Source organism: Capnocytophaga sp. oral taxon 338 str. F0234 (genome assembly GCF_000192225.1).
GTDB lineage: Bacteria > Bacteroidota > Bacteroidia > Flavobacteriales > Flavobacteriaceae > Capnocytophaga.
The window spans coordinates 776714-834384 of the sequence record NZ_GL872413.1 but is presented as its reverse complement, the minus strand read 5'-3'; the positions used below and the strand labels follow the sequence as shown (position 1 = coordinate 834384).

General features: G+C 36.8%; 49 protein-coding genes (1 of these 49 cut by a window edge). 20 read left to right on the top strand and 29 right to left on the bottom strand.

Annotation, left to right across the window (positions count from 1 at the left end; all coding sequences use genetic code 11):
- The 6 genes from HMPREF9071_RS03870 to HMPREF9071_RS03845 all read right to left on the bottom strand — a co-directional run.
- A protein-coding gene (locus tag HMPREF9071_RS03870) for a SusC/RagA family TonB-linked outer membrane protein (protein WP_040357993.1) crosses the window boundary here: on the bottom strand, positions 1 to 651 show its 5' end (the start). 2445 nt of this gene lie to the left of the window's left edge; the window shows 651 of its 3096 coding nt (coding positions 1-651); it begins with the start codon at positions 649 to 651; the stop codon falls past the left edge of the window.
- 292 nt (positions 652 to 943) lie between these two features.
- A complete protein-coding gene (locus tag HMPREF9071_RS03865) occupies positions 944 to 1975 on the bottom strand; it encodes an MbnP family protein (protein ID WP_009745266.1) in 1032 nt (343 codons plus the stop codon).
- 102 nt (positions 1976 to 2077) lie between these two features.
- The gene (locus tag HMPREF9071_RS03860; RefSeq protein ID WP_009745265.1) at positions 2078 to 3691 is read right to left on the bottom strand and encodes a SusD/RagB family nutrient-binding outer membrane lipoprotein; all 1614 of its coding nucleotides are present in this window, start codon (positions 3689 to 3691) and stop codon (positions 2078 to 2080) included.
- 20 nt (positions 3692 to 3711) lie between these two features.
- On the bottom strand, positions 3712 to 6795 hold the full coding sequence (locus HMPREF9071_RS03855) for a SusC/RagA family TonB-linked outer membrane protein (RefSeq protein WP_009745264.1): 3084 nt from the start codon (positions 6793 to 6795) through the stop codon (positions 3712 to 3714).
- Positions 6796 to 7064: 269 nt separating this feature from the next.
- Positions 7065 to 8714: a SusD/RagB family nutrient-binding outer membrane lipoprotein gene (locus HMPREF9071_RS03850; protein WP_009745263.1), complete on the bottom strand. Its 1650-nt coding sequence runs from the start codon at positions 8712 to 8714 to the stop codon at positions 7065 to 7067.
- Positions 8715 to 8738: 24 nt separating this feature from the next.
- Positions 8739 to 11831 (bottom strand): SusC/RagA family TonB-linked outer membrane protein, encoded by a 3093-nt coding sequence (locus HMPREF9071_RS03845; RefSeq protein ID WP_009745262.1) that lies wholly within the window; start codon positions 11829 to 11831, stop codon positions 8739 to 8741.
- Positions 11832 to 12198: 367 nt separating this feature from the next.
- Here HMPREF9071_RS03845 and nrdG point away from each other — a divergent pair, with 367 nt between their 5' ends.
- The gene (nrdG, locus tag HMPREF9071_RS03840; protein WP_009745261.1) at positions 12199 to 12654 is read left to right on the top strand and encodes an anaerobic ribonucleoside-triphosphate reductase activating protein; all 456 of its coding nucleotides are present in this window, start codon (positions 12199 to 12201) and stop codon (positions 12652 to 12654) included.
- Positions 12655 to 12687: 33 nt separating this feature from the next.
- Positions 12688 to 14493 (top strand): anaerobic ribonucleoside-triphosphate reductase, encoded by a 1806-nt coding sequence (gene nrdD, locus HMPREF9071_RS03835; protein WP_009745260.1) that lies wholly within the window; start codon positions 12688 to 12690, stop codon positions 14491 to 14493.
- Between the two features lie 61 nt (positions 14494 to 14554).
- On the opposite strand, the gene HMPREF9071_RS03830 is transcribed toward nrdD, so the two are convergent.
- From HMPREF9071_RS03830 to glgP, 3 genes are all read right to left on the bottom strand, one after another.
- Entirely contained in the window at positions 14555 to 15229 is a 675-nt protein-coding gene (locus HMPREF9071_RS03830) for a DedA family protein (RefSeq protein ID WP_009745259.1), read from the bottom strand.
- Positions 15230 to 15231: 2 nt separating this feature from the next.
- A complete protein-coding gene (locus HMPREF9071_RS03825) occupies positions 15232 to 16623 on the bottom strand; it encodes a lipopolysaccharide assembly protein LapB (RefSeq protein WP_009745258.1) in 1392 nt (463 codons plus the stop codon).
- Positions 16624 to 16871: 248 nt separating this feature from the next.
- Positions 16872 to 21068 (bottom strand): alpha-glucan family phosphorylase, encoded by a 4197-nt coding sequence (glgP, locus tag HMPREF9071_RS03820; RefSeq protein WP_009745256.1) that lies wholly within the window; start codon positions 21066 to 21068, stop codon positions 16872 to 16874.
- A 467-nt stretch (positions 21069 to 21535) separates the two neighbouring features.
- On the opposite strand from glgP, the gene HMPREF9071_RS12215 reads away from it, so the two are divergent.
- The 7 genes from HMPREF9071_RS12215 (at position 21536) to HMPREF9071_RS03785 (ending at position 27354) form a co-directional block, all read left to right on the top strand.
- Entirely contained in the window at positions 21536 to 21703 is a 168-nt protein-coding gene (locus tag HMPREF9071_RS12215; RefSeq protein WP_162859668.1) for a hypothetical protein, read from the top strand.
- 186 nt (positions 21704 to 21889) lie between these two features.
- The gene (locus tag HMPREF9071_RS03810) at positions 21890 to 22192 is read left to right on the top strand and encodes a cyclic-phosphate processing receiver domain-containing protein (protein ID WP_009745254.1); all 303 of its coding nucleotides are present in this window, start codon (positions 21890 to 21892) and stop codon (positions 22190 to 22192) included.
- Positions 22193 to 22287: 95 nt separating this feature from the next.
- Positions 22288 to 23211: a YafY family protein gene (locus tag HMPREF9071_RS03805; protein WP_009745253.1), complete on the top strand. Its 924-nt coding sequence runs from the start codon at positions 22288 to 22290 to the stop codon at positions 23209 to 23211.
- Positions 23212 to 23296: 85 nt separating this feature from the next.
- Positions 23297 to 24304, top strand: a complete 1008-nt coding sequence (locus tag HMPREF9071_RS03800) for a GSCFA domain-containing protein (protein WP_009745252.1) — start codon at positions 23297 to 23299, stop codon at positions 24302 to 24304.
- 104 nt (positions 24305 to 24408) lie between these two features.
- On the top strand, positions 24409 to 25026 hold the full coding sequence (locus HMPREF9071_RS03795; RefSeq protein ID WP_009745251.1) for a DUF4230 domain-containing protein: 618 nt from the start codon (positions 24409 to 24411) through the stop codon (positions 25024 to 25026).
- Between the two features lie 71 nt (positions 25027 to 25097).
- Positions 25098 to 26420, top strand: a complete 1323-nt coding sequence (locus tag HMPREF9071_RS03790) for a Na+/H+ antiporter NhaC family protein (RefSeq protein WP_009745250.1) — start codon at positions 25098 to 25100, stop codon at positions 26418 to 26420.
- A gap of 16 nt (positions 26421 to 26436) precedes the next feature.
- A complete protein-coding gene (locus HMPREF9071_RS03785; protein WP_009745249.1) occupies positions 26437 to 27354 on the top strand; it encodes an alpha/beta hydrolase in 918 nt (305 codons plus the stop codon).
- A 104-nt stretch (positions 27355 to 27458) separates the two neighbouring features.
- Here HMPREF9071_RS03785 and HMPREF9071_RS03780 read toward each other — a convergent pair whose 3' ends face one another.
- From HMPREF9071_RS03780 to HMPREF9071_RS03730, 11 genes are all read right to left on the bottom strand, one after another.
- Complete coding sequence (locus HMPREF9071_RS03780; protein WP_009745248.1) at positions 27459 to 28517, bottom strand: DUF6688 family protein; 1059 nt, start codon at positions 28515 to 28517, stop codon at positions 27459 to 27461.
- Positions 28518 to 28632: 115 nt separating this feature from the next.
- Entirely contained in the window at positions 28633 to 30768 is a 2136-nt protein-coding gene (locus HMPREF9071_RS03775) for a S46 family peptidase (protein ID WP_009745247.1), read from the bottom strand.
- Positions 30769 to 30778: 10 nt separating this feature from the next.
- On the bottom strand, positions 30779 to 31537 hold the full coding sequence (locus HMPREF9071_RS03770; RefSeq protein WP_009745246.1) for a GDSL-type esterase/lipase family protein: 759 nt from the start codon (positions 31535 to 31537) through the stop codon (positions 30779 to 30781).
- 29 nt (positions 31538 to 31566) lie between these two features.
- Positions 31567 to 32808 (bottom strand): peptidase U32 family protein, encoded by a 1242-nt coding sequence (locus HMPREF9071_RS03765; RefSeq protein ID WP_009745245.1) that lies wholly within the window; start codon positions 32806 to 32808, stop codon positions 31567 to 31569.
- Positions 32809 to 33008: 200 nt separating this feature from the next.
- On the bottom strand, positions 33009 to 34484 hold the full coding sequence (locus HMPREF9071_RS03760) for a membrane protein (RefSeq protein WP_009745244.1): 1476 nt from the start codon (positions 34482 to 34484) through the stop codon (positions 33009 to 33011).
- 365 nt (positions 34485 to 34849) lie between these two features.
- The gene (locus HMPREF9071_RS03755) at positions 34850 to 35434 is read right to left on the bottom strand and encodes a GrpB family protein (protein ID WP_009745242.1); all 585 of its coding nucleotides are present in this window, start codon (positions 35432 to 35434) and stop codon (positions 34850 to 34852) included.
- Between the two features lie 10 nt (positions 35435 to 35444).
- On the bottom strand, positions 35445 to 38234 hold the full coding sequence (gene polA, locus HMPREF9071_RS03750; protein ID WP_009745241.1) for a DNA polymerase I: 2790 nt from the start codon (positions 38232 to 38234) through the stop codon (positions 35445 to 35447).
- Between the two features lie 18 nt (positions 38235 to 38252).
- On the bottom strand, positions 38253 to 38948 hold the full coding sequence (locus tag HMPREF9071_RS03745; RefSeq protein ID WP_009745240.1) for a YceI family protein: 696 nt from the start codon (positions 38946 to 38948) through the stop codon (positions 38253 to 38255).
- A gap of 84 nt (positions 38949 to 39032) precedes the next feature.
- Positions 39033 to 39599 carry a YceI family protein gene (locus HMPREF9071_RS03740; RefSeq protein ID WP_009745239.1) on the bottom strand — a complete coding sequence of 189 codons (567 nt, stop codon included), beginning with the start codon at positions 39597 to 39599 and terminating at the stop codon, positions 39033 to 39035.
- 74 nt (positions 39600 to 39673) lie between these two features.
- Positions 39674 to 40717 carry an FAD:protein FMN transferase gene (locus tag HMPREF9071_RS03735; protein ID WP_009745238.1) on the bottom strand — a complete coding sequence of 348 codons (1044 nt, stop codon included), beginning with the start codon at positions 40715 to 40717 and terminating at the stop codon, positions 39674 to 39676.
- Positions 40718 to 41077: a hypothetical protein gene (locus HMPREF9071_RS03730; protein ID WP_009745237.1), complete on the bottom strand. Its 360-nt coding sequence runs from the start codon at positions 41075 to 41077 to the stop codon at positions 40718 to 40720. It abuts the gene before it with no gap.
- Positions 41078 to 41224: 147 nt separating this feature from the next.
- On the opposite strand from HMPREF9071_RS03730, the gene HMPREF9071_RS03725 reads away from it, so the two are divergent.
- Positions 41225 to 41917 carry a DNA alkylation repair protein gene (locus HMPREF9071_RS03725; RefSeq protein ID WP_009745236.1) on the top strand — a complete coding sequence of 231 codons (693 nt, stop codon included), beginning with the start codon at positions 41225 to 41227 and terminating at the stop codon, positions 41915 to 41917.
- Positions 41918 to 41926: 9 nt separating this feature from the next.
- Here the strand turns inward: HMPREF9071_RS03725 and HMPREF9071_RS03720 are convergent, their stop codons facing one another.
- Positions 41927 to 42964: a YhcG family protein gene (locus HMPREF9071_RS03720; protein ID WP_009745235.1), complete on the bottom strand. Its 1038-nt coding sequence runs from the start codon at positions 42962 to 42964 to the stop codon at positions 41927 to 41929.
- Between the two features lie 22 nt (positions 42965 to 42986).
- Between HMPREF9071_RS03720 and HMPREF9071_RS03715 the strand changes: the two genes are divergently transcribed.
- The 4 genes from HMPREF9071_RS03715 to HMPREF9071_RS03700 all read left to right on the top strand — a co-directional run bounded on the left by HMPREF9071_RS03715 (position 42987) and on the right by HMPREF9071_RS03700 (position 45524).
- The gene (locus HMPREF9071_RS03715) at positions 42987 to 43838 is read left to right on the top strand and encodes a hypothetical protein (protein WP_009745234.1); all 852 of its coding nucleotides are present in this window, start codon (positions 42987 to 42989) and stop codon (positions 43836 to 43838) included.
- A gap of 192 nt (positions 43839 to 44030) precedes the next feature.
- The gene (locus tag HMPREF9071_RS03710) at positions 44031 to 44585 is read left to right on the top strand and encodes an NAD(P)H-dependent oxidoreductase (protein WP_009745233.1); all 555 of its coding nucleotides are present in this window, start codon (positions 44031 to 44033) and stop codon (positions 44583 to 44585) included.
- Between the two features lie 62 nt (positions 44586 to 44647).
- Positions 44648 to 45100 carry an EVE domain-containing protein gene (locus HMPREF9071_RS03705; RefSeq protein ID WP_009745232.1) on the top strand — a complete coding sequence of 151 codons (453 nt, stop codon included), beginning with the start codon at positions 44648 to 44650 and terminating at the stop codon, positions 45098 to 45100.
- A complete protein-coding gene (locus HMPREF9071_RS03700; RefSeq protein WP_009419380.1) occupies positions 45075 to 45524 on the top strand; it encodes a MarR family winged helix-turn-helix transcriptional regulator in 450 nt (149 codons plus the stop codon). Before HMPREF9071_RS03705 ends, HMPREF9071_RS03700 begins: the two co-directional genes overlap by 26 nt.
- Positions 45525 to 45660: 136 nt before the next feature.
- Here the strand turns inward: HMPREF9071_RS03700 and HMPREF9071_RS03695 are convergent, their stop codons facing one another.
- Complete coding sequence (locus tag HMPREF9071_RS03695) at positions 45661 to 46038, bottom strand: helix-turn-helix domain-containing protein (protein WP_009745231.1); 378 nt, start codon at positions 46036 to 46038, stop codon at positions 45661 to 45663.
- A gap of 94 nt (positions 46039 to 46132) precedes the next feature.
- Between HMPREF9071_RS03695 and HMPREF9071_RS03690 the strand changes: the two genes are divergently transcribed.
- The gene (locus tag HMPREF9071_RS03690; RefSeq protein ID WP_009745230.1) at positions 46133 to 46678 is read left to right on the top strand and encodes an NAD(P)H-dependent oxidoreductase; all 546 of its coding nucleotides are present in this window, start codon (positions 46133 to 46135) and stop codon (positions 46676 to 46678) included.
- Between the two features lie 68 nt (positions 46679 to 46746).
- On the opposite strand, the gene HMPREF9071_RS03685 is transcribed toward HMPREF9071_RS03690, so the two are convergent.
- Positions 46747 to 47070, bottom strand: a complete 324-nt coding sequence (locus HMPREF9071_RS03685) for a helix-turn-helix domain-containing protein (protein WP_009745229.1) — start codon at positions 47068 to 47070, stop codon at positions 46747 to 46749.
- Positions 47071 to 47204: 134 nt separating this feature from the next.
- On the opposite strand from HMPREF9071_RS03685, the gene HMPREF9071_RS03680 reads away from it, so the two are divergent.
- Positions 47205 to 47621, top strand: coding sequence for a nuclear transport factor 2 family protein (locus HMPREF9071_RS03680; RefSeq protein ID WP_009745228.1), 417 nt, complete (start codon positions 47205 to 47207; stop codon positions 47619 to 47621).
- Positions 47622 to 47662: 41 nt separating this feature from the next.
- On the opposite strand, the gene HMPREF9071_RS03675 is transcribed toward HMPREF9071_RS03680, so the two are convergent.
- Genes HMPREF9071_RS03675 through HMPREF9071_RS03660 form a run of 4 tightly spaced genes read right to left on the bottom strand, consistent with a single transcriptional unit; the run spans position 47663 to position 53432 of the window.
- Complete coding sequence (locus HMPREF9071_RS03675; RefSeq protein ID WP_009745227.1) at positions 47663 to 48343, bottom strand: hypothetical protein; 681 nt, start codon at positions 48341 to 48343, stop codon at positions 47663 to 47665.
- Complete coding sequence (locus HMPREF9071_RS03670) at positions 48343 to 51243, bottom strand: class I SAM-dependent DNA methyltransferase (RefSeq protein WP_009745226.1); 2901 nt, start codon at positions 51241 to 51243, stop codon at positions 48343 to 48345. Before HMPREF9071_RS03670 ends, HMPREF9071_RS03675 begins: the two co-directional genes overlap by 1 nt.
- A 50-nt stretch (positions 51244 to 51293) precedes the next feature.
- Positions 51294 to 52178 (bottom strand): hypothetical protein, encoded by an 885-nt coding sequence (locus HMPREF9071_RS03665; RefSeq protein WP_009745225.1) that lies wholly within the window; start codon positions 52176 to 52178, stop codon positions 51294 to 51296.
- A gap of 18 nt (positions 52179 to 52196) precedes the next feature.
- Positions 52197 to 53432 (bottom strand): ketopantoate reductase family protein, encoded by a 1236-nt coding sequence (locus HMPREF9071_RS03660; RefSeq protein ID WP_009745224.1) that lies wholly within the window; start codon positions 53430 to 53432, stop codon positions 52197 to 52199.
- Between the two features lie 85 nt (positions 53433 to 53517).
- Here HMPREF9071_RS03660 and HMPREF9071_RS03655 point away from each other — a divergent pair, with 85 nt between their 5' ends.
- The 4 genes from HMPREF9071_RS03655 to HMPREF9071_RS03645 all read left to right on the top strand — a co-directional run bounded on the left by HMPREF9071_RS03655 (position 53518) and on the right by HMPREF9071_RS03645 (position 55912).
- Positions 53518 to 54117, top strand: coding sequence for an NAD(P)H-dependent oxidoreductase (locus HMPREF9071_RS03655; RefSeq protein ID WP_040357987.1), 600 nt, complete (start codon positions 53518 to 53520; stop codon positions 54115 to 54117).
- A 308-nt stretch (positions 54118 to 54425) separates the two neighbouring features.
- Complete coding sequence (locus tag HMPREF9071_RS03650) at positions 54426 to 54920, top strand: hypothetical protein (RefSeq protein WP_009745222.1); 495 nt, start codon at positions 54426 to 54428, stop codon at positions 54918 to 54920.
- 5 nt (positions 54921 to 54925) lie between these two features.
- Positions 54926 to 55117: a modification methylase HindIII gene (locus HMPREF9071_RS12360; protein ID WP_009745221.1), complete on the top strand. Its 192-nt coding sequence runs from the start codon at positions 54926 to 54928 to the stop codon at positions 55115 to 55117.
- 39 nt (positions 55118 to 55156) lie between these two features.
- Entirely contained in the window at positions 55157 to 55912 is a 756-nt protein-coding gene (locus HMPREF9071_RS03645) for a site-specific DNA-methyltransferase (protein WP_009745220.1), read from the top strand.
- A gap of 191 nt (positions 55913 to 56103) precedes the next feature.
- Here HMPREF9071_RS03645 and HMPREF9071_RS03640 read toward each other — a convergent pair whose 3' ends face one another.
- Both HMPREF9071_RS03640 and HMPREF9071_RS03635 read right to left on the bottom strand, forming a co-directional pair.
- Positions 56104 to 56769: a DUF421 domain-containing protein gene (locus HMPREF9071_RS03640; RefSeq protein ID WP_009745219.1), complete on the bottom strand. Its 666-nt coding sequence runs from the start codon at positions 56767 to 56769 to the stop codon at positions 56104 to 56106.
- A 40-nt stretch (positions 56770 to 56809) separates the two neighbouring features.
- Positions 56810 to 57592, bottom strand: a complete 783-nt coding sequence (locus HMPREF9071_RS03635; protein ID WP_009745218.1) for a DUF481 domain-containing protein — start codon at positions 57590 to 57592, stop codon at positions 56810 to 56812.
- Positions 57593 to 57671: the final 79 nt, after the last annotated feature.

The window sequence follows — 57671 nt, the reverse complement described above, 5'->3', positions numbered from 1 at the left end:
TACTCCGTTTCCACCACGACTACCATAAAGGGCAGTAGCTGCTCCTCCTGAAAGGACTGTTACGGATTCAATATCCTCAGGGTTAATATCTCCAGCAGCATCCCCAAACTTACTATCAGAATCTCCCACGGTTGCCATAGGCACTCCATCGATAACGATAAGTGGTTGGTTACTACCGGTAATACTTCCTACTCCACGAATAGTTACATTGGTATTCCCTCCCATAGAAGAAGTTGTAGAGGTTTGTACCCCAGCAACATTACCGGAGAGTCCCTGGTCAGCTTCTGTTTTCTGAGTGGCATACCCTACAGCGTTTTTATCACGCTTAATTCCTAAGGCTCCTGCTTCTCCACCATCTTGAGCTACAGAAGGAAGGAGTACAGCATCAATAGTAGAGGAAAGTCCTACCTTAACTTCTACACTTTTATACCCTGCTAAGGTGAATTGTAACACTTCCCCCTCTTTGGCAGAAATGGAATACACCCCATCAGTGTTAGTTTTAGCCATGCGGGTAGTTCCAAACACAGTTACATTGGCACCCGCTACAGGTTTCCCTGCACCATCTTTTACGCTCCCAGAGATCTTCTGTTGAGCGAAGGTCATTGTCGTTACGACAAAGCAAAACAATAAGAATAATTTTTTTAAATTCATATCTCTTGTATGTTCATTAGTGGCGCAAATTTACGATTTTTCTACCAAATCTGAAACCTTAATCACATATTTTTTTGATATAAAATATTGCGTTAAATAATATAAAAATATTTTATAATTTATAACTATATTTTTTAGAAGGATTCTCTTGAATAACTATAAGTTACTTTCATCCTTTATAATTTACCTTTTCATTACAAAAGATTATTAATGAATCCATATTTCTCCATTAAAAAAACGGGTTATTCAATTTCTTGAATAACCCGACCTTTATTAGCTTAAATTGATATGATTATTGAACACTTAGTACAGAAAACATTCCTTTACTATCCACTTTATGTGCATCTGAATTCACAACCACAGTATTATCAGCTACATTTTCCAAATCAACATCTGGAGATACACTTGTATCTTTAATTTTTCTTATACGAATACCTTTATTACTAAGGCTATTGCGACCTCCTATGTTATTCATGATACGTAGTGCCATATCCATATTCTCTTGACCTTCAGGAATCTTTGCATTTAAGGTTATTTTATTAGCTCCATTGAGAAGCTTATCCAAATCCGCCTTAATAGTAATTTTAGCATTTCCTCCTTTGGCAAGAGAGAAGTTATCGGGCAAGTCCAAGACAATATAACGGAAAGCATTACGGCTACTTTGTTTCCATTTTCTCTTTACTTCTTTGCCATTAACTATACTCACATCTACCCTATCTATTCCTTCTTTGGCATTCCAAGTAGAATGTAATTTCTTTCCTTCTTGTCCATTTCCTATGAGGACAGCAAGATCATTGCTACCTCCATAAGTACCCTTAATCTTTGCGAAGAGGAAATTATTTGACCATGCCCATTGCATATCTTGTTCTTGGGAAAGGCGATAGAAAGCAGGAAACTTAGTTCTAGCTTCTTCAAGGTCATTCAAGTTCTCCTTTATTCCTAATCCAAATCGGATTGTTTTGTATTTAGCTGCCGCCATTGTATCTAGGACGAAGGTCTGAGAAGCCTCAGCTGCTTGACTGATAATATATCCTGCTTTATCTAAATTCTCTTGATTATATACCACTTCTGTACCATCCTTGGTTATCATAGAGATATTAGTAATTACATACTTTACTTCTGAAAAAGAAACCTGTTGTCCGTTAGAGGTGTAAGAATGATTAAGTTGAAGAGGTTCATTCCCAAAATAATTCTTAAATTCCAATGTTACTTTTCCTACATCTTGTACAGGAGGCAGTGTATAGTCCTCTTTAGGGTCCTTATTACAAGAAGAAAGTACTGTAGCGGCTGTCGCCACTGCAAAAAATATTTTTAAATTTTTCATTATCTTTCAAATTAATTTGTTTTTAATTTTCTTCTATATATATTTGAATACCTTTAATAAAAGAAGCTGTTTTCTTTTATCCAGCTTCTTTTATTTCATTATTTAGCGGCGAATACCTCTATCAAAAGCGAGCCTTTTGGTCATGATATCTGTAGTCATTCCCATAGATTTCAAGGCATTATCATAATTCTCTTTATTGATTACCTTATATGCCACAGGGTAGTATATACGTTCAGGAATATCATTTACATCTGCTACTAAGGACTTAAACACATACTTTGTTTGTCCTGCTTCTGTAGGAATATTCAAGTCTGTTTCTTCTCCTACCTTTATCAAAGTATGAGGATAACCTGTACGGCGATATTCTGCCCACGCTTCATTAGGATTCATGTAAAGAGCAATATACTTTTGAGTAAGTACATTTTCTTCATTGGCTGCTGCGAGTGTACTTAAGAAACTTGTTCTTTTTGCAGTATCCACGCCCCATTTTTCCATAGAAGCTTCTACTCCTTTTTTATACCAATTATTATCCCATCCATTGGCTTCAGAGAGTAAGAAACATACTTCAGAATACTCTATAAATACCTCTGCATAATTTGGTTGAAGTATTTTACTACTGAAAAAAGAAACCGCAGCTCCTGATTTGAATTGGAAGTCAGCCATACTTTCATCCATACCATAAGGCATTCCTATATAATCATCTAAGTTATTACTTTCAGTATACCTTCCATCTCTGGCTTGATATTTAGTAATTCCTTTAGGAGCAAAATATTTTTGCAAACGAGGATCTACTCCAAAATTACCTCTTTGTCCTTTTAGAAGTTGTACAAAGCTATTGGATGGAGAATAATCCACACGATTATCTACAAAATATTCTTTATAGATAGGAGCAGGGTTGGTATCGTCACTATCAAACTGTAACTCCACAGTATCACTATTGCTTTGCATTACTGTAGCTCCTCCTTTAAGTTCATTGAGAGCTTCATTAGCTAATGATTGAAGTTCACCATCTTGAGCATTATGTAAACGTACGGCAAGGCGCAAACGTAAGGAGTTAGCAAAACGTTTCATTTTCTCTGGAGTTCCAAAGATGTAATCACCTTCTTTGAATACATAAGCATCATCTACTATTTGAGCAGCGGCATCCTTCAACTCTTTAAACAAATCTGTATAGATTTCCTTTTGAGTAGCATATACAGGAGAGATATGCTCATTGAGTTGTAATGCTTGGAATCTTGGATTATCACGGCTTCCCCAAGAATAATAAGGAACATCCCCAAAGGTTTCCACTAAGATGCAAAAAGCATAAGCCATCATGATACGAGCAGCTGCTATTTGATTCTCATTTTTCCCATAAGCAGCCATGAGTTCCTTCGTTTTAGGATTGGTATTAAGTTCTATGATATCCTTATATCCACCTGCCACTTGGTAAGGGAAACGCCATAAGTAGTCCCCTGCATAATCACGATATAGGAAACGGCTTTCCTTAGTATAAGTATCCTGAGCGGTATATTGCATCCAAGAACGAAACATCATTCCTGATGTTGTATAATTTCGCGTATACTTAAGCAGAAGTTTATTAGAACCATTGAACAAAGCTGTTGGAAGTGGCTGTTCTGGTTTATTAGGATTGGTATTGATTTCTTCAAAATCCTTCTCGCAACTACCTAAAAGTAGTCCGACTCCACATAAAATAATTGTTAATATTCGTTTCATATCTTGTTCTATATTATTTTTTATAATTTTAATCCCACACTCATACCGAAGGAACGTGTGGTAGGAAGAGAGATTTCTCCAATACCTTGGTTAGAAGCAGCTGTTTCAGGATCCATACCATCCCAATCCAAAGCGGTAGTCCAAAGGTTATTACCAAAGAGAGAAACATTCAACCCTTTGAGATGTTTGGTGCTTGGTAGAGGTACATCATAGGAAAGAGATACACTTCTAAGTTTTAGGTAAGTAGCATCAAAAATATTCTGCTTATCTACAGCTCCTTGGAAGAATCCTTCTCCAAAGGTTTGTGGGTCAATTATCTGATCATTAGGTGTTCCATCTCTCTTAACTCCCTTGAGGATAAGCCCTCTCGCCTCTGTTATTCCATTTCTTCTTATGAGTTCACGTATTCCGTTGGCAGCTGTTTCTCGTAACATCCCTGTACTCATCCCTGTCATGTGAGCTGCTGAGAAATAATCTCCTCCTTTTTGGAAGTCAAACACAAAGGATAAATTCAAACGACCATAAGTGAAACTATTGGAAAGTCCCATAGTATAGTCTGGAATAATATTTCCTAAAGATTTAAGTTCGGAAGTTGCATATTTCCCATTAGAACTTACAACTCTTTTACCATCTTTGTATACAAAATCTCTACCATAGAGTTCTCCGAAAGGACGACCTTCTATCGCATAGAGAGATACTTGTCCATATTTATCTGAATTTACCTTATAATTCTTAATCCCTGGAGCTAATTTTTCTAGCTTATTTTTATTTTTAGAGAAGTTCCAACTTAGGTTCCAGTTGAATTTTTCAGTTTGTATAGGGGTAACAGAAAGCGTTACTTCTACCCCTTTATTGGACATTTCACCACTATTTACATACTTCCAGTTATATCCGTTAGCTGCATCCACAGGAAGTGGTATGATAAGGTCTTTAGAAAGAATGTTATATACAGAAGCATTAACAGATACTCGGTCATTAAGGAAGCGAAGTTCCAATCCTACTTCTTTGGTTTCCTTAATTTCAGGCACCAAATCAGGATTATTAGCTGTGTTAGAACGAGTATAGTCTGGGCTACCTCTAAAAGGAGGATTTACTGCAGGATAGTTTATTAAGCGATAAGGTCCTGTATCATTTCCTGCTTGTGCCCAAGCTACCCTTACCTTACCATAAGAGAGCCAGGAAGGTTTGCTCTTTATTGCAGAAGTAAATACAAAAGAACCTGTTACAGAAGGATAGAATACAGGCTTGGAAACTGTGGAGAACCAGTCCTGACGTCCGGTAACTTCCACAAAAGCCATACTCTTAAATCCAAAAGAAGCCATTCCATAGACACTATTGGTACGTTGCCAAGAAGCATAGTCAGAGGCACGAGGAGTTTGCTTACTATTAGCCAAATTATAATAATTAGGTACTACCAAGCCTCCTACGGTTTGTCCTTTTGACCAGCCATATCTGCTTTCACGTCGGGACATTCCTATAAATCCTGTCAAGGAGAAATTATCGCCTAATTTAGGTGTATAGTGCAAGCGAGTTTCATAGTTGAAATCGGAATTAGTATATACTGTTTTTTCATAGGAAGGTGTGTCATAAGCACCAACTGCAGTTCTTTTTTCCTTAGTATAAGAATAAATATCTCCATATATTTTACCTACTAAGTACAAATTTTCTCTGAAATTATAAGTAAGTCCTATATTTCCGAAGAAACGATGTCTTTTATCATTACCATAGTTCTTATATACTTGCCAATAGGGGTTATCTGCGAACTTAGGATCTGCATTATTCCAAGCAGTTCTGTTCCAAGTACGTTGTCCACCGGCAGGATCTATATAATATTTTTCCAAATTCTTTACATCCAATTGTCGTTGGCTCCATCCATAGAACACATTCGCCAAGTCATTTTCTACGGTATTAGCAAAGTCAGGATTGGTACGTGAGGTAATCACATAGTTAAATCCTCCTTCACTCTTAAGTTTATTGGATAGTTTTGAAGTAAAGCTAAAAGAAAGGTTTGTTTTGTGAAGATCAGTATTAGGTACAATCCCTTTTACTTCATTATTTCCTAAAGAGAAACGAATGTTAGTTCCAGACAATGAACGAGAAACAGAGAAAGAATTAGAAAGCCCTATCCCTGTACGATAGAATTTTTCTATTCCGTTTTTAGGTGATTGCCAAGGCACTTCTTTAAGGTAATGTTCTGGCAAATACTTTTTATCAAAAGCATACCAAGGGAGATATGGTTGCCCTTTATATTTAGGACCCCAGCTTTGGTCAACAGCATATCTGGCAAGATTATATTGCTGTCCATTAATAGTTGCTCTTTCAAACTGTTGAGAATCCCCACCTCCATATTCATCCTGTAGTCTTGGTGCAATATAGGCAGTTTCAAAAGTAACTCCTGATTTTACTTCAATAGAAGTTTTTCCGGCCTTACCGGATTTGGTAGTGATAAGGATTACCCCATTTCCTCCTCGGCTACCATAAAGGGCTGTAGCAGCACCACCGGAGAGTACACTTTGGGATTCAATATCCTCAGGGTTGATATCACTGAGAGCATCCCCTGCATTCTTAACATTTGTACCATCTCCTACAGTTGCCATAGGTACCCCATCAATTACAATCAAAGGTTGATTACTACCGGTAACGGTACCTACCCCACGAAGAACAATATTAGTATTTCCACCCATAGAAGAGGAAGTACTGGTTTGCGCTCCTGCTACAGCACCAGAGAGGTTTTGTCCACCTTCTGTATTTTGAGTATTATACCCTACGGCGTCTTTATTTCGTTCAATCCCTAAGGCTCCTACCTGTTGCTTTTCATCTGAAGGAGGAAAAACGGCATTGATTGTGGTGGAGAGTCCCACTTTGATTTCTACATTCTTATACCCCTGAGCGGAAAAAAGCAATGTTTCCTCAACCTGTGCTTCAATAGCATACATCCCCTCGGAGTTAGTGGTTGCATTTCGGCTGGTACCTACCACTTTTACAGTAGCTCCTGCCACAGGCTTCCCTGCACTATTTTTCACGCTCCCTGAGATAGTCTGTTGCGCAAAAGCCATTGTTGTAGTGGCAAGGAAGAACAATAAAAATAATTTTTTTAGGTTCATATCTCTATATGATGTTTGATTAGCGACTCAAAGATACGTTTTTTTTCTTATAAATGAGAAACCTTTTATAAAAAAACAAAAAATATATATTATAACGCATATTTACAGATTTATATTCTCAAATATATGAATTATTCTATACTAATTATAAGATTATTTCATCTTTTATATATGTTATACTTAATCGTTCAACTCTTATAATTTTCATAAAAACAAGAAAAAGCAGCCGGTTTTGGCTGCTTTCATGAAATAAAGTTTTATTTTCTTAGTTAATTCCTTGTAGCAAAGATCAACTTATGTCCTCTTAAATCCTCTAAAATACCCATATCTTTAAGAGCTTGTTTATAATTAAGATTAAGTCCTGTATAAGTATCAGGGTAACTCAAGCGGTCAGGTATCCCTGATACATCCACCGCTGAAGGATCCTTTTGGAATACATAGAAAGGAGGGTTAGCAGCAGGGAGATTGGCTCTTACCCTTTCTCCTACCTCAATAAATGTTTTAGGATAGCCTGTACGGCGGTATTCTGCCCACGCTTCATCAGGGTTCATATAAAGAGAAATATACTTTTGCGTAAGTACATTTTCCTCTGTAGCTGCTGGAAGAGTGCTCATATAATCGGATTTTCTTGTTCCAGTTATTCCCCATTTGTCCAAAGAAGCCTCCACAGCTTTCCTATACAAAGCATTGTCCCAACCTCTGATTTCAGAAAGGATAAAGCATACTTCACTATAATCCATAATTACCTCTGCTGCGGTAGAGGCTAATACTTCTTGCGAAAAGAGAGAAACTGCTTCTCCACCTTTATATTGGTCTGCTGTAGCTCCTTCCTGCATTCCATAAGGCATTCCCACATATTTGGTGGTATCAATAGGGGTGGACTGATCCAATGTATAACCATAGTATATATCCCATTTTCCTAAGCCCACAGGAGCAAAGTATTTTTCTATACGAGGATCTATTCCAAAATTCAAACCTCTATTATTGGCTTTCTTATTGTTTCCAGCAAGAAGCTTTATAAAGTTACTGGACGGAAGGTAATCCACACGATTCCCTACATAATAATCATAATAGATAGGTGCTGGATAGGTGTAATTATCTTCAAAAGATAATTCTACACTTTTGAAAGTAGTATCCAACAATTCATCTTCATGTCCTGCCCTGTAATAATCTATAATGGTTTTCACCTTACCAGCTAATTCTGAGCCCAACACTGCCTCATTGGCTCCTTTTAAGTGGTTAGCAATACGCAAGCGTAGGGAATTGGCGAACTTTTTCAAGTTCTCAGGCTTTCCGAAGAGAAAATCTCCACTGGAAAACACGTAGGAATCAGGCTCTATCTGTACTATAGCAGCTTCCAGTTCCTTGAGAATATCCAAATAGATTTCTTTTTCAGAAGCATATACAGGAGTTACGTACTTGTCGGTTTGTAAAGCTTGGAAATGTGGATTTTCACTATCTCCATAGGAATAATAAGGGACATCTCCGAAGGATTGTACCATGATGCTAAAAATATAAGCCAGCATGATACGAGCAGCAGCTATCTGGTTATTATTCTTTCCATAATCCAGAACGATATCCTTTGTTTTAGGATCTGTATTAAGCCTTATAATTTCCTTATATCCCATAGCTCTTTTATACGCATTGAAATAAAGTGTACTAGAACCATTAGGGTCACGCAAATAGCGGCTCTCCTTTGTATAAATAGGTTGGGATGTATACTGCATCCATACACGCATTTGCTTCATATTATCATACCCTCTTGTATTATTCAAAAAAGCTTCATTATTACCATTGAATAAAGCATAGGTAAGATATTCCTCTGGTACATTTGGATTCTTATTAATGTCTTCAAAATCCTTTGTACAACTTGCCAAGAGGAAACCTACTCCTAAGGTTGTTATTAGAATTCTTTTCATCTTGATCTGATTTTAGTTTATAGTTTATAATTTTAATCCTACACTAAGTCCAAAACTTCTGATAGTAGGTAAGGAGGAATTTCCCATTCCTTGATTGTAGATAGCACTTTCAGGATCCATACCATCCCACGCCAAAGCAGTAGTCCAGAGGTTATAACCTGAAAGGGTAAAGTTCAAACCTTTGATACGTTTGTTATCAGGTAGAGGCACCTCATAAGTAAGAGATACACTTCTGAGTTTTAGGAAAGTAGCATCAAATACGGCAGGCGCATCTATCCCTTTGTAGAAGGTACTACCATACGCTTTAGGACTAATTCGTTTATCATTAGGTTTTCCTGCATTAGGAGTTCCTGGGGCGAACACTCCTGGAAGGAGCAATCCTTTTTGTCCATTAGGACCACGGGGATCTCTCTCACGTATACCACCGTCAACTGTTTCACGGATGGTACCTGCATACATACCCAAAGCATAAGGACCTGCATAATAGCTACCTCCTTTTGAGTAATCAAAAGTAAAGGATAAGGTTAGGTTCCCATAGGTAAGAGTATTGGTAAGTCCTGTAGTATAATCTGGGTTGATATTCCCTAATACTTCTTTTTTAGCTGAACGAAGATAGAAACCATTTTCATCCACCAAACGATTTCCATTGTCATCATATACATAATTACCTCCGTAGATTTCCCCAAAAGGACGACCTTCTACCGCATATAGTTCCACATTTCCATAATATTCCCAAGTAACCTTATAACGGGTTAATCCAGGGGCTAACTTCAAGAGTTTGTTTCTGTTCCTAGAAAGGTTCCAATCAATAGACCAACTAAACTTATCGGTCTGCACAGGCGTTGCAGAAAGGGTAATTTCAAATCCTTTATTGGACATTTCTCCACTATTTACCTTTTTGTAAGTATATCCGTTAGCCGCATCCACTGGCATGGAAAGGATAAGGTCTTTGGAAAGGATATCATAATAAGAGAATCCTATAGAGAGGCGACTGTTAAAGAATTGTAAATCCACTCCAGCTTCTTTGGTTTCCTTAATTTCAGGACGCAAGTCAGGATTATTTTGTTCGTTAGGCACCAAGTAACTTTGTGCTCCTTTGAATGATTGTTGAACATCTGGATAGGTCTTAAGTACATAGGCGGAAGCATCGTTTCCTACCTGTGCCCAACCTGCACGCAACTTACCATAGCTCAACCAAGAAGGCAAATTCTTAAAAGAATTGGTAAATACATAAGTGGCTGTTACAGAAGGATAGAAAATAGAAGTAGATACAGTAGAGAACCAGTCATTACGTCCGGTAACTTCCACAAAAGCAGTTCCCTTATAACCGAAAGAAGCCATTCCATAGACACTATTGGTACGTGTCCATGAGGAGTAAGTTTCTCCTTTAGGTCTTTTTTTACTATTGGCAGCCGAATAGTAGTTAGGGACAATCAACCCTCCCTGAGTAGCGGCACCTGCATAATCATATTTGTTCTGAGCACGTGCCGCTCCTATGAATCCTGTAAGGGTGAAGTTGTCACCGAGTTTAGGATTATAATGCAAACGTGTTTCATAGTTAAAGGATGAATTTTCATAGATGTACCTTTGATATTGAGAAGTATCATGAGAACCTACAGCCGTTCTTGATTCTGTAGTAAGTGCATAGATATCTCCATACATTTTACCTACCAAGAATAATTCATCTGTAAAATTATAAGTAAGACCAATATTACCAAAGAAACGGTGACGCTTATCATTCTGAGTAATCTCATTAAGCATCCAGTAAAGGTTATCGGCAAAGTTAGGGGTAGGATTTTCCCAACTAGTTCTGTTCCAAGTACGTTGTTTCCCATCAGGCGACTTGTAAAAACGTTCCAAGTTCTTCATATCCAACTGTCGGTGTGTATAACCATAAAGTACTGTAGAGAAACCACCATTATCATTGGCATCAGCATAAGTATAGTTTGGATTATCACGAACAGTAATAGCATAGTTAAGTCCTCCTTCTGCTTTCAATTTCTTAGATAAGTCAGAGGTAAAGCTAAAGGCAAGGCTAGTACGTTGTAATTTGGTAGTGGGTACGATTCCTGTAGTTTCTGTATTTCCTAAAGAGAAACGCAAGTTCGTACCTGAAATAGAACGTGTAATAGAAGCAGAGTTATTAATACTCATCCCTGTTCTGAAGAACTTATCTACATCATTCTTAGGAGCCTGCCAAGGTACTTCCTTAAGGTAATGTTCTTTAAGATATTTTTCATCAAAAGCATACCAAGGTAAATAAGGGGTGCCATCGTACTTAGGCCCCCAACTTTCATCTACCTCATACTGAGGAAGGTTATAAGTTTTTCCATTAATAAGTTGTCTTGTAAAATCCAAGCTAGAACCTCCTCCATATTCATTTTGCAATTTAGGAGAAATATAAGCATTGTCAAAAGTTATGGAAGAGTTGATATCAATATTGGTTTTTCCTCCTTTACCAGATTTGGTAGTATAGAGGATGACTCCATTTCCTCCACGACTTCCATAAAGGGCTGTCGCAGCACCTCCGGTAAGTACAGTTACAGATTCTATGTCATCTTTGTTAATTTCACTGGCAGAATCCCCATACTTAGTTCCCATATCCACCATAGGGACTCCATCAATGACAATCAAAGGTTGGTTACTCCCGGTAACACTTCCTTTACCGCGAAGTTCCATTTTTGATCCTTGCATTCCTCCAGTGGATGCAGCGGTAAGTCCTGCTGTTTTTCCTTTAAGGTCTTCTCCACCTTCCAAGGTAGTATCAGTATACCCTGTAGCATTGGCATCACGTTCTACTCCAAGCGCCCCTACTTTTTTAGCATCTTCAGTGTTTAGTGCAAGGGTTACATTAATGGTTGTTTCAAGTCCTACTTTCTTTTGTACATTTTGATACCCCTGAGCGGCAAATTGCAATGTTTCCTCAGCCTGTGCTTCAATGGAATATACCCCGTCGGAGTTAGTGGTTGCATTTCGGCTAGTTCCTACCACAATTATGGTAGCACCTGCCACAGGCTTCCCTGTACTGTCTTTTACGCTCCCAGAGACGGTCTGTTGCGCAAAAGCCATTGTTGTAGTAGCAAGGAATAGCCACAAGAATAATTTTTTAAAGTTCATATCCCTTATGATATTTTGATTAGCGAGCCCAAAATTACGATTTTTTTCTTATATAAGTAACATAAAATACTATTTTTTTCTGTTCTATATGTTAAAAAGTCAAATTTTTTCATAACTCATTCAAAATTAAAGAATAACGATTAATTCTAAATAATCATTAAAACTAAATATAAAATACTATTATAATATCTTTTCAAATAATATCTATTTACTTGCTTTTTGCTCTACTTAAAAGTAGAGAAATCGCTTTTCCTTTTGTTATCAACAAGTTCACTTGTTGATAACTGAGTTAATAACTTATCCTTTTTTGTGGAAAACTCACCTCATTTCTCCTTAACTTTGCTAAACCACAAAAGAAAAAATAGAGATGATACACTATTCTGACCTACAAATAGTTCTACAAGAAGTCCCCGGACAAATCAGTTTATGCTTTAGCATTACAGGTTGTCCCCTACGCTGCAAGGGCTGTCATTCCCCCTTTTTATGGAAAAAGGGAATGGGAACTCCTCTTACAGATGAGACATTTGTCCATCATATTGAGCGTTATAAAAGTATGATTTCTTGTGTCCTTTTCATGGGGGGAGAATGGGAAGAGGAGGATCTTATCCACAAATTACAAATCGCTCATACCTATGGGCTCTATACCTGCTTATATACAGGATTGAATGATGAGGAAGTTTCTCCATTCATCAGAGAAGAACTGACTTGGATTAAAACAGGAAGATGGAGGGAAGAACTCGGGGGACTTAAGGAAAAAACTACGAACCAGCGTTTTGTAGAGGTACAGACCGGGGAACTCCTAAATCATCTTTTTCAAAAATAAATAATTATACCATAATATATAAATAGAACTCTTATGATTAGACTTACACAAAATCAAATCCAGCAGAAGATTGACTTCATCGCACAGTATCTGCAAGCAAGTAATGCGGCTTCCGCTTCACAGGTAGATGCCAATGCCAATGTAACGAGCAAGAATATCGCTACTATGGAGGCTGAAATAAACAAGGATATCAATATCCAAATCAATCGTGAGTTAGTACGCCGTAAAATTGAAACACTCTTTGGAGAAGAACTTGCCAAGGAATACATCCGACAGATAGAATCCCATGAGATTTATGTACATGATGAGACTTCCCTTAAGCCTTACTGTGTCTCTATCAGCATGTATCCCTTCCTATTAGATGGACTTCTAAAACTTGGAGGAGAAAGTCGTGCTCCCAAACACTTAGAGAGTTTCTGTGGAGAGTTTGTCAATTTGGTTTTTGCCATTAGCTCACAGTTTGCAGGAGCCTTGGCTACGGTGGAGTTTCTGCTATATTTTGATTACTTTGCTGCTCAGGACTATGGAGATGACTACCTTGAAACTCACTCTAAGATTATTGAGAATCACCTCCAACATGTAATATATGCTATTAACCAACCTGCAGCCGCTAGGGGGTACCAATCTGTATTCTGGAATATCTCTCTTTATGATGAGCCCTATTTCAACAGCATGTTTGGAGATTTCGTATTTCCAGATATGACCCGCCCATCCTTTGACCGCCTTTTCAAGCTCCAGTATTTCTTCCTTAAATGGTTCAATGCAGAGCGTCTCAAAGCGATCCTTACTTTCCCTGTGGTAACAGCAGCGATGCTCACCGCTAAAGGTAAGCCTGTGGATAGTGATTTTGCCAACATGTGTGCAGAAGAACTTAGTGAAGGGAACTCCTTCTTCATCTACCAATCCGAGAGTGCTGATAGTCTTGCCTCTTGTTGTCGCTTGCGTAATGAAATTAGTGATCATACTTTCAGTTATTCCTTAGGAGCTGGAGGGGTAGCTACAGGTTCTATCAATGTGATTACCCTAAATATGAATCGCTTGGTGCAACAAAAACGCAATCTTGCGGAAGAAGTACGCAAGATACACAAATATCAAGTAGCCTTCCGTAAACTTATAGAAGAATACAAAGATGGAGGTTTGCTTCCTGTATATGATGCAGGCTTTATTTCCCTAGATAAACAGTTCCTTACCATTGGTATTAACGGTATGGTGGAAGCTGCTGAGTATTTGGATATTTCCCCAAGTAATAACCCACAATATAAGGATTTTGTAAGCCACTATCTTAAAATCATCTATGATGAAAATAGAAAAGCACGCAAAGAGTATGGCTATATGTTCAATACGGAATTCGTTCCTGCAGAGAACTTAGGGGTAAAAAATGCTTTGTGGGACAAGAAAGATGGCTTATTTTCTCCTCGTGAATGTTATAACTCATACTTCTATGCCGTAGAAGATGAACAGGTAAATGTATTAGATAAAATCATACTCCACGGAAAAGAAATCATCCAATACTTGGACGGGGGCTCTGCCCTACACTTGAATTTGGAAGAAACTCCTAACAAAGAAGGTTTCTTAAGATTACTCAATGCTACTGCGCTAGCAGGTTGTAACTATTTCTGTTTTAATATTCGTATTACTATCTGTAATGAATGTAACCATATAGATAAGCGTACACTCTTTGAATGTCCTGAGTGCCATAGCAAAAATGTAGACCACGCCACACGGGTTATTGGTTACCTCAAGCGAGTATCCTGCTTTAGTAGTGCAAGGCAGAAAGAACACAAGTTACGACATTACCATTTATCTCCTAAGCGAGTCAAAGAAACTGTTGAACAATAAGTCTAAAAAGAGGCTGTCCGAAAAGGGATAGCCTCTTTATTTTATATCTTTTTTCTTCTCTCTATTCACCTTTTCCCTCTTTTGAAGGCATAAAAAGCTTAATAAGGATGGGTGCTGTGGTAATCAATACAATAAAAAGTACAATAAGTTCCAAATGTTTTTTGAGGTCTATTCCAAACTGATCAATGAAAAGTTTATCCAAATAATGCCCTATAAAGACAAGGGAAAAAGACCATCCTACGGCACCTATAATATTATAAATCATGAACTTTCCTCGTCTCATCCCTACAATACCTGCTACAATAGGGGCGAAAGTACGTACAATAGGCAAGAAACGCGCAGCAATTACAGCCACCGCTCCATGTTTTTCATAGAAAACATGTGCCCTTAAGAGATATTCTCTCTTAAAGAAGAATGAATCCTTACGTTCATACAATCCGTGACCACTCCGCCTACCAAACCAGTAACTGACCATGTTTCCTGTAATTGCCGCTAAGGATATAGAAGAGGCTATAATAGTAGTGTCCAAAAGGTCGCTTCCTGTAATTCCAAAAGTATCCTTCACCATAGGTACAGCATAAATTCCTGAAATAAAGAGCAGGCTATCCCCTGGCAGGAAAAAACCTACAAACAAACCTGTCTCTGCAAAAATAATAAATAACACCAACCAATATCCTCCTAACTTAATATAGAATTCAGGATTGACAAGGTCACTCCAACTTTGAAAATGTTCCATCTCTAACTATTTATCGTCTTTTTTACTATATTTTGTACACGTTTGTCTAAGAAAATTTTCGGATATTTTTTATCAAAATAAGGCAACCATTCCTTTGCTTTCTCAATAGCAGTCGTTAAATAAAAAAGCATTTCCTTTTCCTCTGATAAGAAAAAATAGGCAATCCCTGCACGGTAATAAGCACTTAACTCCTTAGGATATAGCTGCAGAGTGCTAAGGGACAACATAATAGCTTGCTGATAATGTCCCTCTTGTAGCAGTAAGTCCGCTAAATCATTCCGTATTTCTGGCGAATAGTCCCCTAAATCCATAGCTTGAGTATAGATTTGTATTGCCTCCTCTCCACGCCCCACATAAGCATATATTTCAGCACAACGACGCAAGAAAGAAGGGTTATCTCCTTCATTGAGTAGTACTTTAGAGACATATTTTTCAGCCTTCTGATAATCATTCTCACGTGCATAATAGTCCACTAGGGCAAGCCATGCCTTGCTGGATTGAGGGTCTTCATGTACTGCCTTAAAATAATACTGTTCCGCCATAAGACTATCCCCTAACTTCTCATAACATATAGCAATACGCAAGTAAGCAAAGGAAGAAGGATCATCCAAGGAAAGAGTTATTTTGTAATTCTCAATTGCTTTCCTATAATCCTTAAGGCGCTCCAATACTTTCCCTTTCTCAAAATAAGCTCCTGTAAAAGTATCATCACTAATAATGGCATAATCAAAAGCTTTCAGTGCTTCTTGCAGATTATTTTGCATTACATACTGTCGCCCCAAGTTATGCCAAGCTACCTCACAATAAGGATTCCTATCTAAATAGGCAGTAAGAAATTGTATTGCTTGTTGATTTTCATTTAGAAAATCAAAACAGTGTAAGAGTTGTTGCAAGGAGAAGTAATCCTCAGGGTCTTGATCTAAGCATTTTTTAAAGTACTTTTTAGCTAAGGTATACTCCTCCATATACACATACTCCATAGCAATAAGTGAGTAGATATCAGCCACTTCCTCTGTAAGAGAAGTAGCATACTTAAGGAGTTCTATCGCTTTTGAATGATTATTTTTCTTAGAATAAAGATTGGCTCTCTGTACATGTACCTCTGCATTATAGGGTTCCTGGTGAATAATTTCATCCAGGATATCCCCTGCTTGCTGCAAGTTATCCTCATAGATAAGCATCTCCACCTGTAATAAGCGCAAGGCAGAAACAGAAGGATGTTGTTCTAAAGCGAGTTCTATAGCTTGCTTAGCTTTGGCAAATTTGCAGTTTTCTAAATAATAGAGGATGATGTCCTCATATTGATAGCTATCAAAAAAAATAGGACTATGTTCGTTCAGGATAGTCTCATAACGGGAGACCGCTTCCCATCGTTCGTCATTTCTTGAAAACATTTTTATAAGTAATTATACTTAAACATCTATCTATCAATAAAATATACTATTAATAGCTCATATTCTTTCAAACGGCTAATTTACAATTTTTTAGACAAACAGTAATAACAATGATTATAACTTTTCAATTTGTTGATAACTTATGAGAAAGGTTAAAAATTGGCTATCTATCATCGCAAAATTCCTAAAAAATACAAAAATTGCCAGCACTTACTTCGCTGGCAATTTCCTTATAAGTCCTTATGAGACTATAACCATTTGACTAAAGCAAAATCCTGACGATGAGGTAATAACTCATGCTTAGGATAGAGGCGCAGAGCTATCATAAATAAGCCAGCATCCTCGGTAGACGCCGTTAGCCTATAGGTGGCTACCCGTCCTGAGAAAGAGAGAAGCTGAGCTTGTATGAGTTGAGCTATCTTCATTTGATCCTCTTCTTTCTGTGCCACTACCAGTTCCAGACCTATATCCTCTGGCGTAAGTTCACTTAAGTAAAGCTCAATAGTAGCTTCATAAGTATTCCCTAAGGAGATGAGCTGGTTGTTATGCTTAGGTGCCTCTACTTTTTCTACACGAATATTTCCCCACTCTTGACTTATTTTCTTCTTCCATTGCGAAAGTTCAATGGCTTTCTCAAAATTATTAGCTCTAAGAAGCTTAGAACGTTTCTCTTGAGGAAAATAATATTGTCGTTCATAATCACTTAGCATACGATAAGTAGTGAAATGAGGAGCTACTTTTCCGATAGTATTCTTGATAAAATTACACCATTCTATGGAAACACCCTTACTATCCTTGTTATAAAATGCCGGAGCTATTTGATCCTCTATAATGTTATAGATAAGCTCTGCATCTAATTCATCTTGATAGAGCTGGTTCTCATAAGTACGCTTTTGAGGGAGTGCCCAACCTGCATCTTCACGATACCCTTCTACCCACCAACCGTCCAATACGCTAAAGTGCATCACTCCATTCATTGCTGCCTTTTCTCCACTAGTACCTGAAGCCTCTTGCGGACGTGTAGGTGTATTCATCCATACATCTACTCCTTGAATAAGGGTACGTGCCAAGTCCATATCATAGTTGGAAAGGAAAATAATCTTTCCAAGGAAACGAGGCTGTTTGGAAATCTCCACAATATGCTTAATGAGATCCTGCCCTGCCTTATCTGCCGGGTGTGCTTTCCCTGCAAAAATAAACTGTACAGGGCGCTTTGGATTATTGACAATTGTATCCAACTTATCCAAATCGGTAAAGAGCAGATGTGCCCGCTTATAGGTAGCAAAACGACGGGCAAAGCCAATAGTAAGTACATCATCCCGCAAGGTATCAAAAACTTCTACTATTTCACGAGGGGTAAAGTAAGTAACATTTCGGCTATCTTGCAGATTCCTCTTTATGCGATTAACAAGCTTAGTACGAAGCTGATTCTTAATCTGAGCAACTCTTTCATTAGGAAGATTATAAATACCCTCAAAAGAAAAGGCAGAATAACTTCCTCCTATCTCCTTCTTGAAATATTTCTGTTCCACTTCCTTCCACAAAGGAGAAGTCCATGTAGGGCGATGTACTCCATTGGTTACATAGCTAATATGCAATTCTTCTGGGAAATATCCCTTCCATAGGTTTTTAAATATATCCCGACTGACTTCTCCATGGAGCATACTTACTCCATTGATCTCTTGGGAGAGATTGGCAGCCAAGAAACTCATAGAGAATTTTTCCTGAGGGTCATGTACGTCCACCTTACCAAGAGCTAAGATTTGTTGCCAATCCACATGAAGTTTTTCAGCATAATCCCCTATAAAAGATCTAAGCATAGTTTCCTCAAAGGCATCATGTCCTGCTGGCACAGGGGTATGGGTAGTAAATAAGGAAGAAGCACGTACCACCTCAATTGCCTCAGAGAAGGACAGATGAAATTCATTAATAAATCGGTTTAAGCGTTCCAGACCTATCAAAGCTGCATGTCCTTCATTACAATGATACACATCGGAGGAAATGCCTAATTTTCTAAGCATCTTAATACCTCCTAAGCCTAAGAGCATCTCCTGTTTGAGTCGGTTTTCCCAATTTCCTCCATAAAGGTGGTGGGTAATAGTACGGTCTTCTTCGTTATTATCCTCAAAATCCGTATCCAAGAGATAGAGTTCTATACGTCCTACATCTGCCCGCCACACACGTGCATAAAGAGTACGTCCTGGTAGGTCTAAGGATATCTGTACCCACTTCCCTTGTTCATCAGCAACTGGAGTTACAGGAATTTTGGTAAAATCCTGAGCTTCATATTCAGATTCTTGATTCCCAAAAGCAGATATTTTTTGAGTAAAATAACCATAACGGTAAAGCAAACCTACTCCTGTAATTTTCACTGCTTTATCACTAGCTTCTTTTAGGTAATCCCCTGCTAAGATACCCAACCCTCCTGAATAAATTTTAAGGGAAGAATGTAAGCCGAATTCCATACTAAAATAGGCAATAGAAGGACTTCCCATTTCTTTTTTCTTTTCCATATAGGAAAGGAAGTTTGCATAGACCTGTGTTAGGCGTGCCATGAAATGTGTATCATTTTCCAAAGCTCTGAATTCACTCATTGAGATAGTATCCAGAAGCATAATAGGATTCTTATGTACACGGTACCATTTCTCAGGGTCTATACTCTTGAATAGTTGTTCTGCCTCTTCATTCCAAGACCACCAAAGGTTTTTGGCAAGCTCCTCTAAAGCCCTGAGCTTTTCAGGGGTAGAGCGATGTACAATCACACTACGCCAATAAGGTATATTGACCTCCTTTGACTGTTCCCAGTATAAGGAAGCCTCGGTATCAGTAAGGGGGAGCTCCTTCATACGAGGTTCCATCTTGGTAAGTACACGGGTATAGGCTTCCTGACAATAGGTAATAAAATGTTCCCACAAGGCAGCTCTACCTATCTGTTGTACATCTTCCCAAAGCGATTCATAAGCAGTAGGAGAAAGTTGAGCTATTTTCTCTATCTGCTTTACCACCCCTTCAACTACTTCTTCATAATTACTATCATCACGGGAGAGTACCTTTATGGCAAGTTCCTCATTAGGGAAATGTCTTTTCGCCCAAGAACCAAATCCTGCCAAAGTAGTTGTAACTGTTGGAATTCCTAAGCATAAACTTTCTAAAGGAGTATATCCCCAAGGCTCATAATAGGAAGGAAATACAGTAAGATCAAAACCTGTAAGCAGGTCATAATAAGGTAGATCAAATACGCCATCATTACCCAACAGATAACAAGGACAATAGAGAACCTTCACCTTATCTTGCTTTTGGTTAAAGAGCTGCGATTCCTTTATCTTAGAGAGAATTGCATTCTGAGAAATATCCTTTATCTGATGAGTGGTATGTGAAGGCACTGAGGGATGTACCCCTTCATGTTCTGAAGGAATAAGAATAAAAGCTACCACTTCTCTGTTAAAGGAAGGGTCTTGGTTAATATGCTCAAGTGCCGCAATAAAGACATCTATACCTTTGTTTCTGAACTCATTACGACCACTAATTCCCACAAAGAAAGGTTTTTCTTCAAAAGTTTCCCCAGTATACTTTTGGGCTACTTCCAAGAGTTTAGTCGTTGCTCTTTTATGCTTACCAAGAAAACTGGTTCTATCCATAAGGTAAGATTCATCAAAACCATTAGGAGTAATGACCTCCGGTGTACGTTCTAAGAAGTGTGTACATTCGCGAGCTGTAATATCACTTACCGTGGTGAAGATATCCACCTGTTGCGCTATCTTAGCCTCCAAAAAGTGCTTATGCTGTACTGAAAAACGATAAGCGAGTTCTTTAGGATTATAGCTTTCCAAATAATTATACAAAGCCCAACCATTTCCTGCTATACTACGTCCCAGCACGGTAGCATGAGTGGTAAAGATAGTTCCTACATGAGGAAGCTCATTTTTTACATAAAGGGCTCCTGCTCCACTCATCCATTCATGGAAATGGGCAATTGCACGTTCCCGTGCTCCTACTTGAAAATTCACAAAGCTCTCCAATACTTTCCCTACCGCATAGCCAAAGAGCACATACTCTGTATAGTCCCATGAAGCATCAAGGGAATCCACCTTTTGAGTGTTCCAGTAATAGGTGAGTATATCATTCTTTTCATTAATATAATGAGAAAAATCCACCAGAATGGTGATTGGCTTTCCTTTTATATTCCAATATCCTGTACGTACCCGTAATCCTTCTTGCTTAGAACGGTTTAACCATGAAGGAAATAGGGTTTCATCCTCTATAAATTCAGGATTTTCCTTATGCAACCACAAGTCAGCTCCTATGGTAATATACCTATCCGCTAATTTCTCCTTGAGTAATGCTGCCCGTGTTGCTAATACTGTGTGTATGCCTCCTATCTTGTTGCATACTTCCCAACTAATTTCAAACAAATAATCGGGATACTTTGTTGTTTCTCCTTTCATTATTACAGTTTTAAACACTTTGCAAATATAACTAATATTTTACAAGAAAAAAATAAAATTACTGACTTTTAATTATTTTTTATTCATTTTTTTTCAATCTATTCTAAATAAAACAGTTGTATTAGATATTAATTATTCACTACTATTTTTAGAATGGTCGTAGTTTGTCCAGTTATTATCTTTGTAGCGAAAAAGGGCAGGAAAGTAACTCCATAGAATTTTATAGACAAAAAGGAAATACATGTCATAAAAATTTTGTATATTTATCGCAAATTTTTAAAACAAAGATATTTGAGATAAATGTACTATAAAACAAGGATCTAATTTTCTTGTATTATCCTTATTATAATAAAGGATTTTGTCTTTGGAAAAGAGATTTTGGTAGTAAAAAAGAACAATATAAGTCCATTTTTCTTGAATCTTTCTCTGAAGACTTTGAATGGGTTGAAGATAGCACAGATTATATTATGAAATTAAAGAATAATTCTTTCTCTTCAGGAGTAGGCAAATTTATAGAGTCAGGTTTCTCAAAATATGAAGTAGTTGAGAAACTTACAAAAATACTTCAGAAATACACTAACAAACCAGAAATTGTAGCGCTCTTCAAAAAAATAAATGAAGCCTCCGAACAATAAAACTACAAACCTCCCCACTCCTGAGAAAAGTGGGGATATTTTGAATAAAAAATATTACATATGGTCATAACTTGTCCAGCTTCGTGTATATCTTTGCACCAAAAACAGAGAATTAACAATTATCAGGTCATAGTTTGTCCTTTTAGCATCCTACCTTTGCAGCGAAAAATGAGGAATTAACCATTAATGACTATGCTTTATTTAGATGACCTTCGCCCTACCCCAGAGGGTTTTGACCGTGTATATAGCTACCAGGAGTTTGTGGCCTATCTTGAGAGAAAAGGCTTACCTGATTTTATTTCCTTTGACCACGATTTAGGGGAAGAATTCTCGGGCTATGACTGTGCTAAGTACTTAGTAGAGTACTGCATAGCACACCAGCTTCCCCTGCCCGATTATAAAGTGCACAGTCAAAACCCTGTAGGCAAGGAAAATATAGAACACTTATTGGAGAACTTTAGAAGTTTTGAGTTGATTCCTCCGTTGTAGGTATGGATAGAAGAAATTTTTCACTCTAAACTTTTCACTTACTTGGTCGTAGTTTGTCCACTTAATATCTTATCTTTGCACAAAACTAAAAACAAATGGCAAAAACAGAACAAATATTTCGTTTGGTTCGTATCATCAAAGAGTTAGAGAAATTCAAGGAAAGTGGAGGGCTTACCTATGAGGAACTTAAAAGTCGCCTGAAGAATATCCATGAGAACGAATATGATGCAGGACGTTTGCAAAATGAGTCCTTTCGCTTTAGTGAGAAAACTTTCCAGCGTGACCGACGTCTCTTGGAGTCACTCTTTGAGGTGGAGATTGTTTTCGAGAATAAGAAATGGCACTTGGAAGAGAATGACTTTGCTAACAAATATGCGTTCTTTGACAATCTCCTACTTATGGACGCTTATCGCCGCAGCAAGGAACTTTCTAATATTCTCCTTTTCGAACGACAACAGTATAGCTCCCTGCGATTCTTGGAGGATATCATTGAGGCAATACAGGAAAGTGTAGTAGTCAGTTTCAATTACACGAAGTTCTGGGAGGGAACCCCTCACTTGCGTAAGGTAATCCCTTATGCGATCAAGGAATACAAACGCCGTTGGTACCTAATCGGAGAGGATTATGAGGATGGTAAGCAACTCAAGAGTTTTGGCTTAGACCGTATCTCCAATTTAGAGATTCTGTACCTCCCTGTAAAACGAAGAGAGGTAGATTTTGAATCTCTCTTTCGCAATACTTTTGGCATATCTATTACTACAGAGGAGAAGCCACAAGAGATTATTCTCTCTTTTAACCATGAACAGGGACAGTACATCAAAACTTTACCTTTGCATCCTTCTCAAGAAATCTTAGAAGATAATGAGCAGGAAGTTCGTATTCGCTTGAGGCTCATTCCCACTTATGATTTTGTAATGGAAATATGTTCTCGTAGCCAGTATGTAAAGGTGCAAGCACCTTCCTCCTTAGCTAAGCAAGTCAAGGAACTCCTTAAAAAAGGATATGAACAATATTGCTAATAAGCCAACTAGGTAATTTACTTATCAGAAAATCAGTGAACTGATAACTTAAAAAATGAACAACTCTTCAAGGAACTAAATACTTATGGATTTTATCACTAAAATACACATTCCCTCGGTGGCGGATTCTTTCAAAATTTCCTATACTGATTCCATTATAAGTATAGGCTCATGCTTTGCTTCCCATTTACAAGAGAGGCTTGACTATTATAAGTTTCCTTCTTTTAAAAATCCTTTTGGAACACTCTTTCACCCTCTCTCCATTGAAAAAAGCCTTCAACGGACATGTTTGGAACAGCCCTTTACTGAGGCAGATTTCTTTCTTCAGGACGACCTATGGCTGTCCTTTGATCTGCATTCCCAGTGGGCAAGCTCCTCCCTCCCTACTCTACTAAGTCAGCTAAACACTTCATTGATTGATTTTAGCAAAGCTCTTACAGAAGCTTCCTTTTTAATCATTACGCTGGGTACCGCATGGGTATATGAACATTTGCCTACAGGAACTATTGTGGCTAACTGTCATAAACAACCTCAGATCATTTTCAAAAAACATTTACTTTCTCTATCAAAAATAAGAGCTTCTCTCAAGCATATCGTGCAATTGGTACAAGAAAAACAGCCCAATATAAGAATCATTTTTACGGTTTCTCCAGTAAGGCATCTCAAAGATGGGGCTCAGGAAAATCTGCTAAGCAAATCCTTGCTTATCTGTGCAATACATGAACTTTTAGGAACTGGAGGGAAGAACAAATCAGGAAATCTCCTTTACTTCCCTTCTTATGAAATCCTAATGGATGAACTTCGGGATTATAGGTTCTACAAGGAAGATATGCTTCATCCAAATGAACAAGCCATACAATACATTTGGGAACGATTCGCCGAGACATTCTTTACTTCTTCTACCCAGTCCCTTATGCAAGAAGTAGCAAATATTCAGAGAGCTTTAGCACATCGCCCTTTTAATCCTGAAGGAGAAAAATATCGCCAATTTCAAGCAAACCTCCAACAGAAAATAAAGGTTTTACAGGAAAAATACCCTTACCTAATGATAAATGACAAATTCCCTAAAACTACAAAAGGAGACAATGAATGATTAATGGCATAAGGAAAAAATCAAACATTAATATCAATGATTATAGTTTGTGAAGATTAATATTATTTTATACTTTTGCACCTAAAAAAAGACAATTATAATCCATGAAAAAACTATTATTAGGGCTTCTTCTTGGGGTTATTGTAGTGCTTTTGTGGCAATATTTCTTTAAGAAAGAAGAAGACCATAGCAAGCTCTCAGAGAATACCACCCTTATTGAGCAAGAAATAAAAAATGTTGGTAAATTGGTTGTTACCGAAGGTTATTTTTCAGAAATACTAACCTATCAAGATGCTAAAAAATATCTTAATAACTGGATTTCTTTTGACAAAAAAGCTCTCGTGGTGATTAATGCAGAGGCTACTATCTCCTATGACCTACATCAGCTTCGCTATGAAATAGATGAGCCTCATAAGGTAGTTCGCCTACTCTATATTCCCAAAGAGGAACTCAAGATATATCCCAAGATACAATACTATGACATAGAGGAGAGTTCCTTCAATCCCTTTACCGCTGAAGACCATAATAAAATCCATAAACGAGTAATAGAACTTATTTCCAGAAAAATAGAGCAGTCCTCTTTTCGTAGTAATGCTCAAAATCGTTTGCTTACAGAGCTTTCCAAGATTTTTATTCTTACCCATTCTATGGGATGGATCTTAGAATATACAGATATTCCTATAGAAAAAGAAAGCGATCTTTTAGTCCCTATTAAAAAATAAATATATTTTATGAACACTATTACGATTTTTTTTCTATCTTTGCAGCTTAGTTTGTAAAATATTATTTTATAATGTTATCTGTTGATAAAAAAGCAAATGGAATTGCACTGTTGCCCTTAATTACTTTTGTAGCTGTTTTCTTGTGGAGCGGTGTCCAGTATGGAAGTTTCTATGAATTTCCTGCTCCTATTGCCGTATTGGTAGGAATTATTGTAGCTTTTTTCATTTTTCGTCGTAATGGTATTGGTCAAAACGTCAATAATTTTATCAAGGGGTGTGGAAATCACAGCATTCTAATGATGTGCCTCATAGCACTACTATCAGGGGCTTTTAGTGTAGTTACCAAACATATTGGAGCTACAGAAACCTTTGTAGAAATTACTAAGAACTATCTCTCTTTACAATACCTATATGTAGGTGTATTTGTAATTGCCTCTTTTCTTTCTTTTGCTTCAGGAACATCCGTAGGAGCAGTAGTGAGCTTAGCCCCTATCGCAGCAGGCTTTGTTGCCTTACCTAATGTTAATGTAGAACTTATTGCAGGAGCACTTTTAGGAGGTGCTATGTTCGGAGATAACCTTTCTTTTATCTCAGATACTACTATTGCATCCACCCAGTCACAAGGCTGTGAAATGAAAGATAAGTTCCGTATGAACGGAAAGATTGCTCTTCCTGCTTCCCTGCTCACCATCTTAATCTTGATTATTATAGGAGTTTCACTTCATCCCAGTGGTCACTTTTTAAGTAACGGGGAAACTCAGATTCAGTGGTTAAACTTACTTCCATATATTACCGTTATTGTACTTGCCATAATAGGGCTCAATGTATATGTTACCTTTCTCATCGGTACTTTTATTTCTGGTATATTGGGATTCTGGTATGGTTCCTTTGGATTTTTAGAATATTGTAAAACTATCTATGAAGGTTTTTCCTCTATGAATGATATCTTTTTAGTATTTCTTTTTACAGGAGGTTTGGCTTCTATGATAGAAAGAGAGGGAGGTATTTCCTTCCTTACTCAAAAAATAGGAAAATTCATCAATACCAAAGGACGGGCTATTGCAGGAATAGGTTTCTTAGTAGCACTCATTGATGCTGCTGTAGCCAATAATACCGTGTCTATTGTTATTAGTGCTCCCGTGGCAAAGAATATTAGTGAAAAATATGGCATTTCTCCTATACAAACAGCTTCCATTTTGGATATTTCTTCTTGTATTTTACAAGGAATAATCCCTTATGGAGCACAAGTATTATTACTTATCAAACTGTTGGATGTCAATGTGGATTACTCAAATATGATTACTCAGACTTATTACATTTGGCTACTGTTACTCTGTACTATCCTATTTTTTGTAAGACTCTCCCTACAAAAAGGATACAATTTACTTAAATAATTTATAAATTATACTCATGAAACTATTTATCTTATTCTTTTGTACTGTTTTTGGAGCTATTGCCCAAGAGAGAAACTACCAAAGTACAGAAATTAGTATTGATCCAGAAATCAACGGAACGCTTTTAACAAGTGGAAACCATAAAAATGCTTCACTGGCTATCTTGATAGCAGGTTCAGGACCCACTGATCGCGATGGCAATCAATCACAACTAAAAAATAATTCCTTAAAATATCTTGCTGAAGGATTAGCAGAGAAGGGAATCGATGTATTCCGTTATGATAAGCGTATTATTGCACAGATGAGTAAGGGTTTTGTACAAGAGGAGAAACTCACTTTTGAAGATGAAGTAAATGATGCTTTCTTAGTGGTGAATCATTTCAAGAAAAAGTATAAGAAAATTACTCTTATCGGACATTCTGAGGGAGCTCTAATAGGAATTCTCGTAGCTCAAAAGGCACCAATCTACAAGTTTGTTTCTCTTTCTGGAGCCGGCAATAGTAGTGCTACCCTCATTGAAGAACAAATAGAGAAGAATGCCCCTCAACTCAAGGAAGAAAGTCAGAAAATCCTTAATCAATTAAAGAAAGGAGAACTTGTAGAAAATGTTTCTTCCTATTTAGCCCCTATCTTTAGAAAGAGTGTACAGCCTTATCTTATCTCTTGGTTCAAATATGAACCTACCAAGGAAATTGCAAAGCTAAGGATCCCCATACTTATCACACAAGGTACTTATGATTTACAAGTGGAAAGTAAGGAAGCAAAATTACTCAAAGAGGCACAACCCAGAGCACAACTCTTGCTCATAGAAGGAATGAATCATGTGTTGAAAGAAGTAAAAACACCACAAGAAAACCAGCAATCTTACCTAAATCCAAATCTGCCCATCTCTCATAAACTTATAGATGGTATTGCTCAGTTCATCAAAGAGTAAAGATCCTGTCTTTAGAATTCCTTTTTATAGGGTATTTTTATGGGTTAAAGAACTGCACCAACAAAAAGAATAGCAGGCAGTGATTCATTGTCAGCAACTCAGAACTATTCCATGTACTGTCTTTCTATTTTCCTCTCAGGATGTAGGCAGAAGGTATATAAGCAAAGCAAAAAGAACCATTCCAAAGGTTTCATAAGCAGATAAGTAATATTAGAGGCAATGGGAGTCTTTATTTTTTGGGAGAGGTCATACCCATACTTATCATAATTGGTACGCAAGAAGTGGTGCAGGACAGGGGAAAAATCAGCGATGAGTTCCTCAAAGGCATTAGCTATCTGTAACTGACGATTCACAATAATAGGTCTGCCTCCTCGCTTACCCCAACGTAAGGGTTTCACTAAACGTGGACTTCCACAAGCAGCTACTGTACAAAGGTAGTGCCCACTATGGTCTAAATAAGGGGGATGCTCCTTCTCTGAGAAAGCCCAAGTGGTTGTCTGAGTAAAGCCTTTTACCACAGCATCATAGTCTTGACCAAAAATCATAAGCAGTAAGGTCAGGAGTACAAAGATGGGGAAAACCAGAACAACTGACCAAGTAAGCACCGTAAAACGTGAAGAAAGGAATGTATTGAGCTTATTGAGTAACCGATTCTTAAAGGTTTTTGTGGAGAGTTCTTCTCTGACAGCCATAAGCGAGCGACCTATGACCAATATCGCTATAAAGGTGCTGAATATAGGAAAAGAAGCTAATTCTTTTTGAGATTGCTCCCCTCCTATGAGTTGGCTGGCGATACATACATTCAGTACAATCCCTATATACAAAAAACATAAGCAAAGTACCAAGGGAAGTGGCGGCAACTTTGCCTTACGTACCCAAAGTGTCCAAAGCGCTATATGATACAAAAGGAAATAGATCATAAAAGTAAGCCCATACTCTCCTGAAATAAAGGCATAGCCACCATCTATAGGATCTATAGCGGTAGCATATTCAGCACCAAAAAGCGAACTGAAAAATAGGAAGAACAAAAGACATAACACATACAATAGGGCTATAGGATACTGCCAAAGAGGGACATTCCGCTTATGCAAATAGACTCCTATATAGAAAGTTACAGCCAAAAAGGCTATAAGAATGACAAGGACAAATACAAAACCAAACATAAGCTATCAAATATTAAAAACTTCGCCTTGCAGAAGTTCATTTTGCACAATGACACTCCACAAGGCAAAGTAATGAAAATTAATTTAAAAATAAAAACAAATGAATAAAAAATCCTTATTTTATAAGTTTCATTTCATTGATTAGATGACTAGCTCCTGCATATTTATCTATAATAAAGAGCACATAACGAATATCCACCATGATATTACGACATAGCTTAGGATCATAATGAATATCACTCATAGTACCTTCCCATACACGGTCAAAATTCAAACCGATAAGGTTTCCATTAGCATCTATAGCAGGACTACCTGAATTACCTCCTGTGGTATGACAGGTAGAAAGGAAGCAAAGAGGCATCTTACCATTCTTTCCATAACGACCAAAATCTTTCTTAGCATATAAATCACGAAGATGTGCTGGCACATCAAACTCATAATCACCAGGTACATATTTTTCCATGACTCCTTCTAAGGTGGTACCAGCACTATAAGTAATAGCATCCGCAGGAGAGAAACCAGCTACCTTTCCATAAGTTACACGTAAAGTACTGTTAGCATCAGGGAATATCCTGTCAGAAGGTTTGGAGAATTCCAAAATGGCCTTCATATAAGTACGTTGTAAAGCACGAATCTGAGTATTAAGGCGATTGTAATTAGGATATACTTGATTTTCATTCATATCCATTAGTTCACGAGCAAATTGAACTCCTACATCATTCTTTAACTGATTTTTAAACTCAGTAGGAGAAAGAGCAAGTACCTTTTCCACTCCTTCATAAGAAGTTAAGAAAGACCCACCATAGAGTTTATCTGACAACTGTTTAGCATCGAAGTTATGCAAACTACTAATAAGCAGGTTCTTAGGAGTATGTTCTGCATAGAATACAATTACTTTTTCAAAAACTTCTTTATCTACTTGTTTTACATTGTCCTTGAATACAGTTTGGAAGGTACCCAATAAGTTTTTCTTTCTATCATTGAAAGCCTGTTCACCTTTGGTATCTAACACTTGTTGAAGTTGTAATAAACGTACTCCATTGGCAAGGAAGTCTACATTACGGAACATTAATTCATTGTACAAGTTATAAGCTAAGTTATAAGGTTCTATTTCTTTGTACAAACGGTTGAAATCAGTAAGGAGATTACCATATTGAGCTTGTTTGTTTGCTTTTTGAATAGCTTGTTGGAATTTTATTTCTTGTTGTTTCTTTAGAGCCACTGCATCAGATTTTTTAAGTCCCTTAGTTTCTCCAATCCATTTTTTCCAATAGTTAGCAATACGTGCATACTTAGATGCATATTTTATCTTGATACCTTGATCCTTACGCATAAAGCCATCTTGTACCTTTAGAGCTGCATCACGAATGCCTATTCTGGCAGGATTAATTACATTTTGGATTTGCTCTACAGCTACTGAAGGTAAATATTCTTGAGTAGTTCCAGGATAACCAAATACTAATACAAAATCCCCTTCTTTTACTCCCTTAAGAGAAATAGGGAAGAAATGTTTAGGTTTATAAGGCACATTATCTTTAGAATATTCAGCAGGACGATTATTCTTATCAGCATATACACGGAAAAGGGAAAAATCTCCTGTATGACGTGGCCATACCCAGTTATCAGTATCAGAACCGAACTTACCAATAGAAGAGGGAGGAGCTCCTACCAAGCGAACATCTTTGAATGTTTCTGTAACAAAAAGAATGTATTGATTTCCATCATAGAAAGCCTTTACACTATTGTCTTGCCATGCTTCCTTAGGGGCTGTTTTAATAACATCTGCAATGTTCTTTTCAATAAGTTTTGCTTTTTGAGTTTCATCAGAGATATTTGCAGTACCTGCAAGTACTTGTTTGGTAACATCGTCAATACGAACAATAAAAGTAACTTTCAAGTTCTTGTTAGGGAGTTCTTCAGCAAAACTCTTTGCCCAGAAACCATTAGTAAGATAGTCATTCTGCAATGAAGAATGCGATTGAATTTGTCCATAACCACAGTGGTGGTTGGTAAGAAGTAATCCCTTATCGGAGATAATTTCAGAGGAACACCCTCCATTAAAATGAGGAGCTGCGTCCTTAAGGCTTGATTTGTTCACGCTATAGATATCGGCAACGGTCATTTTCATTCCCAATGTCTTCATCTCTTTAGCGTTCATTCCTTCCAATAATGAAGGAATCCACATTCCTCCCTGTTGTGCATAAATCACCGATGCACTTAATAACAGGGCAATTTTAAAAAATCTTCTCATATAGTACAATTTATTCTTTTACAAAAGGCAAAATAAGATCACGCCATTTAAAATACGCCTTCCCTACCAAATGAAGTCCATCATTGGTATAGGCAGGATCCAGTAACTGTGTTCCTGGTGTTACAAATTCCTTATATAAGTCAATGTACACAAGTGCATTCTCCTTACAAAGATTCTTTATTTTTTCATTCAAATCTGCAATAGACTGATGCCTCATATATCCTGAAGGATATATTCCAAAGGTATTATTAGTAGGCAATATACTTTGTACGTATAACTTAGTTTGCGGACTGTCCGTACTTATTTTTTTAATAATATTTTTGATTCCTTCCACCACAGTCTCCACTGAAATATTCTGTCCCAAATCATTAATTCCTATCATCAAGAAAATTTTCTTAGGCTTTCCCCTAAGAATATTCCCCAGACGGGCATATACACCCTTTGTTGTATCCCCACTAATTCCTCGATTCTTAATGTTCTTATCCGCAAAAAGTTCCATCCATTCTCCTCCATCAGTAATACTATTCCCTAAGAAAATTACATCATCCTGTGAAATAGGAAGTACTTCAAAGAGACTTTGACGCTGTCCATAATAAACTCCAAAAGAATTAATAATGGGAGCTGGCGTTGGATATTCCTTAGGAGGATCAGCTTTTTTTGTATTGGGAGGTATTTTATTTTCCTCTTGTCCGTTCTCCTTTTTTGAGCAAGCAGAGAGCAAGAGGGATACTATAAACAGTATTTTAGCCCAAGAATGTAATCTGTTCATACCTTATATATTGTTTATATTTTCTCCACTTATGCCTTTACCATCTTATAAAGCTTATCAGAAGGTCGGGTGCGAAATTCTGTAAAGATTGTACAGGAATCTCCTTTTTTAGCACTTTCGGCAAGAATATCATTGACATACATATCCTCTAAAACCCATTCCTTAACTCCTGTTGTGGGACCCGTAATAAGGAGCTTATCCCCTCGCTTTATATCAAAGGCTTCTATCTTAAATTCAGAAATGCCTGTTTTCGGAAAGAAATGCATTGCTTTGCCTATATATACCTTTTTCTGCGTAGCTTGTGAACCAGGTACTCCACTCCATTCCCCTAACTTCTGACCTAAATAGTATCCTCCCCAGAAACCTCGATTATATACTGTAGAGAGAGCTTCCATCCATATTGAAACTTTTTCTTTCGTATAAGTTCCTGCATAATAAGCATCAATAGCCTCACGATATGTTCTCACAACAGTAGCCACATACTCTGGGGCTCGCCCTCTACCTTCTATCTTAAGAACCTTGGCGCCCGTATCTATCACTTGATCAAGAAAGTCCAAAGTACAAAGGTCTTTAGGGGACATCATATATTCATTATCCAGTTCTATTTCAAAACCACTTTCTTGGTCTATTACTGTATATTTCTTTCTACAGTTCTGTTTGCAAGCTCCCCTATTAGCTGAAGAGTTATGAGAATGCAAACTCAGATAACATTTTCCTGAAACTGCCATACACAAAGCTCCATGACCAAAAACTTCTATCTCCACCAGGTTTCCAGAAGGTCCCTTCACCTGTTCTCGTTCTACTTGTTCACATATTTTCTTTATTTGTCGTAAAGAAAGCTCCCTACTCATCACCATAGTATCCGCAAAAAGGGCGTAAAACTTTACTGTCTCTATATTGGTAATATTAATTTGGGTAGAGATATGTACCTCCATTCCTATCTGTCTTGCATAAGCAATCACTGCTTGATCCATCGCAATCACTGCAGTGATATTTGCCTGCTTGGCTCTGTCCAATAGCGTTTTTATAATGGAAAGGTCATGGTCATAAATAATTGTATTGAGGGTAAGGTAGGTACGAACATTTTTTTGAGTACAGCGGCGGGAGATTTCGTCCAAGTCGTCCAAAGTAAAATTAATACTAGAGCGTGCCCTCATATTAAGTTGTTCTACTCCAAAATATACAGAATCCGCTCCATTATCCAAAGCAGCTTGTAAAGATTCAAAGCTACCTGCAGGAGCCATAAGTTCTATCTTTCCCGTTGTTGTCATTCTCTCTCGTTAGACGTTACAAATTTACAGTAATTTATTTGAATATCAAAATTTCAATTTAAGTTTTTTCTATTTAGGAATAGATTTTTTATACTTTTTAACCTAAAAGAAAAATATAATATTTTTGATACTGTTTCTATTATTTTTTATTTAGAACTATTTATTTCTCAGTCTTATTGATTTTATACTACAGATGGTCTCTATTCCTTTTCTTCCCTTTTTAGGAAGTCTGTGATGGAACCTTTATGTAGGAGGCTATCTTTGGAAGCTTGCATTAACTGTTCTATCTGTTCTGGAGTGTCTTTAGGATTTTTAAAGGCAAGATATTCTTTTATCAGTTCCTTATAGAGAAGTTGTGCCACTTTTTTGGATCCTCGTGCATTAAAGTGTGTATAATCCTTTCCTGCTAAAGGGGGATTAGCTCCTACCCACTTGAGCATAGAACCTTCTCCTCCCATGAGCTTATACAGATTAATAAATCCTGAATGTGTATCTTTTGCATACGCTTGTTGTGCTAAGGAAAGAGGCTCTACGGCTGTATCTGTCTTCATTTCCATACCATACTTGGAGGACTTATCTGCCGTAGAAATAATCAAAAAAGAAGCCTCTGGAAAGCAAGTACGTAACTGATTAATAACCTTTGTCATTCCTCTTTGATACCAACTATAATCCAATGTGCCATAATTTAACACATTTGCTCCAAAATGTAGCACTATTAAATCATAATTACCTAAAGCTGTATCAAAATCTTGCATCAACTTCGTATTGAAGAGAGACAACGGCAGTCCTGAATTTCCTCTGCTGGAAAAATTATCAATATGCACTCCTTCCGCATTTGTGGAATTAACTCCATAGATAGGAATGGAATCTGCTCTGAAAAAGTTTATTCGCAATCCTTTTACATTTCCTTGAGCTAAGGTAATTGTATTCAATCGCTTATCTGCTATTAAGGGCTTTATCACCCGTGTAGTATCTCCATTATAACGGATCTCTATATACCCTTCTGTATTTCCTGAACTTCCATAGAATAATGTAGGAGTATACATTTGAGAGATATGAGGTTGCCCGGAGGCTTTATATTCTACCCAAGTAAGAGTAGGACTTTTAACAAAAAACACCTGTCCTGCAATTCCGAAAGGACGTGTAGGTCTTTTCACATTCACATAGGACTCTCTCTTCCAATTATTTGAATAAGTGTGTCTTACACTTCCTCGTGAGGCTGCTGACTCTGAAGTAATGGGAATAAAGCCCACCCCACTTCCTCCAAAAGTTTCTTGGAAAAGAGCTCTCAAATCCTGTACAATATAATCCCCATCCGTCATGGAGTCTCCAAAATAGCCAATGCGAATATGCCCTCTTCCTGTGGATTCCAATTGCTGCAATTTCCTAAAAAAAGGTTGCAAATTATCATTATCCAATGTATTTCCTTTTAGCGTGTCCGTAAAGGACTGCTTAGGAATATCTTTTGTAGAAAGAGTATCCACATTTTTGCTTAGTACTTCATCAATATCCTTACCTGCTAATGCCTCAAGCATAAGGCTATCTACCACTATATTAGGAGAAGAAAGCTTCCCTTCTGGGAAAATACGTGTAGGTAAATATGGTTTTAACCCTACAAAGAGAAGAGTGGCTAAGAGTAATATACAGAAAGATTGCTTAAAATAAGACTGATTCACAAAGAATATAACTAACTTCTATTAGGGCGCAAAAATACAAAATTAATGATGAATGGTTAATGATTAATCTGTTAATTTTTTACTTGATAATTTTGCATCATATAAAAAGCAAAGTGTGTCTACTTGCAAGAACATACAACACTGTCTTTAAATATCTTACTTGTTCAACTCTTATAGGTAAGAAACAACTGATAGCACCCATACGTCTCATAAAAAACATCGGTATCTCCATAGACACCATTTGTAAGGACAAACACTCCCCTACCCTCCTGCAATACAAAAGTATTGGAAATATTAGTAACCAAAAACCTAACAAGTCAAGTAGTCCTCAGAAGAAATACTTTAGAATTCTGAAGATTATTCTTCTATTCATAACGACCTTTATAGATTTTCTTGGCTATTTGTGTATACTTTTTTATGAAATCAGTCTTATGAGCAGTATAGGCATCTCTATCATGCTCATAAGGTTTCCATAAGGAGATTTTAAGTGCTTCATATTGCCTTGCCACTAACAAATGTTCTTGCAAATAATCTCGAAAATATAATTCATCATTATCACCCACATAGCGTAAATGCAAGTGAAATACTTTGTCCGAAAAGCCTTGTAAAGTATATCCTTTATTAAACGAAATCCTTGTAGGTGCCTCACTCATGGGAAGATAATCTGCCTTAAGAAGTATTTTCTTTATATTTGAAAATGAAGTTGTTACATCCAATTCTACAAGAATATCTACAATAGGCTTTGTCCATATTCCTCCAATAGCAGTACTACCTATATGACTAATTCTCTGCACCTTATCAGAAGGTAATCGTTGTAAAAGAAGTAACTTTTCTTCTTCAAACCATTCTTTCCGAAGTGGATCAAAAGGCGAAAGAATGATTGGAAATAATTCCCATAGTTCAGCAAGTGACATTCTTAGCAGAGGATTGGAGAGTTCATCTTTGATCATTAGTCATTATTTAGTGTGCTTCCAACCAATTATTTCCTGTTCCTATTTCCACGATAAGAGGAACGATAAGAGTATAAGCATTTTCCATCTCTTCACGAATAAGAGCCTTCGCTACTTCCAACTCTTTTTTAGGAACATCAAAAAGAAGTTCATCATGTACCTGTAAGAGCATACGAGTAGCAAGTCCTTCCTTCTGAATACGCTGAGCGATGCGAACCATAGCTATTTTAATAATATCGGCAGCACTCCCTTGTATAGGAGCATTCACAGCATTGCGTTCCGCAGCTCCTCTAACTACTTGATTTCGAGAATACACATCTGGAAGATAACGCCTGCGTCCCAGGATAGTTTGTACATAACCATGTTCACGAGCAAAGAAAATCTGCTTTTCTATATAGGTTTTGAGTTTAGGATAGGTTTGATAATAAGTGTCAATAAGTTCCTTACTTTGGCTACGACTAAGGGAGGTTTGCTGGCTCAATCCTATAGCAGATACTCCATAGATAATTCCAAAATTAACCGTCTTGGCATGGCTACGCTGCTCTTTGGTTACCGCCTCCAAAGGCACCCCAAAGACCTTAGCTGCAGTGGAGCGATGAATATCCTGCCCCTCAAGAAAGGCTTCTATCATGTGATCTTCCTCACTTAATGCTGCAATAATACGGAGCTCTATCTGAGAATAGTCCGCAGAGAGAAGCGTATAATCCTCATTACGAGGCACAAAGGCTTTACGAATTTGACTTCCACGAGGGGTACGAATAGGAATGTTTTGCAAATTAGGTTGGTTGCTACTAAGCCTACCCGTAGCAGTAACTGCTTGCATAAAAGTTGTATGGATACGTCCGGTATGAGGATTTACCTCACGAGGAAGGGCTTCTATATAAGTACTTTGGAGTTTTTGCAAGGCACGGAATTCAAGTACATTAGCAACAATTTCATGCTTGGAAGCCAACTCTGAGAGTACCTCTTCAGAGGTCGCATATTGTCCAGTTTTAGTCTTTTTAGGCTTACTTAGTAGTTTCAATTTTTCAAAAAGGATATCTCCTAATTGCTTAGGGGAAGAGAGATTAAAAGATTCTTCTGCTTGAGAAAAAATAGTTTTTTCAAGTCCTATAAGGTCTGCTGCTATCTCTTTAGAGAGCTGGGCAAGGAAATGAGTATCTACACGAATACCTTCATATTCCATTTGAGCCAATACTTCTACCAGGGGAGCCTCCACCTTCCTAAAAAGTGAAAGCATTTGGTCTTTCTCAAGCAGAGGAAGGAAAACATGCTTAAGTTGTAAGGTTACATCCGTATCCTCTACCGCATATTCCTTTTGTAATTCAGCAGGTACAGCCCGCATGGTAAGTTGTCCCTTGCCTTTCTTGCCTATGAGGGTCTCAATAGAAATTGGGCTGTATCCCAAGTAAGCCTCCGAGAGCAAATCCATATTATGACGCATATCTGGATTAAGTAGATAGTGAGCTATCATAGTATCAAAGAACTCTCCTTTGACCTCTATACCATAATTCGCTAATATTTTGAAATCATACTTAAGATTCTGCCCTATTTTAAGGATACTTTCATTCTCAAAAAAAGGTTTTAAGAGTAAAAACCATTGTTTAGCAAGAGAGAAATCCTCTGGGAAAAGAATATAATAGCCTTTATGTATCTCATACGAGAGCGCTAATCCTACAATTTGTGCTTCCATTTCATTTAAAGAAGTAGTTTCTGTATCAAAACATATCTCTTTTTGTGCTAAAAGCTCAGGTAATAAGGCTTCTACTTCCGTCTGTGTTGTAAGTAATTGATACTCATGCGGCACTTCCTTGATTGTTTTTAGCCTCTTTATACTTTCCATATCAAAGAGTGTAGGATTAGTAATCATACTACTATTGGTCGCTTTTTGTCCTATAGAAAATAAGTTGGGTTGAGTTTCCTCTTTTGTGAAAGCCTTTTGCAGAGTAGTGAGCATGGTACGGAACTCTAACTGGTCAAAAAGAGGGATGATCTCCTCCATCTTAGGAGAGGAAAGTTCAAAGTCTTTTTCATCAAAACTTACAGGAACATCCAAGATAATACGTGCAAGTGTCTTGGAAAGAATACCTTTATCCTTATTTGCCTGAATATTTTCACGTAGTTTCCCTTTGAGCTTATCCGTATTTGCTAAAAGATTTTCCATAGAACCGAACTCTTTAAGAAGTTTTTGAGCCGTTTTTTCTCCTACTCCAGGCAGTCCTGGTATATTATCTACCGCATCCCCCATCATCCCCAAAAGGTCTATTACTTGTTCAGGGGTATCTACACCAAAATTCTCCTTAACTTCTTCTACTCCCCATATTTCAGTATCCTTACCTCCTCGTGCAGGCTTATACATAAAGATATTAGGACTTACCAATTGTCCATAGTCCTTATCAGGAGTTACCATATATACAGTATATCCTTGTTTTTCAGCTTGCTTGGCGAGAGTACCTATAATGTCATCAGCCTCATAACCTTCTTTTTCGATGATAGGAATCTGCATCGCCTTAAGAATCTGATGGATATAAGGAATCGCAAAACGAATTGCCTCTGGTGTTTCCTCTCGGTTAGCCTTATATTGATCAAAGATAGCCAAACGCTGTTGGCTACCTCCCTTATCGAAACACACTGCCAGAAGATGAGGTTGTTCCTTGCGAATAACCTCTAAAAGGGAGTTCATAAAACCTACTATGGCAGAGGTATTCATTCCTTTAGAGTTGATACGAGGATTCTTGATAAAGGCATAATATCCTCTAAATATCAAGGCATAAGCATCTAACAAAAATAATTTTTTCATTCTTAAGAGGCTACTTAGTTAGTAAATAATAGTTACATTAAGGGAGAAAAATTTGTCAATTGCCTTATCTCCCAAATAATCAGAGAAACTCTCTGCAGCAAAGCTTACTCCATATTCGGTTCTATCTATAGAAAGAGAGGCTTGAAAGCTCCGGTTCGCAATAGCAGGGGAAAGGGAAAAAGTAATCGGTTTGGTAACCCCTCTGATAGTCATTTCTGCCTGCACTTGATAGCTTTTATTAGGTTTTTCCGTAACACCCTTCATCACAAGAGTGGCTACAGGGTACTCTTTTGTGGCAAAAAAATCACCAGATTTGAGGTGTTCCTCTAACTTATTCTTACGATTATCCGTAAGATCAAGTACTTCAATAGAGGTCATATCCACCAACAGGCGACCTCCTTTGAGCTTTCCTTCCTTAGTAAGAAACAAATGTCCTGATTTGAAAGAAAGTACTCCTTGATGTGAAGCCCCTATTACTTTCTTTCCTGTCCATTGTATACTACTTGATTGTATATCTATAGGATAAGAAACTGGTTTTTTAGAAACTACCTTCCCTCTTTTTCCTTTATTAGCATTGGAAGTAATTGTTTTTTTAGGATTTCTTTTTTTATCAGTTTGGGATGTTCTGGGCTTATCTTTTTTTTTCACTTGTCCTTCTACAGAGTAGCAAAGTAAAAAAGCTGTTAATAGGAATATATTAATAATCTTTCTCATTATTCAATAGGGTTAGAATGAAATACCTTTGGTAAAAGTTCTTACCAAAGGTTTTCTTAAATATGAAAAACTCAATAAACCAATCTAATTTACAGAGAGATATACATAAATAGTAAATTTGTCCTCAATCGCCTTATCTCCTAAATTAGAGAAGAAGCTCCCTGAACCATACTTAATACCAAACTGTGTACGATCAATATCAACAGTTGAAGAAAGCCCTTCTGTAGCCGTTCTGAACAGTTCAAAATCTAAAGGTTTTGTAATCCCTTTTATAGTTAACTCACCTTGAGCCTTATAGCCATTCTGGATCTTAGTTACCTCCTTAATCATCAAAGAAGCAGTGGCATACTTCTTCACGGAAAAGAAATCATCGGACTTAAGATGCTTTACCAAATTAGCCTTCCCTTTGGCATCCATTCCTTCATCAGTAATTGCTAAGGAATTCATATCCACTATGAGAGAACCTCCTACGAGTTCGTTATTTTTGTAGATAAGCTCTCCGGACTTAAAGGTAAGTGTACCCTTATGTCCACCGGCTATTACTTTCTTCGCTTCCCATCGAAGGTTACTACTTTCCAATTGAAGTTTTTTTGTTTGTCCCATAGCAACCGTTGCTATAAGTAAAATCAAAATGTTTAGTAATTTCCTCATAAAAATCTATAATTTATTATCTTTGGCAAAGGTAATAATAAAAATGAAACTAACAAATGCTTATTTGTTAAAAGTCAGTTTCCGGACACCGTTGCTTTTTCAAATTCCACTTTAAAGTTCTCTGTTACATACCTTTGTATCTGTCCCTTATGTACTTCATCAGAATAGAGTAGCACTGCTTTAAGTTCCTTATGTTCTTTAAGGAATGCCTTGGCTACCTCCACCCCTCCCAAAGCCATAAGCGTTGTAGCATATCCATCGGCGAGCATAGCCGAAGGAGCTATCACAGTAGCACTCAGCAGGTTACTTGGCTGTGGACGACCTGTCTTAGGATTAATAGTATGCACATACTTCTGCCCGGTGAGCGAATCCGTCCATAGCTTACGATAATTACCCGAAGTAGCCAAACCACAATTAGTTAGCTCCACTGTGGCGACAATTTCCCTGTCTTCATCAGGTTCTTGCAAAGGATTGTCTATACCTATCGTCCAAGACTTGCCTTTGAGGGTATTTTGCCCATGAATAACAAGCTCCCCTCCTACCTCTACAATAAAGTTGGTAATGTGCTTGGAAAGAAAATAATCAGCAATCACATCGGAGGTATAGCCTTGCGCTATCGCATTGAAATTCAATTGTATATAAGGATTATCCTTCTCTATAAAGGTACCCTTGGAGGTAGACACCACATGTACCTTATCCATGCCTGTAAGGGAGAGTAGACTATCTATCTGCTTTTGAGTTGGCGGAGTGTGGTTCTCCTTTTTGCCAAAGCCCCAAGCGTTGATCAACTGTCCTATAGAAGGGTCAAAGGCGCCATTGCTCTGTTTATATATATCAAAAGAAGCTGAAATAACCTTTTCAAAATGTGGATCTATAGGTAAGTTCTCCTCTTTGTTGATCCTGCTAATCAGCGAGTTGTCTATATAGGTAGACATGGATAAGTCTATCACTCGCAGAATAGAATCCACCGCAACTTTCTCTATAGGTCTCTGAGCAATATAGGTAATCCCATAGGTGGTACCCTGTGCCTCACCACGTATATAATAGACATTTTCCTTATTTGTATGTTGACAAGCAAGTAACAACACTGTTACCAATAGGCAGTACAGATATTTCATTTATTCAATCTTTAATAATCCTCTAAATTCTACTTGATATGATTTTCCTTTCTCTAAGGGAGCCTTTTTGTCCGATATATCATAGAGCCCAACTCCTGCCCAATAGGTATCCGCCTTATGTTCTTGAGCCTTTCGGCACACTACCTCCATCAGAATAGGGTCATACACATCAGGATCGTCTCCCTGCAAAATAGGTCGTACTATGATAAAGCTCCTTTGCCCTTGGGGGTCTATACAGACAAACTGAGGGTTCTTTTTGCGGTTACTATTGACCAAGAGAAACTCCCAACCTAGCTCCTGCAAGGCCTCTCCTACGATATTCATCGCTAAATTATGTAATTCTTGTTCCGTTAGTGGCATTTCTTTATTGTTAATGGCTGTGGGCTAACTACTGACCTCTGACTACTGGCTACTGATCAAAGGGCAAATGTACGAAATTAATAGAGAATTACCACGAAAAACTGTTATTTTTTTGTACCTTTGTCTTCTCTAACAAACCGTCCTTTCATGCCACAAGACAGCTCCTTTACCTCCTTGTTATTTGCCTTGCAAGATGTCCCCTATGGTGATTTCACCCATAAGCTCATCCCTACTCTCTCCCGTGAGCGTATCATAGGGGTACGCCTGCCTGCTCTACGCAAAGAAGCAAAAGACCTCACTAAGCAACAGCCCGAAGCCGTAGCACTGTTTCTCAACTCACTTCCCCACTACTACCATGAGGAAAACCTATTACATGGCTTTCTCATAGAACAAGTCAAAACCTTCGACCAGACCATCGCCTATACCGAAGCCTTCCTACCCTATATAGACAATTGGGCGGTGTGTGACACCTTTTCCCCTAAACTCTTCCAAAAGTATCCGAAGGAGACCTATACCCATATCCTCCAGTGGCTCAAAAGCCCACAGCCCTACACCATTCGCTATGGCATAGGGCTGCTGTTGTCCTATTATTTAGACGACTACTTTGAGAGCGAAATGCTCTCCCTTGTCGCCAATATCCAGTCAGACGAATATTATGTCAATATGATGATTGCTTGGTATCTTGCCACTGCCTTGGCCAAGCAGTACGAGGCAACCCTACCTCTTATCCAAAGCCAAACTCTCTCCCCCTTTGTCCAAAACAAAACCATCCAAAAAGCCCGCGAAAGTAGGAGAATTTCGGAAGAAGTGAAGGAGATGCTAGCGAAGTGGAGGGTTTAGAGAACTGTTTTACTCTTTAATAAGAACTTCTAATTTCTTAGCTATATCCTCAGAAGCAGGAAGTAGTTCTTTATAGGCATCAGGTAATTCTGGGGAAAGGCTATAGGTCGCTACGCCTATAGGCATTGTCGAAGTCTTGAGAGCATATTCTACAATTGTCCTACTTTTGGATTTACAAATAATGATACCAATAGCCGGAGATTCATGAGGCAACTTAATCGTTTCATTCAGTACATTGAGGTAAAATTCCATTTTCCCTTTATATTCAGGTTTGAATTCTCCAATTTTAAGTTCCACTGCTATCATTGCCTGCAAGCGACGATTATAGAGCAATAGGTCAATAAAGTACTCTTTCCCATCTACCTCCAACCGAAACTGATTACCAATAAATGAAAAATCTGTACCAAATTCCATCAGAAAAGCCCGAATATTTTTGATAATTGCTTGTTCTAACTCATATTCTGAATGCTCCTCACTTAACTCTATAAAATCCAGCATATACTCATCCTTTACAGCAAAGATAGCTTGATTACGGATATTTTCAGGCAGGGTAGTATTGAAGTTAGTTTGTCCAAGCAGAAAACTTTCATATATTTTCAATTCAATCTTGTGTATCAGTACATCCTTTGTCCATCCATATTTTTTAGTTGCTAAGATATAGAACTGCCTTTGTTGTGTTTCTTTACATTTGGTTAGAATAACAATATGTTTCGACCAACTAATTTCTCCAACTAATGGTTGGAGAATTTTATTTGATTGATATTCAGTATAAAATCGCGCCATATCCCACATATTAGAAACTCCAAATCCTCTTATTCCAGGAAACTCCTTTTGAATATCTTGGGAGAGTGTTTCCACAACTGATTTTCCCCAACCAAGTGCTTTCTGTTGTTCAGTAATACGCCTACCTATTTCCCAATAAAGAGTCATCATCTCCTTATTGACAGCTTTCAAAGCCTCATATTGTACGGAGCGAATGCGCTTGGTTATCTCATCTCTAAAATTCAGGTATTCCACTGATGTGAGTGATATATTATTTAAGCTCATATAATCTTCTAAAAATTAGCCTATGAAAACATTCCTATTCTTAATCTTTATGCTTAACTATTCTCAAAATATATTTAGTCAAACTAAGACAAGTATAGATACCATCTACAAACAAGATTTCGAGGATTTTTCCCTACGATTAGTCAGAGATGACTCCGATACAGAAAAAACCGAATTCCGTACACTTTATATAGATAAAAAATCAGGAGAAGCAACTAAAATATTTGTCTCTACTTTAAAAAAGGACTCTAATTGGGCAACAAGTAAATATTTAGGAGAAGGAGTATATCATACTTATAATATCATCAAAGGATTTCACTTGGACAACAAACTACTTGTCTTTCATTCTTTTTGGGGATTTGTAAGTGCAGTAAGTTTCGACCTAACTACTAAGACACACAAGACCTATTACATAGGATTATACCCTCATACGGGAGCTTTCGGATATCTTGCACATAGTATGGGATCCAAAGAATATAAAGGTATATTCTATTTTCATATAGATGCAGGACAACAATACGGTAATAAAGCCAACATATTAGGCTATTTTAACGCTAAAACCAATGAAATGTATGACTACATTCCTGATAATACGCTTGGAAAATGTATTTCTGATATAAACAAAGACTTTGAAACTCTAAAAGAAGACAAAGAAACTTCTCTTTTTATAAAAAAGCTACTCATAAGGCTCAAATTAGCCCCTGATAATGTAGCAATTTCTTATCTGTTTAGGTTTACATATCAAAACTTCACTTATTTTTTCTATGTCAAGGATAATTCATCTGTAGAGATTCTAAGACATGATAGCGAAAAAAAGGAATGGTTTGTGGGTGGCTATAATGCCTCTCCTTCACTAACATCTGAAAAGCCATAAAACCTTTAGAAAACATACAAAACCTCTCCCCGCCTGTAGAGAAATCTACCGGCGGGGAGTTTTTATATCCCTAACTCATAGTAATACCTACACCTTAAAAAAATATTTATAAAATAATATATAGTAAGTTTGCTTATTATATAAAAACATATTACCTTTGCGCCCGAATAAAGAAGTAAATTTAAATTATATATGAAAGTTTTAATTATCAATGGGCACCCTACTATGGAAACGTCTAACGCCAATAAGGCTATTTTAGAAGAAGTAAAACGCTTGCTCCCTGAGGCTGAAGTAAGTAACTTGCAAGCTCTCTATCCTAACTATCAAATTGATGTAACTGCCGAACAAGCTAAACTTGTAAAAGCGGATGTAATTGTATGGCAATTCCCCGTGAATTGGTATTCACTTCCTGCTTTGTTGAAAAAATGGTTAGACAACGTGTTTTCACACGGCTTTGCTTATGGCGACAACAAGCTGATGGGCAAGAAACTCATCCTTTCTTTCACCACCGGAGCACCTGAAGAGGCTTACCAACACGGTGGCGCACAGAACTATCCGTTTACCGATTTTCTCAACATTCACCGCCAAACTGCCAATCACTGCAAACTGCTATTCCAAGAGCCTGTAATCTCTTATGGAATGAAGTACATTCCAGAGGTAATGCCCAAAGAAGCACTTACAACCTTACAACAAAGAGCCAAAGATCACGCCGCTCGATTGGTTGCGAAAATCAAAGAATTAAACTAATTTTGCAATTGATAAAAATCACCGTGTGGCAGTGTGTCACACGGTTTTTATTCCATTTATAAATGAAAAAGAGACCTATCAAATATTGGATTATCGTGGCGAGCAAAGACCACGTACAAATGGGCGTTGCGGGAGGCTTTGCCCAAGCCTGCCACGGCAAGGCGCAACCTTTGAAGCGTATGCAGGAGGGAGACGGTATTCTCTATTACTCTTCCAAACGCTATTTTGGAAAGGAAGACAAATGCCAAGCCTTCACGGCTATTGGCAGAGTGAAAGACGAGGAAGTCTATGCCTTTCAGATGAGTGAAAATTTTTGTCCGTTTAGGAGAAATATTACTTTTGTAGACTGCGAAGAAACGCCCATAGCCGACCTTATCGAGCTATTGGACTTTATCCCTAACAAAAAAGCGTGGGGATATCCTTTTCGCTTTGGTATTTTGGAAATATCCGAGAACGATTTTAAAGTTATAGCCTCTAAAATGTTACACAATGACCTCTCAGCCCTCAATTTTTAATCTGAAAGCCGAAGAAAGCTCAGGGCTTTTACTTTGGCAGGTAAGTATGTTATGGCAACGCGGAATCAAAAAAGTGTTGCAACCTTTCGACCTCACACACCCTCAGTTTGTACTCTTGGCGAGCGCCCAGTGGTTCGCCCAACAAGGAAAGGAAATCACGCAGGTATCTTTGGCAAATTTTACCAAGATAGACCCAATGACCACCTCGCAAGTGGTGCGCACTTTGCAGAGCAAAGACCTCATCACAAGGGAAGAACACAAGACCGACACCCGCGCCAAAGTAGTTGCTATCACCGCTCAAGGTGCCGAACTCATCGCACAAGCTGTCGCTAAGGTCGAGGCTTTCGACGATGAATTTTTCAGTATTTTGGCAACCGAACAGCCCTCGTTCAACGCTCAACTGCACAAACTTTTGACGAATTAACAGAATCGTTTTGCTCCTTGCTATCCTTTATATAGGTTTTTGTTTGGGTATTAATGGAGTGAATGCTTTGAAGGAAAAAGCGGAGAATAATTGAGCAATTAGAAAATTAGAAAATTTGGAAATTAATAATTGTGTTTTATTCCGTTAGGAAAGTTCCTTTTTCAAGCACAATTTTATTTCCCCATTGGGTAAGGGCATCGAGTATGGGCAAAAAAGATTTCCCTAAGTCGGTGAGTGAATAGATAGCCACCAAAGGAGGTTTTTCACCATAGACAACTTTAGAAATAAGCCCGTCGTTTTCCAATTGTTTTAGCTGGATACTCAGCGTAGTTTCGGTTACCGAATAGAGGTCTTTTCTCAATTCGCTAAATCGCTTTTCACCTTCTTTAAGATGATACAAAATCACGGCTTTCCATTTTCCTCCTATCAAATCCATCGCTACGGCAATGGTGCAAGGATAGTTTTTTTCTCCTAAGCGAACGCTGGGGGCAGTACACTCTATTTTTGTTTCCATAGTAGTTGAAATTATAAAGTATCTATTTAGATAGTTATTGCCAGATTGAAAGTTGTACTATAATTTTGCGCCAAAATTAAAAAATAATTTCGATATGGCATTAGTAATTTTAGCACACCCCCATTTTGACCAATCGATAGCTAATAAGGCTATCATAGAGGAGCTTTCTCGTAGCGACATAGATTTTGAAATCAGAAATTTATCAGCGCTATACCCTACCTTTCAAATAGATGTAAAAGCGGAGCAAGAAGCCTTACTCAAGCATCAAGAGGTTATCTTTCAATATCCTTTTTATTGGTATAATATGCCAGCGATACTCAAGCATTGGTTTGATGAGGTTTTCACGTATCAGTTTGCTTATGGTTCACAAGGAGATAAGCTCAAAGGGAAATATTTTATCCCAAGTTTTACCGTTGGGGCACCCGAAAGTGAATATCACACTTTGGGAGAACACCATTTCAAAGTATACGAGTTTTGTAAGAACTTAGCGCAAACGGCTTATTATGCACAGATGAAGTATGTAGAGCCTCTATATTTTCACGGGACATCAGTAAATGCAGGTTATACCAAAGAGGATATAGAAGCAAAAGCCAAAGCGCAAGCCCAGCGATTGTTAGCACTTCTTTCTTCGCTGAAATAACACGCAAATTAGGATAAAAAAACACCCTCCCCATTAGTAGGTAATACTACGAGCGGGGAGGGTTTTTATTAGTTATTCTTCAAGTGGTCATTTCCAAAACGGATAATTGCTTCTATGATAGGTAAGGCTTCTTTACCTAAATCGGTAAGGGAATACTCCACTCGCGGGGGTACTTCTGGATAACTCACTTTTGCTACTAATTGATGAGTGCAGAGCGTTTTTAGTTCTTCATTAAGTACTTTTTCACTCACTTGTGGAATGGCACGCTTTAGTTCCCCATAACGATGTGTGCGCTGACTGAGATGAAACAGTATAAGCATTGCCCTTTTGCTTCCCATTATTTGCATTGTTCGCCATACAGGACAGTCTTTGTTAATATTTTTTTCGTTCATCGCAATATTTTTTCTATTTGATACTGAGTAATTCTAACTTTTTTGTAAGGTACTTACTTTCTCGTAAGTACTTGTGTGCTTGGATACAAAGGTATAATTTTGCGGTGAAATAACAAAGAAAAATTCATATAAAAATGACAAAAACAGAAATCGTACATCAGTTTTATATCTCCTTAGCTAAAGGAGATTTTGAGAAAGTAGGCAGTTTATTAGCCGATGATTTAGTATGGCATCAACCAGGGAAAGGAGCTCTTTCAGGTAGCTATAAAGGTAAAGAGGCTGTATTCTCTCATTTGAGAAGAATGTCGCAACTCAGTGGAGGCACTTTTGCTATTGACCAAATTGATTATATCACCGAAAACGACCCTTTGGTAGCTGCTGCCGTCGCTTTTGAGGTCTTTGTTTTTGACAAAAGTATGCGAATGAGAGGTATTGATCTCTATCGAGTAGAGAACGACAAAATACAAGAGGTTTGGTTATTTTCTGAACACATAGACGAAGAAGACGCTTTCTGGACAGAAGCCCTCAGGTTATCTAACCAACAAAAATAATATTTCCCCGCTCGTAGAGAATACTATGAGCGGGGATTTTGTTAATTATTCTTATAAACAGTGATCCACAAATGAGTAAGATTTAGTTTATTATTAGTTCTATGTACCTTTGATTTCAGTAGATAGTAGTCATTATGTGGTTCAGTAATATGCAGTTTTTCATCTTTATACCAATTGTTATCAGTGTTTGATAGAGCTTCTATCCACTCATTAATTTGAGAATGCCAATGTTCAAAAGTTTCATCTTCTACAAAGCCTAACAAGCCACATTCATTCAATCCTTTACCGTGTTTTTCATTTTTAAAACGTTCTATACCTCCATTGTTATTATTGCCTACTACATATTCCTTTTTTCTCTCTTTTTTAGTATGAGTATTTAGCATTTTTGACTCCCAAACTATTATAGGTTCATTATAAAAACCTTCCTCTATCTTATGAAAATAAAAATCAGGCACTCCTTTTGTATTGTAAAATACATCTGAATATTGGTTTTTCACCCCTATATTGGGGTATTGTCTTAAAAATACGTCTACTTGCTCTACAAATATCTGAGTATATTTATTTTCGTTTAAAGGCTTCTTTAAATTATCTTGTTCTAATACTATTTTTCTAAAAGGCAATATAGCTTCATTCATTGCTTTGTATATAAGTTGAAGTGTTTTTCCTTTTTGTACAGATAAAGTAGGTGTTTGTGTAAGTGGTGAATATTCGTTGGCTATCATTAGTATCCTGTATTTATTAAATCAGAAAAACATTTATCAGCATCTCGATAGGCAGTGAGTGATAGCCAATATCTGTATTGATTAGGTTTTACAAAAACAATCATATCCTTTTCAGGGTATAATTTTACAATTCTGTTAGCGGATAGATGTGCTGAGAGTTTTTCATTACTGAGTTCTTCAATATTTATAGCGTTTTCGTTTACAAACTCAACAGGATTTGTTAAGTTGTCATATTTAAAAACAGTAGCAATAAATGAGTTTTTAAGCTGTACTACTTGTGTGAGTCTAAATTGCCGTTCTTCATTTCCATAAATAGCATTTAAAGCTCTTGAAAACTCCATACCATAATGCAATAGTACTGATTGTAACTCTTTCTTTGCAATAGGTTGTAAAGCTTTAGAGTTTTCTCCATGAATTAAAAAGTCATACTTAAAGTTGAGACAATCATTGATTATATTCAAATCAACATCTGAAAGTAAACTTTTATTTTTTACAACAGGCAACTCTTTAAAATCTTTCAATAAAATAGTATTATTTTTATTGATAGCTGTTTCTGAACTTGTTGTTATAAAATAGAATCTATAGAAGTTAGAGAAATTAATACAATTGTCTACAATTTCTTTAAGAAAATTTCTATCTCCTATAGTAGATGCAATTCCTATAAATCTATGACCAAATAGAAAACTAATTTTATTGTAGAAAATAGGTAATTTATCCTTACCAATATGTTCTTTTATAATCACATTAGGAGCTTTAAAAAGGTTATCATTAAGAGGTCTATCAAAACAAATATCATCATCTAATTCTTCTAAAGCTGAATAATCAATTTTTTCTTCATTAAATGATTTTGTAGGCAGTATTTTTATACTTTTAATAAATTTAGAAGGTTTAGATTTTTTACCCAAGAAAAAACCCTCTCCTATAATACAATTATTATCTTTTAAATAATTTTTAAAAAGAATCAATTTCCCTACTCTTTCAACAAGTGTTTTTATACGTCCTCCACCTAATAAATTATTTTTCCATATAAAAGGATTAGCAATAGCTGTTTGTCGGTTTATAAAATGTAAATCATAATCATCTATTTCAAAAACAATACGCTCTATGGTAGCTTTTGTCCTTCTGAAAGTGAGATGTAAGATATTCTTTCGTATATCAGGAGCTTCATTTTTAGCAAATATAGCTGCAGCAGCTACATCAGCATTCTCCCAAAGAGAACGATTTCGTGCCAATGCTGTAAAATCAAATAATTGAATAATGTTATAGTTCTCAAACAACATCTTTTTAAAATCATTTGAAGTACTATTATATAAAAGTCCTGATGATTTGATAATTAAGCATAAGAGCCCCCCTTCCTTTAAGTAATTAAAGGATTGTGTAAGAAAACCAAGGGCTATTTGCCCTTGTGGAATTTTAATCTTTTTATCATTAATCTTCCATATTTCCTGCTTTTTATCTAATTTCCCTCTTACAAAGGGTGGGTTACCAATAACTAAGTCGAATTTTTTGTTTTCTATTTCTTTGCAGGCAAAAAAATCAGAATGTATGAGATTACTTCCTATTAAGTTATCAAATCGCAATTCATTCAATATGGTAATAGGGTTAAGCTCATTGCACAAAGCTAAACTTAAACTAAATGATGTTAGGTATATTGCTTGTTGTTCCTTATCTACTCCATAAATATTTTTTAACAACTTTTTTAAGTCGGTTATAGTAGGAGTCGCCATATTGTGTTGTAACTTCCAAATTTGTACAAGACGTTTAAAAACTACTACCAAAAATATTCCTGAGCCACAAGCAGGATCGAGTATCTTATAATTAGCTATATCAAAATCTTCATAGTTTTTCAGTGGCAAACATTCATCTACTAATAATTTAGCTAAATGTGATGGTGTATAGAACAATCCTTTTTCTTTTTTCTGTTCTCCTAAAAACTCTTCATATAATCTACTTATAAGTTCTACAGGAATAAAACTAAATTCAAAGTATCGCCAATTAGTAAATCCGAATTCAAGCTGTTGTGAAGATAAATCTTTTTTATCAGTATTTAGAAGTTGAGCAACAATAGATAAATCTAATCTTCTAAGCTCTTCTTGCTCTTCTTCTTTCCATTTAAAAACATTTCCATTAAAATGCTTATCTAAATCAGAAAGCAAATCAGCAAATTTTCCCTTTTGACGTAAAACTTCGTTAAAAGAAGTCGATCCATAAGGTTGAAAATATTTATCAGATAACAACTTATTTCCGTTGTTATCCATACGTTCTTCCAAATATTTTATAAGAATAGCTTGTATAATGATTTTATTAGCCAATTGAGGAGTTGTATCAACAAACTGTTCTTTCAATTTGTTGATAACAAAGTGGATATTTTGGATTAAAGTATCATAGGCAGAATTTCCAAATTTAAATTTATTTTTTAATTCTTTTTCTTCCCAAAAAATACCACTCTTGATTTTGATAGCAAATTGATTATTATATAACTGATGTGCTTTAGCTGTTAATGCTAAATGTTCTATAAGATATTGAGGTTTGTAATCTTCGGTAAGATGACGAGAGCAATCAACTATTTTTATTTCTGTTTTGTAGAAGAAACAAGCTAATGGAGCCTCACCACTACTCCAAATTTTAGTTTGTATTTCTGATATATTCAGTTCTTTTTCTTCTGTAAAGGGGATATGAGTAAAATCAAATAAATATACTTGAGGTTTATAGCTACCATTGAGTTGTTTTCGTAGATATACAGCAGAGGCTGCAAATTCTTTAGCTTTTTCAATATGAAATTGAATTTGTAGATCAGGTAAAATAGTATAATCTTTAGTGGTTAAATACAAACAATCATCATCTGTAACAAAACCAAGTTTTGCCATACTCTTCTGAAAATCTGTATTTTTATTAGTCATTCCCACACTTGTAATTTTATATTTTCTGCAAAGGTACAAAATAAAAATAATTAAAGTAATAAAAACTTCTTATTTTTTATTTTCTCTATAGTTTCCGTATAAAACGTAGTTATATTAAGTCCGTATTGGGTATATTCACCTTTTTCTATAAACTTTTCGCCTGAGAAATAGATTTCTTGGGTATAAGTGGCGTTGTTTTTGGGAGTTTGTTCCTCTATTTCGAAAACGAGCTTATCAGCATCTATATATTTTCTTTTCTTGTCAAGTGAAAAAGGTAGTTGGGGTTCGTTAGTATCTACTCTTCCTAACATCTGAAGACCTTTATCATCGTATGCTGCATATAAAGTACTATAAACAGTGGTATCAGCTTCGTTGATGATAGTGCCACCGTGCATTTTTAGGTTCTTTTTGTATTTGTCCTTAGTGCTTATCATAAATACTTCCGTATCTATAAAATAATCCCCAAATTGGTCGTCTAAAAAATCTAAAATAGTCGCAATATCCTTTTTTTTGAATATTTTCTTCTTTAGAAAGTGGTTGTATTCATCACTGAGTACATAACTATCTCTATTTACACGTATGATATTGGGACTTTCAACGTAAAATAAAAGTGTATGGGTGTAATTTCTATCGCCTATAAGTAGTTGTAGCTTATCGGCATCTATTTTTTTCGTAGTGAGGAAGTAAGAAAAGGCATCTTTTTGCGCTATATCCTTTGGGGTATCTTTTTGATGGACAAATAAAGTATCCTTTCTACGGTTGAAGCGCAAAAAGGTATAGTATTCACGGCTCTCCTTTCTGTCGGGGAGTAGTGAATCGGTTTCATTGTCTATGGCATAGCTTTCGTATTGTGTTCTAACTAATACTGCTTTTTGCGCCCATAGTATATTTTGCCCCCAAAGGAGGACTAATAATAAAGGATGTAGTCTTTTCATTTTATTGCTAATTTTCTATTAGATTGGTAACTTGCTGCAATTTTTATAGAACAAAGGTGCTTCTATACCTTTTTTCTTACCTTCTTCATACACGCACTTGCATACATATAATAAGTCGGGGAGGTTGTTGTGAAGGGTCATTATTTTTTGGGTAAGGATATTGTTGGCAAACATTCTTTTCATCAAAGGTGCTGAAAGAAAAGTAGGCAACTTGTAAGGTAGTAACTCGTTGTTGTAGTGTTTTAGTACCACCCCTCGTGAGGCTACTATCTTCACCGTTTCACGTACCGATTTTACGGCTTGCTTCAGTAGTTTGGCAGACTGCATTAGCTTCTCGGCTGCCTCAGTAGTTTGTGCATTATTGCTATAATTTTCCATTGTAGTACTTGCTACCGAAATAACTCCCGCATTAATAGCCAGATGTAACCATATCCATTCGAGCATATCGTAAGGGTGTTCTAAGGCTATATGGCAATCGCTAAATAGCTTTACTAAATCGTCATAATTATCAATAGTAGTTTTTGCTTTGCTCTCCAGCATAAAATGGTCAAACAGACAAGCATTAAGGGTCTCACCTTCTAAGTTGCCTCCTGCTACGGGATAACCCAATACATAAGGACGATTGCCTAAGAGTTTTTCCAGATAATTCTTATCTTCCCAAATACCACAAGCAATGAGCAGTGTTCCTGTAATATGCTCTTTATTGAGTTCTTCTATCACACTTGCTAATTTTCCAGAAGGTACCGCAATAAAGATAAAATCATACTCTTTTTCTGTGGCGTGCTCAATAGAATAGCTGTCGGTATACGAAAGTCCTTTCTTGTGTCCACGTCCGTCCAAGATATGAACGTTTAAAGTGTGTATGTTATTCTTTTTACTGTCTTTTCTAAGGTAATGTGTTACTGTGTATCCTGCTTTAGAAAACACATAGCCGTAAATAGAGCCTATAACGCCTATGCCTATTACTAAGATTTTCATAGTGTCTTTTTTATCTAAGGACAAAGGTATAAAATTATTATCATCCCCTTCAATTTCCTCAAAATACCTATCCAAATGGCATCCTATTTCCATATCTTCATCGGAAGTATTTCGTAATACCATAAAGTGACAATTTTTCTCGGCATTAACGAATACAAAATTGTGTTCGCCGAAGTACGCTTGGTATCCCTCATCTACTAACGACCAAACTTCACCCGCTTTAAAGCTGAAAATATCATTTTTTATGCGATAGCTCTTTCCTACTTGCAATTCCATATTATGTGATTTTTAAGATGCAAAGATAGTGATCATTAGTCAATTATTTATTACTTTTGCCACTGAATTTATAAATAAAAGAAAAATGAAAAAAGTTTTTATTATCAACGGAGGACAGAAATTTCACGGAGAAGGCGGTGCCCTTAATGCCACTATTACAGAATGGACGACCCAAACACTTGAAGAATTGGGCTATCAGGTGCAATCTACTTGTGTAAATAACAAATATGCCCCAAGAGCAGAAGCGGAAAAGATAGCAGGCGCCAATGTGATTATCTATCATACGCCTATTTGGTGGTTTCAGGTGCCTTATGGCTTGAAGCAATACATCGATGAGGTATTTATTGCAGGAATGGACATCATTTGCCCCAATGATGGTCGTTCGCACGAAGAGCCTGAAATCAATTATGGTACGGGGGGACTTATGCAAGGTAAAAAATATATGGTTACCACTACGTGGAATGCACCATTAGGAGCTTTTACTCAGCCGAATGACTTTTTCGAGCAAACATCTGTAGACAAAGGCGTTCTATTTGGTTTCCACAAGATGAATAAGTTTGTGGGACTCTCACCTTTAGAAGGTTTTCATTTTTATGATATAGTAAAAAATGGCACTCCTGAAAGGATTGAGGCCTACAAGCGAGAATATATCGTTCATTTGAAGAATATCTTTGGAAATAAATAAGTAAAAGAGATTATTTATTAATATGATAACCTTTTGTAGATTATTACAAATCTGGTTCGTATATTTTGGAGAAATCCCTCTTTGAATAGGCTTTTAGTTAGTTGGTAAACGCAAAAATCAAACAATATATAGCCATTTTCCAAGTGTAAAAAAGTCTATAAGCGGGGAATTTTTTTATCATTGGTTGTTGGTCATCAATTTAGTATTTTTGCATTACAGAAATTGAATAGATAGATATATTTGAAAAAGGAGACTTTAGATCTGTACCTGTTGAGTTTAGGACACTTGGGTTTCATGCCTTAAGTGAATTGTATAAGTTTCAAGAAAAGTTTGACATCTATGATACAGATACCACTATCAATTCAGTGCGTGATGCTATCATAGCAAACTATTTAGGGTATGATTTACTCAATTGGGACAAACATGGATTTGATGCTAAAAAGAGTAAAGTAAATGAATTCTTGGAGGTAAAACAGTGTTCTATCTCTAGTGGGACTTGGGGAGGAACATGGAATGATACCAATGAAGAAAAGGCACTTGCTTTCTCCGACAAACGACTTTTCACAGTAGTGGGTGTTTGGAAAGGAGCGCATGATCTACAATTTATGGTCTATGGGCAGCATCCTCAGTTGGGGAAAGACTTGTATAGAATGGTAACCCAAAGAAAAAAAGGAAGTCGTTCTACACAATCCATTTCTATCCAAAAAATGATAAAGGAATATCAGTTTCAAGTGATTTGTCCTCCTGACAAGGGTAAAGAATTTGTATATACCTTATTGGTTAATTATAGTAAAAAGTATTAGCATAGATGATCTCAAAGAATTACAAGATATATAATAAATCCTGTTATGGACTGAGTGAATTAGAGAATGAAAGTATTGATGCTCTTATCACTGATCCTCCTTATGGTATCTCTTATCAAAATCATTATTGGGATAAAGACTTACCAAAAAGAGAGATCTGGGAAGACACCCTAAGAGTACTCAAGGAAGGAAGTTAAGGGCTGGTATTTTCTTCTATTCGTCTTATGCATCGCTTAATGGTAGATTTAGAAGATAGTGGTTTCCTTATAAAAGATGTTCTTTTTTGGTCTTACCTCAATGGAATGCCCAAAAGTAGGGATATTGCTTTGGAGATAGACAAAGAATTGGGAGTCGAAAGCCAGATTATAGGGAAATACAACTATGTACAAGGCTATAAAAAAGACGGAGCAGATAACTATTATACTGATGAACCAAAATATAGAAAAGCCCCCTCTTCTGAATTGGGACAAAAATACAAAGGAGCTGGATTAGCCTTGAAGCCTGCTTATGAACCGATTATTTTAGTACAAAAACCTATTCTTACAGAGAAAAATATAGCCAAAAATGTGATTAAGAACGGAACAGGCGTCTTGAATATTGAACAAACACATATTCCTTATGAGAAAGGAGAGACAAAAGTGGGACACAATCCTCACCCTATGGGTAGAGTCCCTTCAAATATTCTACGAGTAGAGGCTTTTAAAGATGGATATGATAAGTTTTTCTTAGTACCTAAAGTTAGACAAAAGGCAGAGACTTATAATAATCACCCTACTTTAAAACCAGTGGAACTTATGCAACACCTAGTAAAACTGATTACCTTTGAAGGGCAAATCGTGTTAGACCCTTTTTCGGGAAGTGGAAGTACAGGTCTTGCTTGTCTTATGAATGATAGGAAATATATTGGTTACGAATTAGAGACTAACTACTATGATATTTCTTTGAAAAGGATAGAAGACTTAGAGAGAGAACAAATGTATAGTTTATTCTAAATTCTTTTACAAGGAAAAAATAAAATAAAGCACTTCTCCCCGCTGGTAAGTTATATAAGCGGGGAATTTTTCTTTCCTATTCAAAATTATACGCTCCATATCTACTATTGGTGAAATGAACATAACTTTTTCAACAGAATTATATTACATTTCGGTAATTTGCCCAATTCTTGAGAAAACGCAAAGATCAGCTAATCAGTATAGGGGATAACTTTTATTTGTCCGTTTTCATATTCCGCTAAGAAAATCTCTGAAGTATTGTTATACCCTTGTTTTTGTAGCTTTTCAAGCAACCATTCTTCAGTTTTATCCACATCTTCCAGTACATTCTTTTGTATAATTCCGTCAGTAATGATAGGATATTTAGGATTCTCCTCTCCTGCTAATACAATGATAAGTTCCCCATTCTGCTCAAGCACTGCTCTTTTGACATCTCGGATGTAGTATACTCCCTCTTTGCGTAGTTTGAAAGCAAGTTCATGTGCTGTAATCTTAGCTTTCTTGCAAGCGGCTATATCTATCTTACCGCAATTGATAACAATCACAGGTGCTCCATCTATGAATCTCCTAAAGGCAGAACTCTTGGTCTTGAGTTTGCGTAACCCAATGATAAGAAATGCCCAGATGACCAATACAATAGCAAACTGAAAGATAGTAACCGAAGGGCTGTAGATCACTCCCCCAATAATTCCACCTAATACGTAATTTTGTACCTGATCCATAGCTGGACTTGGTGCTAGATTGCCCTTTCCTGACTTATTGATAATGAAGGCAATAGCTAAGAGTCCTAGAAGCAATTTTAGGAATACATCCAAATAGAAAAACTCTTTGGATTCAAGATAAGGAATTGTAAACATATTGTTAATAAATCAATTTGTTAATTAGCTTAATATGCTGTTAGAATGAAAGGTCAAGTCCTATTTCTATAGTATTATAGTCTTTTCTCACCGGTACAATAGGAGCAGTGTCATAGATGAGTCGGTAGGTTCCGCGTATACCTATAGTAGGCGTAATGTTATATTTGAGGTCAATAGCTCCTCCATAGCGTGCTTCTTTAAAAGTACTATCGGGTTTGGTTTGATGAATAGCCGTAGTGGTAAGTTCCCATTGTTCACCCAACTGATGCCTGAAACTGAGTGATAAATGGCTTTTAATACTGCGACTATAAGCATAAGCTGACTCAGTACCCTCAGGAGCAGGGTGTTGCCACTTTTCATATTCAAAGAATAATCCTACTGCGGCAAACATCAAAGAGGAGTGAGTATTTACCAGCCGATAGCGTGATTGTAAGCCCGTAGAAATCTTATTATTCATTCCCCTACTTTCTGCCCATTGTGATTCCACATAAGGATAAACCTCAAAAGCGTGGTCTAACAGATAGCGGTATTCTGTATGTATATATCCACCACTTACGATCACCTTGTTGCCATAAGTAGAAAACTCAAATTTGTTAATCACATTGATAACCCTATCATGCTTTATCAGTAGGTTGAGATTAGCCGTGTTTTTGAAAGTGAGAACATTTTCCTTTTCAGTTTTGAAATCCAAGACAGGTAAGAGGTTCCCTTGCAGTGTCTTGGTGCTGTCTATTGTCATAGTAAGATTTTCTGAAAATAGCATCTGTGAATACGCAGGAACAGAAGACAATAGTGCCAATAATATATAAAATAAATGTTTCATAGTGTTAAGTTATATTTGAAACGCGGCAAAGGTACAAATAATTCCTAAATAGCAATGAGTATATATGTGTAGGATAATA

Excerpts from the sequence above, each read along its gene's own strand:
- HMPREF9071_RS03865 (WP_009745266.1), bottom strand. The coding sequence starts at position 1,975 with ATGAAAAATTTAAAAATATTTTTTGCAGTGGCGACAGCCGCTACAGTA.
- HMPREF9071_RS03860 (WP_009745265.1), bottom strand. The coding sequence starts at position 3,691 with ATGAAACGAATATTAACAATTATTTTATGTGGAGTCGGACTACTTTTA.
- HMPREF9071_RS03855 (WP_009745264.1), bottom strand. The coding sequence starts at position 6,795 with ATGAACCTAAAAAAATTATTTTTATTGTTCTTCCTTGCCACTACAACA.
- HMPREF9071_RS03850 (WP_009745263.1), bottom strand. The coding sequence starts at position 8,714 with ATGAAAAGAATTCTAATAACAACCTTAGGAGTAGGTTTCCTCTTGGCA.
- HMPREF9071_RS03845 (WP_009745262.1), bottom strand. The coding sequence starts at position 11,831 with ATGAACTTTAAAAAATTATTCTTGTGGCTATTCCTTGCTACTACAACA.
- nrdG (WP_009745261.1), top strand. The coding sequence starts at position 12,199 with ATGATACACTATTCTGACCTACAAATAGTTCTACAAGAAGTCCCCGGA.
- nrdD (WP_009745260.1), top strand. The coding sequence starts at position 12,688 with ATGATTAGACTTACACAAAATCAAATCCAGCAGAAGATTGACTTCATC.
- HMPREF9071_RS03830 (WP_009745259.1), bottom strand. The coding sequence starts at position 15,229 with ATGGAACATTTTCAAAGTTGGAGTGACCTTGTCAATCCTGAATTCTAT.
- HMPREF9071_RS03825 (WP_009745258.1), bottom strand. The coding sequence starts at position 16,623 with ATGTTTTCAAGAAATGACGAACGATGGGAAGCGGTCTCCCGTTATGAG.
- glgP (WP_009745256.1), bottom strand. The coding sequence starts at position 21,068 with ATGAAAGGAGAAACAACAAAGTATCCCGATTATTTGTTTGAAATTAGT.
- HMPREF9071_RS12215 (WP_162859668.1), top strand. The coding sequence starts at position 21,536 with ATGAAATTAAAGAATAATTCTTTCTCTTCAGGAGTAGGCAAATTTATA.
- HMPREF9071_RS03810 (WP_009745254.1), top strand. The coding sequence starts at position 21,890 with ATGACTATGCTTTATTTAGATGACCTTCGCCCTACCCCAGAGGGTTTT.
- HMPREF9071_RS03805 (WP_009745253.1), top strand. The coding sequence starts at position 22,288 with ATGGCAAAAACAGAACAAATATTTCGTTTGGTTCGTATCATCAAAGAG.
- HMPREF9071_RS03800 (WP_009745252.1), top strand. The coding sequence starts at position 23,297 with ATGGATTTTATCACTAAAATACACATTCCCTCGGTGGCGGATTCTTTC.
- HMPREF9071_RS03795 (WP_009745251.1), top strand. The coding sequence starts at position 24,409 with ATGAAAAAACTATTATTAGGGCTTCTTCTTGGGGTTATTGTAGTGCTT.
- HMPREF9071_RS03790 (WP_009745250.1), top strand. The coding sequence starts at position 25,098 with ATGTTATCTGTTGATAAAAAAGCAAATGGAATTGCACTGTTGCCCTTA.
- HMPREF9071_RS03785 (WP_009745249.1), top strand. The coding sequence starts at position 26,437 with ATGAAACTATTTATCTTATTCTTTTGTACTGTTTTTGGAGCTATTGCC.
- HMPREF9071_RS03780 (WP_009745248.1), bottom strand. The coding sequence starts at position 28,517 with ATGTTTGGTTTTGTATTTGTCCTTGTCATTCTTATAGCCTTTTTGGCT.
- HMPREF9071_RS03775 (WP_009745247.1), bottom strand. The coding sequence starts at position 30,768 with ATGAGAAGATTTTTTAAAATTGCCCTGTTATTAAGTGCATCGGTGATT.
- HMPREF9071_RS03770 (WP_009745246.1), bottom strand. The coding sequence starts at position 31,537 with ATGAACAGATTACATTCTTGGGCTAAAATACTGTTTATAGTATCCCTC.
- HMPREF9071_RS03765 (WP_009745245.1), bottom strand. The coding sequence starts at position 32,808 with ATGACAACAACGGGAAAGATAGAACTTATGGCTCCTGCAGGTAGCTTT.
- HMPREF9071_RS03755 (WP_009745242.1), bottom strand. The coding sequence starts at position 35,434 with ATGATCAAAGATGAACTCTCCAATCCTCTGCTAAGAATGTCACTTGCT.
- polA (WP_009745241.1), bottom strand. The coding sequence starts at position 38,234 with ATGAAAAAATTATTTTTGTTAGATGCTTATGCCTTGATATTTAGAGGA.
- HMPREF9071_RS03745 (WP_009745240.1), bottom strand. The coding sequence starts at position 38,948 with ATGAGAAAGATTATTAATATATTCCTATTAACAGCTTTTTTACTTTGC.
- HMPREF9071_RS03740 (WP_009745239.1), bottom strand. The coding sequence starts at position 39,599 with ATGAGGAAATTACTAAACATTTTGATTTTACTTATAGCAACGGTTGCT.
- HMPREF9071_RS03735 (WP_009745238.1), bottom strand. The coding sequence starts at position 40,717 with ATGAAATATCTGTACTGCCTATTGGTAACAGTGTTGTTACTTGCTTGT.
- HMPREF9071_RS03730 (WP_009745237.1), bottom strand. The coding sequence starts at position 41,077 with ATGCCACTAACGGAACAAGAATTACATAATTTAGCGATGAATATCGTA.
- HMPREF9071_RS03725 (WP_009745236.1), top strand. The coding sequence starts at position 41,225 with ATGCCACAAGACAGCTCCTTTACCTCCTTGTTATTTGCCTTGCAAGAT.
- HMPREF9071_RS03720 (WP_009745235.1), bottom strand. The coding sequence starts at position 42,964 with ATGAGCTTAAATAATATATCACTCACATCAGTGGAATACCTGAATTTT.
- HMPREF9071_RS03715 (WP_009745234.1), top strand. The coding sequence starts at position 42,987 with ATGAAAACATTCCTATTCTTAATCTTTATGCTTAACTATTCTCAAAAT.
- HMPREF9071_RS03710 (WP_009745233.1), top strand. The coding sequence starts at position 44,031 with ATGAAAGTTTTAATTATCAATGGGCACCCTACTATGGAAACGTCTAAC.
- HMPREF9071_RS03705 (WP_009745232.1), top strand. The coding sequence starts at position 44,648 with ATGAAAAAGAGACCTATCAAATATTGGATTATCGTGGCGAGCAAAGAC.
- HMPREF9071_RS03700 (WP_009419380.1), top strand. The coding sequence starts at position 45,075 with ATGACCTCTCAGCCCTCAATTTTTAATCTGAAAGCCGAAGAAAGCTCA.
- HMPREF9071_RS03695 (WP_009745231.1), bottom strand. The coding sequence starts at position 46,038 with ATGGAAACAAAAATAGAGTGTACTGCCCCCAGCGTTCGCTTAGGAGAA.
- HMPREF9071_RS03690 (WP_009745230.1), top strand. The coding sequence starts at position 46,133 with ATGGCATTAGTAATTTTAGCACACCCCCATTTTGACCAATCGATAGCT.
- HMPREF9071_RS03685 (WP_009745229.1), bottom strand. The coding sequence starts at position 47,070 with ATGAACGAAAAAAATATTAACAAAGACTGTCCTGTATGGCGAACAATG.
- HMPREF9071_RS03680 (WP_009745228.1), top strand. The coding sequence starts at position 47,205 with ATGACAAAAACAGAAATCGTACATCAGTTTTATATCTCCTTAGCTAAA.
- HMPREF9071_RS03675 (WP_009745227.1), bottom strand. The coding sequence starts at position 48,343 with ATGATAGCCAACGAATATTCACCACTTACACAAACACCTACTTTATCT.
- HMPREF9071_RS03670 (WP_009745226.1), bottom strand. The coding sequence starts at position 51,243 with ATGACTAATAAAAATACAGATTTTCAGAAGAGTATGGCAAAACTTGGT.
- HMPREF9071_RS03665 (WP_009745225.1), bottom strand. The coding sequence starts at position 52,178 with ATGAAAAGACTACATCCTTTATTATTAGTCCTCCTTTGGGGGCAAAAT.
- HMPREF9071_RS03660 (WP_009745224.1), bottom strand. The coding sequence starts at position 53,432 with ATGGAATTGCAAGTAGGAAAGAGCTATCGCATAAAAAATGATATTTTC.
- HMPREF9071_RS03655 (WP_040357987.1), top strand. The coding sequence starts at position 53,518 with ATGAAAAAAGTTTTTATTATCAACGGAGGACAGAAATTTCACGGAGAA.
- HMPREF9071_RS12360 (WP_009745221.1), top strand. The coding sequence starts at position 54,926 with ATGATCTCAAAGAATTACAAGATATATAATAAATCCTGTTATGGACTG.
- HMPREF9071_RS03645 (WP_009745220.1), top strand. The coding sequence starts at position 55,157 with ATGGTAGATTTAGAAGATAGTGGTTTCCTTATAAAAGATGTTCTTTTT.
- HMPREF9071_RS03640 (WP_009745219.1), bottom strand. The coding sequence starts at position 56,769 with ATGTTTACAATTCCTTATCTTGAATCCAAAGAGTTTTTCTATTTGGAT.
- HMPREF9071_RS03635 (WP_009745218.1), bottom strand. The coding sequence starts at position 57,592 with ATGAAACATTTATTTTATATATTATTGGCACTATTGTCTTCTGTTCCT.